The 57,671-nt window shown below is 40.4% G+C and carries 47 protein-coding genes; 25 read left to right on the plus strand and 22 right to left on the minus strand.

The genetic code is table 11. The features are described from left to right. Nucleotides 1–526 precede the first annotated feature (526 nt). Complete coding sequence (locus H6G69_RS25225; protein ID WP_190691864.1) at nucleotides 527–955, plus strand: hypothetical protein; 429 nt, start codon at nucleotides 527–529, stop codon at nucleotides 953–955. Between the two features lie 133 nt (nucleotides 956–1,088). Here H6G69_RS25225 and H6G69_RS25230 read toward each other — a convergent pair whose 3' ends face one another. Genes H6G69_RS25230 through H6G69_RS25240 form a run of 3 tightly spaced genes read right to left on the minus strand, consistent with a single transcriptional unit; the run spans nucleotide 1,089 to nucleotide 2,446 of the window. Beyond that, entirely contained in the window at nucleotides 1,089–1,424 is a 336-nt protein-coding gene (locus tag H6G69_RS25230; protein ID WP_190691865.1) for a XisI protein, read from the minus strand. Continuing rightward, a complete protein-coding gene (locus tag H6G69_RS25235; protein WP_190691866.1) occupies nucleotides 1,412–1,828 on the minus strand; it encodes an element excision factor XisH family protein in 417 nt (138 codons plus the stop codon). Before H6G69_RS25235 ends, H6G69_RS25230 begins: the two co-directional genes overlap by 13 nt. A 60-nt stretch (nucleotides 1,829–1,888) precedes the next feature. Then, on the minus strand, nucleotides 1,889–2,446 hold the full coding sequence (locus H6G69_RS25240) for a Uma2 family endonuclease (protein WP_190691867.1): 558 nt from the start codon (nucleotides 2,444–2,446) through the stop codon (nucleotides 1,889–1,891). A 110-nt stretch (nucleotides 2,447–2,556) separates the two neighbouring features. Between H6G69_RS25240 and lysS the strand changes: the two genes are divergently transcribed. From lysS to H6G69_RS25270, 6 genes are all read left to right on the plus strand, one after another. Then, the gene (lysS, locus tag H6G69_RS25245; RefSeq protein WP_190691868.1) at nucleotides 2,557–4,083 is read left to right on the plus strand and encodes a lysine--tRNA ligase; all 1,527 of its coding nucleotides are present in this window, start codon (nucleotides 2,557–2,559) and stop codon (nucleotides 4,081–4,083) included. 151 nt (nucleotides 4,084–4,234) lie between these two features. Beyond that, nucleotides 4,235–4,648, plus strand: coding sequence for a type II toxin-antitoxin system RelE/ParE family toxin (locus H6G69_RS25250; protein ID WP_190691869.1), 414 nt, complete (start codon nucleotides 4,235–4,237; stop codon nucleotides 4,646–4,648). Beyond that, the gene (locus H6G69_RS25255) at nucleotides 4,635–5,357 is read left to right on the plus strand and encodes a helix-turn-helix domain-containing protein (protein WP_190691870.1); all 723 of its coding nucleotides are present in this window, start codon (nucleotides 4,635–4,637) and stop codon (nucleotides 5,355–5,357) included. Before H6G69_RS25250 ends, H6G69_RS25255 begins: the two co-directional genes overlap by 14 nt. Nucleotides 5,358–5,486: 129 nt before the next feature. Then, on the plus strand, nucleotides 5,487–6,182 hold the full coding sequence (locus H6G69_RS25260) for a hypothetical protein (RefSeq protein ID WP_190691871.1): 696 nt from the start codon (nucleotides 5,487–5,489) through the stop codon (nucleotides 6,180–6,182). A gap of 64 nt (nucleotides 6,183–6,246) precedes the next feature. Further along, nucleotides 6,247–6,720 (plus strand): hypothetical protein, encoded by a 474-nt coding sequence (locus H6G69_RS25265; RefSeq protein WP_190691872.1) that lies wholly within the window; start codon nucleotides 6,247–6,249, stop codon nucleotides 6,718–6,720. Between the two features lie 41 nt (nucleotides 6,721–6,761). Next, nucleotides 6,762–9,722: a CHAT domain-containing protein gene (locus tag H6G69_RS25270; RefSeq protein ID WP_242072181.1), complete on the plus strand. Its 2,961-nt coding sequence runs from the start codon at nucleotides 6,762–6,764 to the stop codon at nucleotides 9,720–9,722. A 71-nt stretch (nucleotides 9,723–9,793) separates the two neighbouring features. On the opposite strand, the gene H6G69_RS25275 is transcribed toward H6G69_RS25270, so the two are convergent. Further along, a complete protein-coding gene (locus H6G69_RS25275) occupies nucleotides 9,794–10,390 on the minus strand; it encodes a glyoxalase-like domain protein (protein WP_190691873.1) in 597 nt (198 codons plus the stop codon). Nucleotides 10,391–10,585: 195 nt separating this feature from the next. Here H6G69_RS25275 and H6G69_RS25280 point away from each other — a divergent pair, with 195 nt between their 5' ends. Beyond that, nucleotides 10,586–11,224, plus strand: a complete 639-nt coding sequence (locus H6G69_RS25280; RefSeq protein ID WP_190691874.1) for a sigma-70 family RNA polymerase sigma factor — start codon at nucleotides 10,586–10,588, stop codon at nucleotides 11,222–11,224. Nucleotides 11,225–11,314: 90 nt separating this feature from the next. Continuing rightward, on the plus strand, nucleotides 11,315–12,454 hold the full coding sequence (locus H6G69_RS25285; protein WP_190691875.1) for a lipopolysaccharide assembly protein LapB: 1,140 nt from the start codon (nucleotides 11,315–11,317) through the stop codon (nucleotides 12,452–12,454). A 128-nt stretch (nucleotides 12,455–12,582) separates the two neighbouring features. On the opposite strand, the gene H6G69_RS25290 is transcribed toward H6G69_RS25285, so the two are convergent. After that, nucleotides 12,583–13,263 (minus strand): CAP domain-containing protein, encoded by a 681-nt coding sequence (locus H6G69_RS25290; RefSeq protein ID WP_190691876.1) that lies wholly within the window; start codon nucleotides 13,261–13,263, stop codon nucleotides 12,583–12,585. A 356-nt stretch (nucleotides 13,264–13,619) separates the two neighbouring features. On the opposite strand from H6G69_RS25290, the gene H6G69_RS25295 reads away from it, so the two are divergent. Then, on the plus strand, nucleotides 13,620–14,300 hold the full coding sequence (locus tag H6G69_RS25295) for a HEAT repeat domain-containing protein (protein WP_190691877.1): 681 nt from the start codon (nucleotides 13,620–13,622) through the stop codon (nucleotides 14,298–14,300). 72 nt (nucleotides 14,301–14,372) lie between these two features. After that, entirely contained in the window at nucleotides 14,373–14,936 is a 564-nt protein-coding gene (locus tag H6G69_RS25300; RefSeq protein WP_190691878.1) for a phycobiliprotein lyase, read from the plus strand. Nucleotides 14,937–14,973: 37 nt separating this feature from the next. Here H6G69_RS25300 and H6G69_RS25305 read toward each other — a convergent pair whose 3' ends face one another. Continuing rightward, nucleotides 14,974–16,449, minus strand: coding sequence for a site-2 protease family protein (locus H6G69_RS25305; RefSeq protein ID WP_190691879.1), 1,476 nt, complete (start codon nucleotides 16,447–16,449; stop codon nucleotides 14,974–14,976). 190 nt (nucleotides 16,450–16,639) lie between these two features. Here H6G69_RS25305 and H6G69_RS25310 point away from each other — a divergent pair, with 190 nt between their 5' ends. Further along, entirely contained in the window at nucleotides 16,640–17,326 is a 687-nt protein-coding gene (locus H6G69_RS25310) for an MBL fold metallo-hydrolase (RefSeq protein ID WP_190691880.1), read from the plus strand. Between the two features lie 211 nt (nucleotides 17,327–17,537). Here H6G69_RS25310 and ctpA read toward each other — a convergent pair whose 3' ends face one another. Beyond that, complete coding sequence (gene ctpA / locus H6G69_RS25315) at nucleotides 17,538–18,785, minus strand: carboxyl-terminal processing protease CtpA (protein ID WP_190691881.1); 1,248 nt, start codon at nucleotides 18,783–18,785, stop codon at nucleotides 17,538–17,540. A 559-nt stretch (nucleotides 18,786–19,344) separates the two neighbouring features. Here ctpA and petB point away from each other — a divergent pair. The 5 genes from petB to H6G69_RS25340 all read left to right on the plus strand — a co-directional run bounded on the left by petB (nucleotide 19,345) and on the right by H6G69_RS25340 (nucleotide 23,245). Then, nucleotides 19,345–19,992: a cytochrome b6 gene (gene petB / locus H6G69_RS25320; protein ID WP_190691882.1), complete on the plus strand. Its 648-nt coding sequence runs from the start codon at nucleotides 19,345–19,347 to the stop codon at nucleotides 19,990–19,992. Between the two features lie 210 nt (nucleotides 19,993–20,202). Beyond that, on the plus strand, nucleotides 20,203–20,685 hold the full coding sequence (petD, locus tag H6G69_RS25325) for a cytochrome b6-f complex subunit IV (protein ID WP_190691883.1): 483 nt from the start codon (nucleotides 20,203–20,205) through the stop codon (nucleotides 20,683–20,685). Between the two features lie 334 nt (nucleotides 20,686–21,019). Then, on the plus strand, nucleotides 21,020–21,451 hold the full coding sequence (locus tag H6G69_RS25330) for an anti-sigma regulatory factor (RefSeq protein WP_190691925.1): 432 nt from the start codon (nucleotides 21,020–21,022) through the stop codon (nucleotides 21,449–21,451). Nucleotides 21,452–21,626: 175 nt separating this feature from the next. Next, the gene (locus tag H6G69_RS25335; RefSeq protein ID WP_190691884.1) at nucleotides 21,627–22,784 is read left to right on the plus strand and encodes a glycosyltransferase family 4 protein; all 1,158 of its coding nucleotides are present in this window, start codon (nucleotides 21,627–21,629) and stop codon (nucleotides 22,782–22,784) included. Between the two features lie 89 nt (nucleotides 22,785–22,873). After that, complete coding sequence (locus tag H6G69_RS25340) at nucleotides 22,874–23,245, plus strand: hypothetical protein (RefSeq protein ID WP_190691885.1); 372 nt, start codon at nucleotides 22,874–22,876, stop codon at nucleotides 23,243–23,245. A 144-nt stretch (nucleotides 23,246–23,389) separates the two neighbouring features. Here the strand turns inward: H6G69_RS25340 and H6G69_RS25345 are convergent, their stop codons facing one another. From H6G69_RS25345 to dnaE, 3 genes are all read right to left on the minus strand, one after another. Further along, complete coding sequence (locus H6G69_RS25345) at nucleotides 23,390–24,136, minus strand: DsbA family protein (protein WP_190691886.1); 747 nt, start codon at nucleotides 24,134–24,136, stop codon at nucleotides 23,390–23,392. Between the two features lie 75 nt (nucleotides 24,137–24,211). After that, nucleotides 24,212–25,066: a sulfurtransferase gene (locus H6G69_RS25350; RefSeq protein ID WP_190691887.1), complete on the minus strand. Its 855-nt coding sequence runs from the start codon at nucleotides 25,064–25,066 to the stop codon at nucleotides 24,212–24,214. Between the two features lie 360 nt (nucleotides 25,067–25,426). Next, on the minus strand, nucleotides 25,427–29,299 hold the full coding sequence (dnaE, locus tag H6G69_RS34130) for a DNA polymerase III subunit alpha (RefSeq protein WP_242072182.1): 3,873 nt from the start codon (nucleotides 29,297–29,299) through the stop codon (nucleotides 25,427–25,429). A 212-nt stretch (nucleotides 29,300–29,511) separates the two neighbouring features. Here dnaE and H6G69_RS25370 point away from each other — a divergent pair, with 212 nt between their 5' ends. Further along, nucleotides 29,512–30,816 (plus strand): dicarboxylate/amino acid:cation symporter, encoded by a 1,305-nt coding sequence (locus H6G69_RS25370; protein ID WP_190691888.1) that lies wholly within the window; start codon nucleotides 29,512–29,514, stop codon nucleotides 30,814–30,816. 502 nt (nucleotides 30,817–31,318) lie between these two features. Here the strand turns inward: H6G69_RS25370 and H6G69_RS25375 are convergent. The 6 genes from H6G69_RS25375 to H6G69_RS25400 all read right to left on the minus strand — a co-directional run bounded on the left by H6G69_RS25375 (nucleotide 31,319) and on the right by H6G69_RS25400 (nucleotide 44,271). After that, entirely contained in the window at nucleotides 31,319–32,587 is a 1,269-nt protein-coding gene (locus H6G69_RS25375) for a hypothetical protein (protein ID WP_190691889.1), read from the minus strand. A 3-nt stretch (nucleotides 32,588–32,590) separates the two neighbouring features. Next, complete coding sequence (locus H6G69_RS25380) at nucleotides 32,591–33,319, minus strand: hypothetical protein (RefSeq protein WP_190691890.1); 729 nt, start codon at nucleotides 33,317–33,319, stop codon at nucleotides 32,591–32,593. A 222-nt stretch (nucleotides 33,320–33,541) separates the two neighbouring features. Next, nucleotides 33,542–36,220, minus strand: coding sequence for a serine protease (locus tag H6G69_RS25385; RefSeq protein ID WP_206757651.1), 2,679 nt, complete (start codon nucleotides 36,218–36,220; stop codon nucleotides 33,542–33,544). A 102-nt stretch (nucleotides 36,221–36,322) separates the two neighbouring features. Beyond that, entirely contained in the window at nucleotides 36,323–42,244 is a 5,922-nt protein-coding gene (locus tag H6G69_RS25390) for a translocation/assembly module TamB (protein WP_190691892.1), read from the minus strand. 565 nt (nucleotides 42,245–42,809) lie between these two features. Further along, nucleotides 42,810–43,460: a sigma-70 family RNA polymerase sigma factor gene (locus tag H6G69_RS25395; protein ID WP_190691893.1), complete on the minus strand. Its 651-nt coding sequence runs from the start codon at nucleotides 43,458–43,460 to the stop codon at nucleotides 42,810–42,812. 247 nt (nucleotides 43,461–43,707) lie between these two features. After that, complete coding sequence (locus H6G69_RS25400) at nucleotides 43,708–44,271, minus strand: PadR family transcriptional regulator (RefSeq protein WP_190691894.1); 564 nt, start codon at nucleotides 44,269–44,271, stop codon at nucleotides 43,708–43,710. Between the two features lie 103 nt (nucleotides 44,272–44,374). Here H6G69_RS25400 and H6G69_RS25405 point away from each other — a divergent pair, with 103 nt between their 5' ends. After that, entirely contained in the window at nucleotides 44,375–44,866 is a 492-nt protein-coding gene (locus H6G69_RS25405; protein WP_190691895.1) for a DUF4188 domain-containing protein, read from the plus strand. Nucleotides 44,867–45,022: 156 nt separating this feature from the next. After that, the gene (locus H6G69_RS25410) at nucleotides 45,023–45,400 is read left to right on the plus strand and encodes a 2TM domain-containing protein (RefSeq protein ID WP_190691896.1); all 378 of its coding nucleotides are present in this window, start codon (nucleotides 45,023–45,025) and stop codon (nucleotides 45,398–45,400) included. An 18-nt stretch (nucleotides 45,401–45,418) separates the two neighbouring features. Here H6G69_RS25410 and H6G69_RS25415 read toward each other — a convergent pair whose 3' ends face one another. The 6 genes from H6G69_RS25415 to H6G69_RS25440 all read right to left on the minus strand — a co-directional run bounded on the left by H6G69_RS25415 (nucleotide 45,419) and on the right by H6G69_RS25440 (nucleotide 50,614). Continuing rightward, the gene (locus tag H6G69_RS25415; RefSeq protein WP_190691897.1) at nucleotides 45,419–46,795 is read right to left on the minus strand and encodes a DUF2330 domain-containing protein; all 1,377 of its coding nucleotides are present in this window, start codon (nucleotides 46,793–46,795) and stop codon (nucleotides 45,419–45,421) included. Nucleotides 46,796–46,809: 14 nt separating this feature from the next. Further along, the gene (locus tag H6G69_RS25420; protein ID WP_190691898.1) at nucleotides 46,810–47,667 is read right to left on the minus strand and encodes an RnfABCDGE type electron transport complex subunit D; all 858 of its coding nucleotides are present in this window, start codon (nucleotides 47,665–47,667) and stop codon (nucleotides 46,810–46,812) included. A 204-nt stretch (nucleotides 47,668–47,871) separates the two neighbouring features. Continuing rightward, entirely contained in the window at nucleotides 47,872–48,435 is a 564-nt protein-coding gene (locus H6G69_RS25425) for a TetR/AcrR family transcriptional regulator (protein ID WP_190691899.1), read from the minus strand. A gap of 155 nt (nucleotides 48,436–48,590) precedes the next feature. Next, nucleotides 48,591–49,070: a GNAT family N-acetyltransferase gene (locus H6G69_RS25430; RefSeq protein ID WP_190691900.1), complete on the minus strand. Its 480-nt coding sequence runs from the start codon at nucleotides 49,068–49,070 to the stop codon at nucleotides 48,591–48,593. Between the two features lie 25 nt (nucleotides 49,071–49,095). Next, entirely contained in the window at nucleotides 49,096–50,232 is a 1,137-nt protein-coding gene (locus H6G69_RS25435; RefSeq protein ID WP_190691926.1) for an AI-2E family transporter, read from the minus strand. 190 nt (nucleotides 50,233–50,422) lie between these two features. Then, the gene (locus tag H6G69_RS25440) at nucleotides 50,423–50,614 is read right to left on the minus strand and encodes a hypothetical protein (protein WP_190691901.1); all 192 of its coding nucleotides are present in this window, start codon (nucleotides 50,612–50,614) and stop codon (nucleotides 50,423–50,425) included. 323 nt (nucleotides 50,615–50,937) lie between these two features. Here H6G69_RS25440 and ftsH point away from each other — a divergent pair, with 323 nt between their 5' ends. The 5 genes from ftsH (at nucleotide 50,938) to cysW (ending at nucleotide 57,632) form a co-directional block, all read left to right on the plus strand. Then, a complete protein-coding gene (gene ftsH / locus H6G69_RS25445) occupies nucleotides 50,938–52,860 on the plus strand; it encodes an ATP-dependent zinc metalloprotease FtsH (RefSeq protein WP_190691902.1) in 1,923 nt (640 codons plus the stop codon). A 679-nt stretch (nucleotides 52,861–53,539) separates the two neighbouring features. Further along, nucleotides 53,540–54,316 carry a class II glutamine amidotransferase gene (locus H6G69_RS25450; RefSeq protein WP_190691903.1) on the plus strand — a complete coding sequence of 259 codons (777 nt, stop codon included), beginning with the start codon at nucleotides 53,540–53,542 and terminating at the stop codon, nucleotides 54,314–54,316. A 346-nt stretch (nucleotides 54,317–54,662) separates the two neighbouring features. Continuing rightward, nucleotides 54,663–55,808: a sulfate ABC transporter substrate-binding protein gene (locus H6G69_RS25455; protein ID WP_190691904.1), complete on the plus strand. Its 1,146-nt coding sequence runs from the start codon at nucleotides 54,663–54,665 to the stop codon at nucleotides 55,806–55,808. Nucleotides 55,809–55,921: 113 nt separating this feature from the next. Continuing rightward, the gene (gene cysT, locus H6G69_RS25460) at nucleotides 55,922–56,800 is read left to right on the plus strand and encodes a sulfate ABC transporter permease subunit CysT (RefSeq protein ID WP_190691905.1); all 879 of its coding nucleotides are present in this window, start codon (nucleotides 55,922–55,924) and stop codon (nucleotides 56,798–56,800) included. Then, nucleotides 56,787–57,632, plus strand: a complete 846-nt coding sequence (cysW, locus tag H6G69_RS25465) for a sulfate ABC transporter permease subunit CysW (RefSeq protein WP_190691906.1) — start codon at nucleotides 56,787–56,789, stop codon at nucleotides 57,630–57,632. The genes cysT and cysW overlap by 14 nt, the downstream gene beginning before the upstream one ends. Nucleotides 57,633–57,671 lie beyond the last annotated feature (39 nt).

Raw genomic sequence — 57,671 nt, forward strand, 5'->3', positions numbered from 1 at the left:
AGGTCTGTTGGGTATGATGTAGACATTGCTCTAGTAACCCTGTCGCATTTTTATCTACTGACACAATAGCGTTACTGGAGCTTTTTTAGACTTTCCAAACATCCTCTCAGACAATTTTTTTCTCTACCGATCTAAAGAGAAAATTTCTGTAGCGTGATTTATTTTTTGAGATTCTCTAATCTCAGATAATAAATTTAGGGCAGCTTGGCCAAAATATCATATTCCAAAATACTTGCCGCCTGTATCCTGCTGTCTGCCTTTTAAACATCGGCAGCACTATTATCCAAAGTCCTATCTATTTGTAGATGGTCACAAAATTGCGGATTTTAGATTTACGATTTTAGATTAACAGTCTTTACTTAACCTAAAATCAGTAATTCTATTAAAATTTTTGTGGTGGTGCTTGTATCTCAGAACCAATCCAAAATCCCAAATCTCAAATGGCACGGTTAACATCCAAGATTCAAAACTCTAATTTGAATCTTGGCTAACCTCAGCATGAAATTTCGTTTAGGCATTCCTCAAAATGGTAATTCACTTTCCTAAATGGCTGTCTTTGTTAGCTAATATTCTGGCCCTATTCCTCTTCATGCCTGGAATTGCCTTAGCTACACCTCTACAACTCCATGCTAACTCTAGTGTGATTTTGACTCAAGTCAGCCTTGCTCACAGCAAATTAAGTGCTGATGCTGAAGCTGATTTTACTCCGCAAGAACGTCAACAACTTCAAGCTTTACGTCAACGCCGCAACAAAGAAATTCATGCTATTTTAAGTCAATCACAGCGTGACAAGCTCAAACAAAAGTTACAAGCTGGAGATAATTTTTATCAAGCTCTAGAAAGTTTAGATTTGTATCCCGATCAAGAAAGTATGATTAAAGCCGTCATCCAATTGACAAACTTAAAAATGAAGGGAATTTTATCTCGGCATTCTCTACAAATCGGACAAAAATAGCTGATGTAATTGTTGAGACAATTGAGAAAATTTGTAAGCAGAAATAAAAAGCGATCGCGCGTGATAATATTGGTGCGATCGCTTTTTATCTTAAATAATTTTTGCAGCTTTATAAGTGAAATCACTAGATAAGTTAATTAACAGCATATTCTGTATATTGTCTAATCTCCGGCGGATGAAAACCTAAAACAATATCTTCTTTGGGAACTTCGGCTGCTAATAATTCATTAGCAATCCCATCTTCTGTACCATCTCTATGAATCCAGATTTTTTCATTCATGATTTCTAGATGAATTAGACAACCGTGAACTCTTTGATCATTTTGCCAACCAAGGGTTAATAAAACAAAATTATTATTATCTTTACCTAGAATCAGCCGTCTTTCTAAATTTCCGTAAGAATAAGGAATTGCAGCATATTCTTGCAAAATTTTTGTAATAATTTCTCGATAGCGTTCTAACTTATCCATTGAGTAATCTCCTGGGTCTGAGAATTAAATATCAGTAGTTTTAGTTGATTCTTTTTAAGAATTAATTGACCTATAGGCTCAGAAAAAACATCTTTAAAAGCTTTATGATTAACAGCTAGATAGAGTGGTCGATTACTCTCGGTTTCTTCTAAAATATCTCTATATACAATATACTGACCGACAGCTTTCTCTAAATCATTCATAGGAGAATTACTGAGAAAACTTTTGATTTCTACTGCAATTTTTTTACCACTTTTTTCGGCAGCCAAGAGTTTTTCCGCGCCTAAATCAACAAAGAAATCTTTAGCACCGTATTGCAGAACAAGTGGATCATTAGTGATTGTCCAACCATCTTTGATTAGTCCAGCTTTAACTACATTATGGTAAATATCTTTAGCAGGCATAGAATTTTGGAAAGAATTGGCTAATTACCTAGAAAATTGTTAGGTAGTAAATCGCTAAATTTATGGAAAAATCTGACTAATTTGAACGGCAATTTCTGGAAAAGTAATCAAGGAAAATGTTGCATTTTCATCTAAAATAAACTGTTGATTGTACCCTGCCAAATTCGGTTCGCAGAAAACATAAACCTGATATTGATTTACATCTAATATCCAATACTCTATAATTCCTGCTTGAGCATAAAGAGGAGCTTTTTGTTGGCGATCGCTTTCTAGTGTTGTATCTGCAACTTCAATTAATAAAAAAACTTCATCGGGTTGAGGATGATGGGCAACGTACTTTCGTGAATCGATGCGGACAACTGCAATATCCGGTTCAGGTTCCGAGTATTGGCTTAACTGGATGGGATCTTGTACTCGCACTAAAGCGACTTCCGCTAATAACCTCTTCAGGTAGTCAGATGCACATAAAGTTGTGGCGGCGTGGGGGGGATTTTTCGCACTCATGGGTATTACTTGTCCCTCAATCAGTTCCACTCGTTCATCGGCTGTAATAATACCCGTTTCTAGCATTCGGTGATATTCATCTACATTCCATAGGCGGACTTTGGTTTGTGGCATTGTGGGATTCCTTGGGCGATTACAATCTAAATTTTGTTAGTCGCAAAAATCTCTCACTGTCTACTTTTACAGCATCTATAATTAATCTTGCCCTATTTTAGTTCGTTACCATGTCGGAAGAAGATATCCGAGCCGCAAGGCTGGAAAAAGTAGACCAGATTAAGCAGCTAGGGGGTAATCCATACTCCTATCGTTGGGAATCTAGCCATCACGCAGCCCAGTTGCAAGATAAATTTGCTGATTTAGCCAACGGTGAAGAAGTTGATTTAGAAGTAGCCATCGCTGGGCGGATTATGGCGCGGCGTGTTTTTGGTAAGTTAGCATTCTTCACCTTGCAAGACGAAACTGGTAATATACAGCTTTATCTAGAAAAAAGTCGTATCCAAGAAAGCATGGCAGAGATTGATGCTGATGCTTTTAATCACCTCAAGCAACTTACAGATGTAGGCGATATTATAGGCGTTAAAGGTACTATTAAACGGACTGAAAAGGGCGAGTTATCAGTCTACGTCAAACAATACACCATCCTCACAAAATCCTTATTGCCTCTCCCCGACAAGTGGCATGGATTAACAGATATTGCTAAACGTTACCGTCAGCGTTACGTTGACTTGATTGTTAACCCCGAAGTCCGGCAAACATTCCGCCGTCGCGCCCAAATTACCGCCGGAATTCGCCGCTACTTAGAACAGCGAGATTTTCTCGAAATTGAAACGCCAGTTTTGCAAAGTGAAGCCGGGGGTGCAGATGCGCGTCCCTTCATCACCTATCACAACACCCTAGAAATGGACTTGTATCTGCGAATTGCCACAGAACTCCATCTCAAGCGGTTGATTGTTGGTGGCTTTGAAAAAGTGTTTGAAATGGGGCGAATTTTCCGAAATGAAGGAATTTCCACGCGCCACAACCCCGAATTTACCACAATCGAACTTTACCAAGCCTACGCCGACTATAACGATATGATGGCGTTGACGGAAGGAATTATTACCACCGTCGCCCAAGAAGTTCTCGGCACATTGCAAATCACCTACCAAGGGGAAACCGTAGATTTAACACCACCTTGGCGACGGGTGACAATGCACGATGTGGTCAAAGAAGCTACAGGCTTAGACTTCAATTCTTTCCAAACATTGGAAGAAGCCAAATCCGCAGCTAAAAATGCGGGAATTCCGGGTGTAGATGAAGCCCAATCAATTGGTAAGGTACTAAATTTAGCCTTTGAAGAAAAGGTAGAAACTAGCTTAATTCAACCTACCTTTGTCATTGACTATCCTGTGGAAATTTCGCCCCTAGCCAAACCCCACCGTTCTCAACCAGGTTTAGTAGAACGATTTGAGTTATTCATTGTGGGACGTGAAACCGCCAACAGTTTCTCAGAATTAACCGATCCCATCGACCAAAGAGAACGTCTCGAAGCCCAAGCCGCCAGAAAAGCCGCAGGTGATTTAGAAGCCCAAGGTGTAGACGAAGATTTCTTGACGGCGTTGGAATACGGAATGCCACCCACAGGCGGGTTAGGTATTGGAATTGATCGGTTAGTCATGTTATTAACTGATTCTGCCAGTATTCGAGATGTGATTGCTTTCCCCTTACTCAAGCCTGACAAATCAGAAGCATCCGCAGAATCAGGTAGTTAATTCTGGAAATTGAAAGAGATCGTCTGGTGTGTTAAGGCTTTGCTTCAACACACCATTTTTTAGTTGCGATGGCTCATTGTATATGATATTCCTTTAAAGGAATAATCTCCTTGACATTCCTTTAAAGGAATACTATATTGTGAGGTAAGAAGTGACTTGGACGTGGGAACTTTATCAAGATGTCAATGGGGACTTTCCCAAAGATTTACTGGCTTTTTTCATTAGGATGATTCCTGAAGAAGAACAGCCAGAAAATCCGCCAAAGCCTTTACTAAGTGCTTCTGAAACCAAGCGTTTACAAGTTAATCTTGGCTACCTGTGCAACAAAGGATTAGCATCTCTCACCAGTGGCATCTTTGAGAAGCTAGAAGATGACTTGTATGAGTTACGTATGACAAAGAGCGAGCATAATCCCAGGTTTATCTTAACGGCTGCTACGCCTCAGAGGTTTGTAGTGTTACACGCCTTTATGAAAAAATACGACGACGCTATCAAAGAGAAAGACAAAGAACCTGCAAGAGTGAGATTGCGCGAATTACAGCAGAGGAATGATGAAAAAGCCTAATTTTCAAGCTTGGTTGCAGCAACAGGTTAGTGAAGACCCAGAGGTAATTTTGGCAGGTAAGTTAGAGTACCTGCGTCTTTACCTAACTGATGCTATGCGGGAAATACGTAATAAAGCTGGACTCACTCAAGCACAACTAGCAGAAAAACTAGGAGTCAAGCAAGCCGCCGTATCTAAGTTGGAATCGGCGTTAAAAGAACATGAACTGGAATCAGTGTTGCACTATTTACATACTTTAGGTGCTGATTTGTTGGTAGCAGTTAAACAAGGGGATGACTTATATCAAGCCAGCGATAACGAAGGTCTATTGTTAGTTGATGTCCCAGATGTAGTTGCACAAAAAGCAATGGCAGCAAATATGAGTCTAAGGGACTACGTGCGTGTAGCTATTGAGAAATTTTCTAACGAAAATAATGGACTGAGAACAGCTTTAGTAAAACTGCTGGAAAGCGATGATTTGATAGCTGTGAAAGTAAGAGAGCGTTTGAGTACAAAAACAATTCAGGAAATTGCTGATGAGTTGGAAAAATGCCTGAGTTTACCTGAGGAAGAAGACCGAATTTTTGCTGTCAAAGATGTGCTAGCTGCTACTTTGGTAGTTAGAGATAATAATCGCGGAATCAGCAATGAAGTTTATGAAATTGACGAGATTGAGTTATTGGATTTAGCTGAAGAATTGCTAGAGAAGTTAGCAGATATTATAAAATGACACAGACTACAGCCTATCTTAGTACTAAATCTCCAATTTCAAAATAAGAAGTTTTGCATTTATTGCTTAGATTGATAAAATAACTTTCAAATTTTAGCAACCAACCCTAGTTTTGAGGTTTATAATTATTTGCAAGCCAAAGATACTAAACAACAATTAAGACTACTAATACAGGAAGCATCTGTCATAGCTCCAGATTTAGCAAAAAGGTTAGAAGAGATAAATCGCTGGGTGAAAGATGTCAAACCGGGTTCGCTGACTGCTAAAAGATTCGTCATCCTGTTTTTGCAACAAATGCTTCAAGATGCTGAAGTTTGGCTGAAACTTAAATCATTACCATCTGAAGAAGAGCAACAATCAGCTTTAACAGCACTGAATCCAACCCTACAGTATTGGTATAGCTACTTGTTTCCTAAATGGTTGCGTGAAAACGACCCTAAATTTTACATCTGGAGACAAAAACTAATGGCGGGGGAGTTCAATCAGGAGGATGCCAAATTAATTAATCCTATTGCTAATAATATTAAAAATAGGGGCGGGACAATTGTACAACGCTATATAGCAGACCTGTCTATGGCAACTGATATAATTGTTAGTAGTAGGCAAGAGAAACCACTATGCATTCAACTCACTAGCGTCTCCGAGGAATTTTCTCAAGAGAAGTTTGATGATTGGGAAAATACCCTAATTTTGTGGACAATAGATAGAGGTTTATTTTTAAGTTATAATCCCCGTGCAACGGATTTGGTGAATCAGATAGTGAACATATTATTATATAACAGTGATAATCTCACTATTGGTAGTTATTTAAACTTTAATCTATAGTTGTCGGTCAATTTCATTCACTGAATTTGTCTAGCCATGTTATTAATCAACAAAGTGAGTCCTTATGGTTCAGGAAAAACAATCTGACCGTCAACAAAGATTAGACAACTTCTTACAAGCTGTAGAAGCTGCTCAAAAATTACAAGATGACATCATAAAGTATGGGCTTAAAGCCGCCCATTTATATTGTGATGATGTTGATGGAGATTGGCTAGAAACCTGGGGAGAAGAAGAAAATGGACAGAAAAGTTTTGTAGAATTAGTGACTAATTTTCTACAAAATGATGACTGGGTAGCAGTGAGGGTAAGAAAGCTGCTAAAAAATAAAACGTTTCAAGAGATAGCTGTTGAGTTGGAAAAATGTCTGAGTCTCTCAGAGGAAGAAGACAAGATTTTTGCTGTGAAAAATTTGTTAGCTGCTAATGTAGCAGTTACAGAAATTAATCGCGGAACTAGTAGCGATGAAATTGATGAAATTGATTTATTGGATTTAGCTGAAGAATTGCTATACAAAATAGAATTTTTTAAATCATTCTAAATAAATTGACCAACAAAAATCATAAACAGGATTTCCTCTTAATGGAAGAGAAACGCCTTGATGCTTATTTAAAACTAATTCAAGAACTCCTCCAATCTTCTGCGGGGGAAGAACCGATAATTTTAGATGCTCATAAGAACTTGATAGACACTGCTTTGGTAGAAATAATGAGGCAGGTGTCTGCAACACTAGCAGAGCAAGGAAACAAAGACGATGCAATTTTTCTGGGTAAGGTAGCTGTTACAATTTCTACTAATTTAGGAGAGCCATCATTAGCAGAAACCTATGAAGAACTTATTCAAATGCTTTTACAAGCAGTTCATGAGATTAAAAATAAGCCTGATTTACTTTACCATATTCTTCAAATTAATATAGACAAAATTAATGATGATTTTCCTAGTAAATTGAAGAAGTATATAAAACTTTTGTTTGATAGCAAGTTATTACCATCAGAAATAATTGCAGCTGATATAGTCAATTTTAGTAGTTTTATGACTAATTGTTCACTAGGTAGACAAGTCATAAATAAAGAAATAGCTATTGCTGGCTATGAAGTTGCATTAAATATTTTAACTTCACAAGTATTTCCTCAAGAGTGGGCTTTAATCAAAAACCAATTAGGAAGTGCTTATCGTTGTCGTATAAAAGGAGATAGAGAAGAAAATCTTGAGTTAGCTATTAATTCTTATAAAGCAGCTTTAAAAGTTCTCAACCAAACAGATGAGCCTCAAAAATGGGCAGATGTCAAAAATAACTTGGGGCTTGCTTACTTAGAGCTTAATAAAGAAAACAAAGAGGAAAATATAGAATTAGCTATATCTGTTTTTGAAGAAGCTTTGCAAGTTTTTACTAAAGAAGCATTTCCTAAGGAATGGGCAGTAACTCAAAACAACCTAGGTATCGCTTTTCTTGATAGAATTAGTGGGACTAGGACAGAAAACATAGATTTAGCTATTAATCATCTTCAAAAAAGTTTACAAATTTGTAATAGAGATTGTGACCCTATAAGGTGGGCTACGACTCAAATGAATCTGGCAATTTGCTATGGTGAGCGTTTAAAAAAAAATTATACAAACGACTTAGAATTATCTCTAACTGCTTTTCAATCTGCTTTACGAATTCGTACTAAAGAAACCTTTCCAGAAGACTGGGCATTAACTCATTTTAATCTTGGACATATTTATAATTTACATGGATACTTGACCAAAGCAATTGAATCTTTTGAGCTATCCTTAACGGTCTATAAACACAACATATTTCCGCTTGATTGTTTTATAACGGGACGGAACTTAGGTAATACAGCTTTCTTTAATGGGAAGTGGGATAAAGCTATCCAAGGCTATGAAGCAGCCATCAATGGATTAGAAACCAGCCGTAGTTGGGTAATTTCTGAATCACGCCGTCAACAAATTATAGAAGAGGCTATTGATGTCTACCAAAACATAGTGCAAGCTTGCATCAATGCTGGGCAAATAGAAAAAGCTTTTGAATATGCAGAACGATCGCGCTCTAAACGTTTGGTAGACTTAATGGCAAGTAACGACCTCTACCAAAGTGGCGAAATACCTCCAGAAGTTGAGGAATTATTACAGCAGTACGAAGAACTGCAACGGCAAATTGAGCAAGAACGCACACGCCATCAATCTGACAATCATCGTAGTGAAACACGCGCTGCATTCCAAGTTTACAATGAAGCGATCGCATCTTTAGAAGCCCAGAAGCAGCAAGTTTGGGAACAAATTAGACGTTTAGATCCCGTATTAGCAGGCGAAATTCAAGTTACTGCCCCTGACTTTTCGGCAATACAAAAGCTTATTGACCAGCCTACTACTGCTATTCTCAGTTTCTACACTACCAAGACGGACATTCATATCTTTGTAGTACGTAAAAACCAAATTACCCTCCACACTTGCACTGGGCAAGGAATAGCAACGTTACAAAATTGGATTTCGCAGAATTGGTTATTACCTTATGTAAGCGATAACCAAACTTGGGCAAGCCAAATTGACAATCTTCTCAGGGAACTAACTCAACGCTTGCAACTGGCTGAACTTATCACCCAACATCTAGAAGCCATTGAAGAACTGATAATAGTACCTCATTTGCTGCTGCATCAAATTCCCTTTGCAGCTTTACCTATCGGAAAGCATCAATACTTAGGTGATAAATTTCTTACTCGCCATACTCCTAGCTGCCAAATCTTAGAATTCTGTCAACAACGCGAAAAGATAGGAACTTTAAATCAATCATACGGCACTGTAGAAAATGCCACAGACGATTTAGCCTTTGCCAGTTTTGAAGGTGAACAACTTGCCAAACTTCTCAACATTCCTAATACTCAAAGGCTCAGAGGTAGCAAGCAAGCCACTAAAGCTAAATATCGCCAACTTGCTGAACAAGTCCAAGTACTTCACTGTAGTCATCATGCTGAATCTTGTCTCTATAATCCTCTTGAATCAAATTTGAAATTAGGCGATGGCAATATTACTTTAGGGCAGTTGATGACACCTGGATGGCGTTTACCTCATTTATCTGATGTTTTTCTTTCTTGTTGCGAGACAAATTTGGGTACTCCTTCCCTAACTGATGATATTCTTACTCTCGCCACAGGCTTTTTGTGTGCTGGTGCTAGAAGTGTTGTTAGTAGTTTATGGGCAGTCGATGACTTAGCGACAGCAGTATTCTCTGTGTTCTACTATCAGCAACGTAAACAAGATAAAAGCCGTCCTGAATCGTTACGGCAAGCTCAAATTCAACTACGCAATTTCAATAAACATGAGCTTAAAAAAATTTTTGATGCGGCAGAAACAAGAGAAAAAGAACTGATAACAATGAGGAAACAATACATTCCTAACTCAGTAGAATATGAACAATGGAAGCATGAATATGAAATTTATGCCAAAGTTAACAGATTAATTAAAAAAATCGAAAATTCAACTGAGGAATTTCCTTTTTCACACCCTCGCTATTGGGCTGGTTTCATTTGCCAAGGTTTACGATGAAAAGTCATATGTTTAATAAATAAGGTGCGTTGGGCAAAGCCACAACGCACCCTACTAGTAATAACTAATGATTAATTCGCTACTTCAGCTAATTCAATGACGCGCCCTTCGTAGTCTTTAACTAAAAAATTCAGTGGCTTTTGGTTGCGAATTTTGAATTTTAAACCACGGGTTTCTACTCGCATTAAAATCATTTCTAAGCAGTCGCGGTCAAAACAAACGTGACGCTGCTGGTTTTTATTACCTAAACTAGCCCCTGTAATAACGTGTAGTTGGGTATTTTTCTTTAATTGATACCACAATCCTTCGTTGGCGTTACTCATGGTTTTGCTAGACCAACTAGGACTTGCGGACATATATAACGGGTCTATCGCCGTTGTGCCAATGGTTTGTTCATAGTTGTAGTAGTAGTGCAGAGGCACTTCGGCGGCTGGCAAATCTAGCAGCCCTTCGTACAACTGTCGCGCAATCTCTAAATCAGACACCATGACGGTGTGGACTTTGGGCGCGCTGGTGAGAAACATCCACATTGCCCCCGCATAAGCCGCCAGTAACATTACCATGATGCCTTGGGTGGATAGTAAGCTATCCAAAGGCAAGGATGGTAAAAACGAGCCTAAAGTCAATGGGGCAAATAAAAACTGCATTACATTAGCTGCTATAACCATGAACAAAAGAAAGATTGTATAAGGGAGCCGCTTTTATTTTTATCGATAAAGACTAAAATTGAGTCCTTGTTTCTAGTGTATCAATACTAAAGTAGTCTGAGCTTTGGCAGCAAACAGACTTACACAATATCTTACGGGTTTAACTCTAGAGCTGTTGTTATAAACATTATCTTAACAACTATTAGCTAAATGCTTATGCAAATTCCTCATTTTCCAGAAACTAATCATCCGCTAGTTAAGTCGCTGTTCCATCACAATGACCAGGAACTACTGAGTCTATTTCAGCGATATCCTGAGGCTGGCAAGTACTTTACGGTGATTTTTTGCCGTTATAGCCCGATAGTTTATACCTTAATTCAGCATTCAGCGCGATCGCCTGTCCAGGCAGATTATCTATTTGCCTTGACTTGGCGACATATTTATTACGAACTCGGTGGACTCGATTTAGAAAACCCGCTACCAGGAAATGAAGGTTTAACCTTGCAAAATTGGCTTATTAACATCACCGCTTTTTGTATTAACGAGATTGAATTACCGCCAACCGAAGCAATTCATTATTCACTGCCAGCTACTTCCCCACCTTTATGGTGCTACGTAGAAAAAGCGTTAGACCAACTGCCACCGATATTACGTTTGATGGTGTTGATGGCACAAACTTTTCATTGGAGCGAGACAAGAATTGCGGCCTATTTGCAAGCTGAAGGTGAAAGAATCGCGCCTGCCGAAGTAGCCAATTTTCTCCAGAAAGGCTATCGTATGCTAGAGGACAAATTACCTTCTGACATCCGCGCTATCTACTTGGGAGAAGATTTAGTTCCATCATCGACTACGTAATAACGCTTATGTTTATGGTAATTATGCCGCAACAAATAAAACTTTTACGGAAACTTTATACTCTTTGACGAAATTTTACGGGTAAGTTTTATGCAACAACGGCATTTATTCCCAAAGCATCATGTTTTGGATTCCGCTTCCACTTTTAACTCAAAAAGCTACGGATTTTGGTTGTTTAAAGGTGTAACTACCTGGCGACGGGTTGATCCATCGCAACTTTTTACTTTTTACTTTTTACTTTTTACTTTTGTCTTGAGTCCCATTGCTGCAAACGCAAGTGATATTACACAGCAACTTCATCGTCCGTTAAGCAATTCCAGTTGGCGATATTCGAGAGACGAGGCCGATAGTTTGCTGCGAGTAGGCCAACAGCAATATCGTTCCGGAAATGCAGCGAAAACTATTGATTCTTGCTTGCAAGCTTTAGAGATTTATCATTCTGTTGGTGATGTTCAAGCTACTGGTTTAACTTATGAGTTGTTAGCTAAAGCATATATTCAACAAGACAGATTTAAAGAAGGCGAAGATGCTTTACGCCGACGACTAGCAATTGCGCGAGATACAAAAGATTTCCAATCCCAAATCTTTACCTTAAATAATATTGCGGCAATTCTCTTACAAGATGGAGAAACTGTAGCAGCAGGTCGTACAGTTCAAGAAGCATTAAAAATTGCTCAAGGTATTAACAGTATTGAAGGTCAAGGACTTTCTTTAAGCAATTTGGGTTTAGTAGCGGCTAGATTAGGTAATTATAATCAGGCAATTAAACTTTATGAAACTGCTTTAACTTATCGCCGTCAAAAAGGTGATTTAATCGGTGAAGCGAATACTTTAAATAATTTAGGTGATGCTTATCTAGCTGCGAAAAATTATCCAGATACCATCAGCGCTTACGGGTTAGCAATGCGGATGGCGAAAATGAATGGCGATAGCACTATCCAATTACGCGCCATTGATGGTTTAGTTAAAGCGCACAGTTCTGTAGGACGCAATGAACGCGCTTTTGAATTACTCCAAGAACGTTTGATTTTGGCGCAAGAATTACAAAATTTACCTGAACAATTGAAATCTTTCGTATCTTATGCTGAGTTATACGAGCAGTTAGGTAATTATCCTACTGCCAAAAATTTTTATGAAAGAGCAATTGCGATCGCTCATACATTAGACGATAGTCAACGAGAATTAGCTTTAAAAGATAGATTAACTAAATTACAGAAAAAGCAAAATTAATCCTTTTTTGCTTTGAGTTAAATCATCTTGCTCAGGTGCGTTAACTTTTGGCGTAACGCACCAAGGTATATAGTATTTTTAATTCTGGTTTTTGACTCAAAATGCTTGATTGAGCCAGATTTAACCGCTTAATTTGTTTTTTCTTGATACCCTCCTGCATAGTTAATTACACACATATATTTATAAATTCTGTGAGTTCCACAAGCAATTCCACTCACTTTAAATTCCGGGCCAAAAATATTAGTTCGATGACCGCGTGATGGTACTCCATCATCAATAATTAATTGCATAATAATATCTTGGGCGGTATTCGGGCCGTAGCTGATATTTTCCGCCGCCGTAATTTGCCATTTTCCGTATTTATCAAGGCGTGTGAAAGGATCGCTACCATTACTGCCATTATGGCCTGTTGTTCCTTTGGGGCCTTGGTCTTTGACATGATCTTTAGCTGCTAAAGACATTCCTCTAGATATAGTTAATGTTCCCAGAGAAGGTGTTGATTTGAGAAATGCGATCGCCTCATCAACGGCTTTTACTCCTTCTTGAGTAATTAGATAAGAATTTTGCGAGATTCTTACACGTTTACCCTGAAAGCGTTTTTTATAAGATTCCAATATGGGAATGTAGGCTTTTGGATTTTTCCGCACTTTGTTCATTTCATCAATTGTCTGCTGTTCTAATGGCGACAAAAAATTAGCCTGTGCAATGAAAGTAGTTTTTGCTAAGGATGCTGTGGGTTGAAAAAATTGACCAGAACCAAAGACCGCAGAAATGCTGAGTATCAATAATGCTAATTTTTTTTGAACCATAATTATCGATGAATTCTTGATATCAGAATTTGATGTGATGACTGAACCTACTTTTTTGAGCCAGAAAACAAGTAACATGACAAAAGACAGTTAAAAGCATTCTGACTGGTTGCAAAAATCAAAGATGACTTGTATATAGTAATTTTTATTACATGTTTCTGTAAAGATTTAACTAAGACTCAAGTATAATAAGTTATCTATATTACTGAAATACTGCGGTTAAAGAAATACCATATCCAGCATCAGTTAATACCTCAGCATTCGGAAATCACGCCAAATTTAGACGCTAGTTTCATGCCTGGCGGATGAGCAAATCAGGTAAAGTAAAGATAAGTAAAGAAAGCTCTCATAAATAAATGGCTGCTCTATCCTTACAGGAAATTTCTACTCAGTTAGAGAGTTCCAATCTGCGCGATCGCATGGTCGCCTTGGCTAATCTACGTGATGTCCCTGCGGAAGATGCTGTACCTTTAATCAAAAAGGTACTTGATGATGAGTCCTTGCAACTGCGTTCTATGGCGATCTTTGCGCTAGGAGTCAAGCAAACAGCAGAATGTTATGAAATTTTGATTAGAATTTTGCAAACAGATCCTGACTATGGCATTCGGGCTGATGCTGCTGGGGCATTGGGATATTTAGGCGACAATCGGGCATTTGAAGCACTATCTAGGGCATTTTATGAAGATACAGATTGGCTAGTTCGCTTTAGTGCGGCGGTAGCTTTAGGGAATATTAAAGACCCCCGCGCCCATGAAATCCTGATGCAAGCATTAGACAGTAATGAACTGGTGTTACAAGAAGCAGCGATTTCTGCGCTAGGGGAAATTGGAGATTTAGAAGCCGTTGATAGTATCTTAAAATTTGCCCAATCAGAGGATTGGTTAGTCAGACAAAGACTCGCAGAAGCTTTAGGAAATCTCCCCACGCCCAAAAGTATCTCCGCTTTGAAATATCTAGAAAAGGATAGCCATCCTAACGTAGCTGAAGCAGCCAGAATCTGCCTCAAGAGAATCGAGGAAAAAAGCAAGCAAGCATAAAATTGATCTCTCCTGCTACCTTTTAATAATAAGAGGGACTTTTAGCATTTTTGATGCAGGGTAATTTTATTCATGAATATTGAAGAGTTTTTTGAATTAAGTGCTGGTAAATGGTTTTCCCATCGTACTAGTCATCACTTGGCATTTAAACAATCTGAAGATGGCAAGTCAGACATCGTAATTGAGATGTTAGCAGCAGACCATCCAGAAGTAATCAAACTGTGTCAACAGTACGAAGTCAACCCCAGCGAAGCTTCCTGTGGTGCTAGAGTCACCTGGAACGGCACAATGGAATGGGATGAAGAAAAGCACACTGGTTCAACTGTGTTAGTCACCATACCAGATGCTGATAATGCCAGTGAAGGCAGATTATTGCGAGAAATGGGATATGCCGAAAAAGCACCCGTAGCTGGTCGTTATAAGATGGGTAGCGATGATGCGTTAACTTTAACCACAGAGTACGAAACGATGTGGTCTGAAGAACGCCTGTGGTTTGCTAGCCCCAATTTAAGAATGCGGGTTAGTGTTTTGAAGCGTTTTGGCGGCTTTAGTATGGCTTCTTTTACTTCAGAAATTCGGATGGGCGGTAGTCCAGCTACAGCAAAAGCGGCTGAGGTGAGTAATTCAGTTTCTTAGAAAATATCGGGAGTAGAGATTGTCTACTCCCGGAAACTTAAATTTGTAACAAGTTAGCGATCGCTTGTGGTAATGGCAAGACAATAATGATCAACAAACCCATAGCGATCAATCCCAAGATATCGCGTTTGTTATCCAGTTCGGAAACATCGTTTAAAGCTGGTTCATCAATCAAGGGCAGAAATAATAAAATTATCGCCCAGACAAAAAATTCAGACTGCACCAAAGACAGTAGTAGCAATAATAAACGTGCAACTTGACCAATCATTATGGCTGTTCTTTGGCCAAACATTGCATGAACAATGTGACCACCATCAAGTTGGCCAACGGGCATTAAATTTAAGGCCGTGACAATTAACCCTAAAAAACCTGCTACGGCTAAGGGATGCAAATCAATAGCAGATTGAGCATTTAACTGACTACCTAAAGCTATTTTAGAAAGCAAAGCTAATAGAATTGAATATTTTGGATTCAGTGCGTCAGGATTAAGAATTCCGTTTTTTTCTGTTAAAGGAACAATATTAGAATGAGCTAAACCCCACATTAATAAAGGTAATGTGGCAATAAATCCGGCAATTGGCCCAGCAATACTAACATCAAATAAAGCTTTACGGTTAGGAACTGGACTACGCATTTGAATAAATGCACCAAAAGTCCCTAAAAAGAAAGGCATGGGGATAAAATATGGCAATGTTGAGCGAATCTTGTAGAATCTAGCTGTTAGATAATGACCAAGTTCGTGAATCCCTAAAATTGTAATTAACCCAATAGCATAGGGCAAACCTTGTAACAGTAAAGTCGGGTCAGATTCTAATTTGGTAATATCAACACCAGCAATTCTAGCTCCCACTAGAGTAGTAGTGACAAGAGTTGCAGCTAATAATAAAAGTGCTAATCCTGGTCGAGTTAATTGTTCTGTTTGATTGCGGTTATTATCTTTAGCTGCTTGGGTATTAGGTACAAGGACAAAGAAAGGTTTGCCATTGATACCTTCTTGAAAGATGACCAAAAAGCGATCGCCAAATTCGACTTCGATATTCGCCTTAATGCGCTGGTAAGCTTGATTTGGTGTAGTTCTTAACTGACCCCGACAGATGATAGCTTGGGGTCGATACTCAATATTTTGGATGTAGTATACAGACCAGGGAAAACAATTTCGCAGCTGGCTTTCTTCGGTAGGTTCAATGGGACGCACTGGTACTGGTTCTGCGGTAGGATGGATAACCGGTGATGTTGGGGCTTGGGGTTCAGTTTGCTTATCTGTAGGCGTTGTCCGCCCCCATTGAAACAACAGCCAGTATAACAAAATGCAAACAATTGATGACCAGATAATTAGTGCTGATGGCGGAGGTTGTTTGATGCCATACCTTAGCGTCCATCCAGTCAATAATAAAGCTGGTGTCATTAAAACTAGCCACAATAACCAGATAGGTGTGCGTGTAATGTTAGCAGCACTACGTTGCACCATAAGATAAGTAGCTAGTCCTAGTAGCAGGAGAAACCAAAAAGTCATGTTTTCTTCAGTAATTTGGCAAAATGTCCCATTCGTCGTGTCAGCACCACCGCCCTCACCACTCAGCAGACTCGAAAACTCCAGTTTTTAACAAGCGTTCACAGTAATTGTTAAAGCTCAAGGAATTGCTTCAGCAGTCCAACTCTGTAACTAAACTTGTTCCACTCCTCTTTGCGTGCGGTTTTTGCTCATGTGTCCCTTACCTGAACAGCCTAGTAATACAACTAAAGCACCACGGCCTGTGCTAGACAGCATCTTTGCTTTTCCACCTCATCGGGACACATTGGGGGGAACCTCCTATTTCATTGTAAGAAATGAAGGGAATATCCTCATCGATTGCCCAGCTTTAGACGAAACGAATCTGGATTTTGTGCGATCGCTTGGAGGTGTACGCTGGTTATTTATTAGCCACCGTGGTGCTATTGGTAAAACATCTGAACTTCAGCAACTCTTAAACTGTGAAATTCTTATTCAAGAACAAGAAGCTTATTTATTACCAGGTTTAACTGTCACTACTTTTAGCCAAGAGTTTCATCTGGCTACTACTGCACAAATAATTTGGACACCAGGCCATTCTCCAGGCTCATCTTGCCTTTATGACAGAGATTTGGGTGGTGTTTTATTTTCTGGTCGTCATTTAATCCCGAATCAGCAAGGTGAACCAATTCCCTTACGTACAGCTAAAACTTTTCACTGGCCGAGACAAATTAAAAGTACTCAAGCTCTACTAGAGCGTTTTACACCAGACACACTTCAATACATTTGTCCTGGTGCGAATACAGGGTTTCTTAGAGGTGAGCGTGTCATAGATGAAGCATATAGACGACTAGCTGCATTGGATTTAACAGCGTTGCTACAGGTTCAACCAATTTTGTAAATGTAATAGTAGAGACGCGAAATTTCGCGTCTCTACAGAGATAAGTAAGTCGATGCAATAAAACCAAACTATGTGAAGAAAAGTAAATAAGGCTCAAACGCTTTTTCCCCCTGCTCCCTGCTCCCTGCCCCCTGCCTTATTCCAACAATAATTATTTACACCGACTTACTTATATGTATCACCTAAAGTGAAATGGTATGACTTCTAATCATTAGCCCCTAGTTCCCACTACTACCGCATTTTTAGCCAACGCTTCTACGGCTGCTTGATATTGTAAATCGGCTTCTGTAGCAATTTGGTCACGGGGAATTGGCGGTTGGGTCACTACTAAATCTGGCTTAATACCTAATTTATTAATATCTCGATGCTGCGGAGTTTCATATTTAGCAATGGTGACTGCTAAACCAGAACCATCAGATAATTCAAATAAAGATTGAATTAAGCCTTTCCCAAAGGTAGTTTCGCCGACTAATTTAGCTCGACCATTATCTTGCAGCGCGCCAGCAAGAATTTCGCTGGCACTAGCCGTTCCTTGATTGACTAAAATTACTAATGGATCACTTGTGAGTGCGGGGCCAAAAGCTTCAAAACTGCCTTGAATGCCTTGGCGATTCGCTGTGTAGACAACAGTACCAGAATCTAACCACAGGCGAGCAATTTCCACTCCAGCCTGTAAAAGTCCGCCTGGGTTGTTGCGTAAATCAAGAATATAGGCAGCTGCGCCTTTTTTTTCTAGACTATTAATGGCGTGTGCCAACTCCATCGAAGCGTTGGCATTAAATTGAGTGAGGCGAATGTAACCAATTGGTGTACCTTGAGCAGAAGAGCGCAATTCTGCTACCACAGGGTTGAGTTCAATGCGATCGCGGACTAAACTAATTTCCTTTTGTTCTCCGCTATCGCGTTCAATCAACAGCGTCACTAAACTGCCAATAGGGCCGCGCATTTTAGCAGCTGCCTCGTCAAGGGTCAAGTTCTCTGTGGAAAATCCTTCAATTTTGACAATGCGATCGCGCGGTCTAATTCCGGCTTTTTCTGCGGGTGAACCAGCGATAGGAGAAACGACCTCTAGTTTGCCCGTTTGGGGGTTAAGCGCAATTTGTAAACCAACTCCAGTTAATTCCCCAGATGTATTAACCTGCAAACTGCGGTACTGTTCTGGATCTAAAAAACGGGTAAAAGGCTCGTCTAAACTCTGAAGCATAGTCCGAATTGCCGCATAAGCATCTGCTTGATTGTTGAACGGCTTTTCCAGGGCTTTTTGTCTCACAGAAGCCCAATTTTGATGATTAAATGTGCCATCTAGATAAGAGCGATTGACAATTCGCCACACTTCTGAAACTAGCTTTTGCTCACTGGTCAACGCAGTAGCTTGCGGTATGACTGCGCCCATCGCCAAACAAAACGCCAAAAATATTGAAAATCCAACCCGAAAAACTTGTTTTTGCATGAACCCCATTTTCAATTCCACCTGAACCCAAGGTAAACCCAAATTGCTGAGAACTGCCTAGTTCTTTTGTTTTTGCTTATGAGGGAACAGGGAACGGGCAATGGGGAACAAAAGTTTTTGGTTGGTGATTAAGATTCCAACCAGAACGTGCCACTTATAGAAGTGGGTTTCTAGTTCCCCGATAGGGAACAGGTGTTGAGGAAAAACTTTTCACTGTTCCCTGTTCCCTATTTCCTGTTCCCTCAACCCTTCTTTGATGAAATCTATCTCTCGACTATGTTACTTTTTTTATAGAAGTAGTGCATTGCTCTCATCAAATTGTTAATGCAACTGATGAGTACACATGGCACTCTACAAACGATAAAATCTACTTTGGAACTGGCATATTAGGTGTTTGGTTGCAAAGAGAACGCCATATATCACATATTTACAGAGTGTTAAGTTGTTTAAAGCTCTTATCACTCTCAGCGCGAAAAAGCAAACAGACAAAATCCTTTTTTTGAAAATCCCAAAATTGCCAATTGGGAGATTTATCAACCGCAACCGATTTTTAGGAACTTGAGATTGTATGGCCAACGTTTACGACTGGTTTGAGGAACGCTTGGAAATTCAGGCGCTCGCTGAAGACGTAACAAGCAAGTACGTCCCTCCCCACGTAAATATTTTTTACTGTTTGGGTGGAATTACCTTAACTTGCTTTCTCATCCAGTTCGCCACTGGATTTGCCATGACGTTCTATTACAAGCCAACAGTTGCAGAAGCTTACTCTTCTGTACAGTACATCATGAATGAAGTGAACTTCGGTTGGCTCATTCGCTCCATCCACCGCTGGTCTGCCAGCATGATGGTGTTGATGATGATTCTGCACGTCTTCCGGGTTTACTTGACTGGCGGCTTTAAAAAGCCCCGCGAACTAACCTGGGTTAGTGGCGTAATCATGGCTATTATCACCGTTTCTTTTGGTGTTACAGGCTATTCTTTACCTTGGGATCAGGTAGGCTACTGGGCTGTGAAAATCGTTAGTGGTGTACCAGAAGCAATTCCTGTAGTTGGGGTACTGATTTCTGACCTGTTGCGCGGTGGTTCTAGTGTTGGTCAAGCAACCTTAACTCGTTATTACAGCGCCCATACATTTGTTTTGCCTTGGCTCATTGCAGTCTTCATGCTGTTCCACTTCTTGATGATCCGCAAGCAAGGCATTTCCGGGCCTTTGTAATCTAAATTTATTCAGTCAAAATGTGAAGAGGAAATTGCTGTGTTCAGATAAATTTGTTTGTTTTAAACTGATGAACAATCAGCATTAGCAATAATTTTATCGGCAGCAACAAACTCCCTAACTCAGGTCTTACCCAAGTTAGGGGAGCCTCTAAACAAATGACTGGGATAAATGCTTTAACTGAAATTCAGCAGGAGAGCGCATTAAAAAATGGCAACACAGAAAAAACCCGATCTGAGCGATCCGATTTTAAGAGCCAAGCTCGCTAAAGGTATGGGTCACAACTATTACGGTGAACCCGCTTGGCCTAATGACCTACTTTACGTTTTCCCCATTGTAATTATGGGATCTTTTGCTTGTATCGTAGCTCTAGCCGTACTAGACCCAGCAATGACAGGCGAACCAGCAGATCCTTTTGCCACACCACTAGAAATTCTACCAGAGTGGTATTTGTACCCTGTATTCCAAATTTTGCGATCGCTTCCTAACAAACTGTTGGGAGTTTTAGCAATGGCGGCTGTACCCTTGGGCTTGATCCTAGTTCCCTTTATTGAGAACGTAAACAAGTTCCAAAACCCCTTCCGCCGCCCAGTTGCGACTACAGTATTTTTGTTCGGTACTCTTGTAACTCTGTGGTTGGGTATTGGTGCAGCTTTACCTTTAGACAAATCCTTGACCTTGGGACTTTTCTAAATTAGATTAGTTACCAAAAAGTGCTTTGACGCTTGTAGGTTTTGGAAGCATACATGAAGGAGATGAGTGGTGGTTAACGCCACTCAATCATCCAAAAAGTATGTTTTTGAAACAACTGACAAGCGTCAATTTTAATAACCTAGGTAGTATCAAAATTGAAAATCACTAAAATTCCAAAAATTTTGGATTTGAGATTGGCAATTTTCGATTGGTGTCATCGCCAAAAAAATGTATGGAATTAAACCAACGATCCACAATCCAAAACATCAAGTTGTTACGCTCACAAATTAAACACATTTTTTATAAAATATTGAAGTCACGTTCAATGCTGGGCATGGTGGGCATGGTGGAGCGAGACCATCTGACTGTTAGGAGCGAACTGACGCTCTTAAACAGAGTTCAACAATGGTTTGATCAGTTTTGTCTGCAATATGTTTTTCAATTTGGTTGGTCACAAAATCAAATCTATCGAGTTAATTTAGCACTAGCCGAGGGCTTTACTAATGCAGTTCGTCACGCCCATCGGACTTTACCACCAGAAACAACTATAGAGATTGAAGTTAGCCTATGGGCTGACCGAATGGAAATTAGAATTTGGGATCATGGTAAACCGTTTGATCCTAATGTAATCGTTGAACCACAACCTGGTAATCCCCAAGTAGGTGGTTACGGTTGGTATTTGTTACGGCGTTTAACAGATAAGGTTGTCTATGAACGCAGTACAGATGAGCGCAATTGTCTACTAATTGTGAAATACGCTAGTTAAGGAATTTTCTCAGCACAAGCAAGGGTGTGATTTATTCACTAGAAAAAGTGTGTATAAAAAAAAATACTCAGTCTAGTAAAGTCAGCATACGATTTGCAATTATTACTTTGTTAGGATTTGGCAGCAGCAGGATATATCAGGCTGTCAAAATGTAAAATTTATATAAAAAACATAGATGCTGATTGATCTAGAGGGAAAGCTATCTAAGGTTAGTAATAATACTAAAACTCATCATATTTTTGTTTTTATCGAAATTTTTGCTTGTGAAGGTGGGATTCAATCTTACGTCAAAGACATTTTTCAGGGTTATTTAGAATTAGATACTGGATATAAGGCAGAAGTATTTTTATTAAGGGATAGTTCTAGTTGCTTCAATCCTTTTGAGTCGGATAGTTTAAAATTTCATTATTTTCAAAATAAGTCTCCTCAGATGGGCAGAATTAGTCTGGCAGGAGCTTTATTCAAGTGTATTTTACAAAAACGCCCCCAACATGTTTTTTGTGGTCATATTAATTTAGCACCATTAATTCAGGCTATTTGTCAACCTTTGGGTATTCCCTATACAGTCCTCACTTACGGTAAAGAAGTTTGGGAACCATTAAATAATCATCAACGCCGCGCTCTCAAATTAGCCAGCCAAATTTGGACAATTAGTCGCTATAGCCGCGATAGAGCTTGTGCTGCTAATGGTATCGACCCCAACAAAGTCAAAATGCTTGCTTGTGCTATTGATGGGGAGAAATTTACCCCAGGGCTAAAATTACCAGAATTAATCACAAAATATGGCTTGACAGATGCCAAAGTTTTAATGACGGTGGCGCGCCTATGGTCAGGCGATATATATAAAGGCGTGGATGTGACAATTCGAGCATTACCAAAAATTGCTCAGGTATTTCCACAAGTCAAGTATTTAGTCATTGGTCGTGGTGATGACCAACCCAGATTAGCGCAATTAGCCCAAGATTTGGGTGTGAGCGATCGCGTTGTCTTTGCTGGTTTTGTCCCCACAGAAGATTTAATTGCCCATTATCGCCTAGCAGATGCTTACATTATGCCTTCTCAAGAAGGTTTTGGCATTGTTTATTTAGAAGCAATGGCTTGTGGCGTACCTGTGTTATCTGGTGATGCAGATGGCTCGGCTGATCCTTTGCAAGATGGCCAAGTCGGCTGGCGAGTACCCCACCGTGATGCTGATGCAGTTGCAGCCGCTTGTATTGAAATTCTCCAAGCAAAAGACCAACGCTGTGATGGACAGTGGCTCAGAGAACAAGCGATCGCCAATTTTGGCATCACAGCCTTTCAACAACAATTGTTGTCTTTAGTTAAAGGTTAATTTCATACTTCCTACTTCCTACTTCACATTTTTAGTTGACCTCCGCCAAACTCGCTATCCTAGAAACAGAGCAAGACAGTATTACAAAAATGAGCTTTAACAATTCTCAGTTGAATTTGGTAAATCTCCGCCCTTTGCTCACTCTGTTAGCAGTTATCTGGTTGCTAGGTTCATTGGGCTTGGGTTGGTTAGTTAAATCTGTATTTATTTTGTTTGCACTACTTTCATTAGCACCCGTTGTGGCATTCTTCGGGTTTCGCTGGTGGCTACAACGTAATTTAGTGAATGATAAGTGTCCTGTTTGTGCTTATGAATTTACTGGACTCAACAACAGCCAGTTACAATGTCCGAACTGTGGAGAACAGTTATCAGTCCAAAAAGGTCATTTCCAACGCTTTGCGCCAGACGGCACAATTGATGTCACAGCAGTAGAAGTACCAGCTAAATCAATAGAAGATTAAAGGTAATAAATTCATAAGTTGACGGTTAGTGCATAAAACTAACCATCAACTTCATTGAGGAACTTCCAGAAATCAAATGATTCAACGCTCAAGAGCAAAGAGATTCATCAGAATCATTTTTTCTGCTGCTACCCCTGATGATTGTTAACTTGCATTGTCCAATCTCTGTTCAATTTCTGAGGCTTGGACTGAACCTGCGTAGTCTTTGGTATTGATTACTAAAAAGGGTGTGCCAATAACACCCAATTTGTTAGCTAATTGTACATCTTGTCCGATCGCAGTGTTAGCGAGTTGGCGATCGCTGGCAAATTTCTCTAAATCTAGATTGAGTTTTTTGGCAATATCCACATACAAAGCTTCTCCTAATTGTTTTTGATTGGCAAACAAAGCATCGTGATATTCCCAAAACTTACCTTGTTGCTGTGCTGCCCAGGCTGCTTGTGCTGCTGGTAAAGCTTCTGGATGCGCCGCAGTCAAAGGTAAATTTTTATAAACCAATGTCAAATTATCTTTGTGTTTTTCGACTAAAGATTTCAGTGTTTTATGGACTTCCGCACAGTAGGGACATTGAAAATCCGAAAATTCCACTAGCACATTCTGAGAATCAACTGGGCCAGTTCTGGGCGAATCACCAATTACAGCTTGAGGATTTGTTTTTAAATCTTGTAAAAACGCCTGCTGTACTTGCCTTAATTGCGCTTTTTTTTGCTGGTCAAAATTTTGGACGGATTCAATAATGACTTCTGGATGATCGCGTAGGATTTGTAAGACTTGCTGTTCTAATTTGGCATCCATCTTAGTAGCTGCTTGTGCAGGCAACGACCAAGCTAAAACTAAACAAAGCACAGTCATTACTGCCAAGGTGCGTAAGTACTTAAATATTTTCTGCATACCAAAATACTAAGGAAATCAGTACTCCCCTAGTATTACTTAGAAATTGTCAAACTAGTAATTACGAATTACTAATTAAAGAATTCGGCTATCAATCGGTAGTGCAGAATTACGCGACCATTCATTCCAAGAGCCAAAATAATTTTTAGCCGAGATGCCTGCTTCTTGCAAAGCAATGAATGTATTCGCCGCTCTTGAACCTTTAAAGCAGTAAATGTAAACAGTAGACTCGCCTGTAATACCTACAGATTGACAAATTTCGAGAATTTCCGTTTTGGAACGGAACATGGGAATACCCGATTTATTTGTCATCAGACGCTGCCATTCTAACCATACAGCATTGGGGATTCTGCCTTTGCGTGGGCAGAAATCAGCACCGTAAGGTGAAGAACTTAAACCTCGCCATTCGTCGCTATCGCGCACGTCTAATTTGATGATTGCTGGATTGTCGATTGCCTGCAACATCTCGGCTGTAGTCACCATCATCTCAGCTTGAGGATGCAATCTAAAAATGCTGCTGTCTCGTTCGGCGACTTCACTAGTTGTAGATAAGCCAGCCGCCAGCCATGCTTGATATCCTCCATGTAAAACAAATACTTGATTGCAGCCTAGATACTTCAGCAAAAACGCGGCTCGACAAGATTGTCCGTAACCTTGGTTTAAAGTATCCTCATACACAATTAACTTTTCTCCACCAGAGATGCCAAGATTACTCATAATTTCTGCAAAATACTCTTGCAATTTTTTCAATTCCTCTGGTGAAGAACTTTCTAAAAGATAGGTGAAAAAATCTCGAATGTTAATAGATTGAGGAATGTGAGCAACGGCATATTCTTCTGGAGTGCGCGTATCAATAACAACTGTTTTTGTTGACTTTTCTGCTAACAGAGACGTGAGTTCTTGAGGAGATATGAGGAGTTTTGTTTTCACGCTTTCATGCTGCGGCGATTATGTCATTTGGCATTATCACCCCCAGCTAATTTGCAATTTGAAATCCAAATTACAGAAGCATAAATATTAAGTGTTAGGAAATAACTGAGATGAACAGGGTGTAGGGACTCCTCCTTTAAAGAAGGGTTTTGCGTCTGGAAATATATTTGCTGATTTGGCATTGCTGATTAGTGGGATGTTTTTTGTTTCGCGCAAAGGCGCAAAGGCGCGAAGAATCAATATTTTATTTTTGTTAAACATCTCAATTCATCCCGCATTTATGCAACGCCGCTGATTTCTTCTCCTGAAAAGGGTAGACAATTAGTATTAACCGCCACCAAATCTAATCTGGGAGGATGTTTATTCTGGTAAGCCTTGAACTTGCAACAAATCCAATTGGCGTTCAAATATTTCATCTATTGGTAGCATTTGACCATCGGTAGTCATAAATTTATGGTCTTTGGTGGCGCGAATAAACGAACCGTCTTCTAAACAATACTCGAATAATTCTTGTTGTCCTCGATTATGCCATTGGGCGATCGCTTGCGTATAGACATGACCATTACTATCAACGCTAAACACGCTACATTCAAGTTGTTTTTCCACAATTTCGCCGATAGGGACAAAGCCATATTCCACTGTTAATACCTCTGTGTCATAGCTAAGGCAATATTCGGCAAACTTCAACATATCCTCAAATAGCTTTTCGGCTACTTGCTTTTTCACACCATTTTTTGTCGAACCATCAATAAATTTTTCCTGCTGCTTCTGCATTTCCGAAACTTTCTTTTTCCCCATCGCGCGACGCAGCAAGTCAGCTTGTCCTAGAGAATAACCAGCCATATCTTGAGCAATTTTCATGATTTGCTCTTGATAAACCATGATGCCGTAGGTTTCATTTAAAATTGGTTCTAAAATCTGGCTTTCATAGTCAATATTTTCGCGTCCATGTTTGCGGTTAATAAACTTAGGAATTAACCCCGCATCTAAAGGGCCTGGTCTGTATAATGCCAAGATAGAAGAAATATCTTCAATATTAGAAGGCTTCAAATCACGGACAATTTGTTTCATCCCTGATGATTCTAATTGAAATATCCCTTCTAACTCTCCAGATTCTAGCAGTTCATAAGTTTTCTGGACATCTTTAGGCAGGGTTTTATGTTCACCCTTAGCTAAAATCTTTTGTGCCTTTCTTTCTTGATTAGTGATTTCGTAAGGGTCAACTCTATAACCTTTATTATGCTCAATTAAATCAATGGTTTTTTGAATCATTGTCAGGTTTCTTAAACCCAAAAAGTCCATTTTTAATAGACCCATTGATTCTAAATCTTCCATAAAATATTGGGTAATTACTGACCCGTCATTATTTTTTTGTAGAGGTACAATTTCATCAAGAGGGTCAGCAGAAATTACCACCCCAGCCGCGTGAACACCGAAAGTTTTGTTAGTTCCTTCAATTCGCATCGCCATATCAATCCAACGGCGAACATTCGGATCATTATCATATTTTTCTTTAAACTCTGGTTCGGGAGTTGCATCAGAAATCATCACCTTGAGTTTAGTTGGTTTCCCCCGCACCACAGGAATTAACTTTGCCATTTTGTCAGCGTCCCCATAGGGAATATTCAACACCCTGGCGACATCTTTTAAGACAGCTTTAGAAGTTAAGCGGTTAAAGGTAATAATTTGAGCAACTCTATCTGTACCGTATTTTTGAGTCACATAATCAATAACTTTATCCCGTTTTTCAATACAAAAATCGGTATCAATATCAGGCATTGATTTCCGTTCTGGGTTCAAGAAACGCTCAAACAGTAAGCCATGATGTACGGGGTCAATGTTAGTAATACCCATTGTATAAGCTACTAAAGACCCTGCGGCAGAATTATGAATGGCGATTGAGTTGCCGATATAGGAAGTATCACCAGGAACGCTGATATCATAGACATAACCGTTATAGTTCAATGTCTTAGTTTCTTTGATTTTTAGGTAGATATAATTATCATCTACATAAAAACCATCATTGCGATAAAACTTTTGGGGTTTGATACCTACAGGAAAATCAATAAAGTCAGCATTCCAGTCTAAAAGTTGTTTTCCTGATAATTTAACTGAATATTCTACAGACCAATTGACTTTTTGTTTTTTTCTTTTAATGATAGATCCCCAATATCCAAAACGAGCCAATAGTAATCTTAATTGGGCAGCAAGGTTACTAGATGTGGTTGTATATTTGATATTGATAGTTTTATCTTTTGTGCCATTATGACCATCACCGCGAAAAAGATAAGCAATTAAAATTCTGATGTATTCTGACTTACCTTGAGTGACAATTTCATCGGGTATGTGCTTATGGTTGGCTCCTTTACCACACAAGCTAGATAAAAACTCTCCCACAATTCTGGAATAACAGAGAACTTGTAAAGAGTTCTTTTTGGGATGGGGAAATATTTTACTTTCTAAACCAAACACTTGATGAATGAGACGACAAATTTCTTCAGCATAATTCATCTCATCTTTGGCAAGTCCAAAGCCAACCGTGCATTCTCTTTTTCCTAGTCTTGACCATCCCTCAGCAATATAATAGCCAAGAATCCTGGCGATGTCTTCGTTAAAAGTGATGTATCTGGGGATTTTTCGAGTACTTAAATGATTTGTACCGATTTCATACCAAATAAATTCCTGATCAAATCTTAAATGCGATTTAGTTTCTACAAAATTTACTAAATCAAAAACAACTTCTTGTTCAGCAGATTTAACTCTAGGAAAGACAACAAAATCATTTTTGCGGAGTTTTCCAGCTTCTATCCACTTTAATTGATAGTTTTGATATGGTTTAACAGAACAGTATCGAGTACAGCTAGGTTTACAAACATTGGCTTGTTTGATACTCATTACTACACATTCATCAGTTTTAACTGCCCAAATTTTATGGTCTTTAGTTAAAAATAGTTCTTCATTAGCTGCTTTAATTTTGACAATTTCTTCATTACAGGGATATTCATGTTTATAAGTAACAGGTAAGAGATTTCCTTGATGAGTAATTACCTGCTGTCCAACTTGAATATCTTTGATCAAAATTTGTTCGCCACTGGCCAGCATCACCTTAGTATCGCCTAAAACGCATCCACGTCCCGGCCCCACTGGAATATTATTATCTCTCGCAAATTTGATGTAATCCCACACAACTAAAAAGTATGTAGAAAAACCCATTTGCTGGAGCATTTTCAGTTCATATTCTAATCTTTCTTTATATACTGTCTCAACTTCCGCGCGGGATTTTCTATTTAATCTATCTAGTAAGCCTTGCCAAGCAACTTCTTCAACGTAAGTATCAGCAGTGTGACCAGAAGGAATGGGATAATTGGGGATGCGAGGCTCACCCATAATATTGTAAGGCTCGACTTTCTCCGCAACTTCTTCTGTAGTAGCTATTGCTTCTTCAATCACATCATCGGGTAAATGGTCGCGGAATAGCATTCTCATTTCATCAGCAGATTTGAGATATTCTGTACCGCTATAACGCATCCGGTTATCTTCAACAATTAGCTTACCTGTTTGAATACAAAGTAATGCGTCGTGAGCTTCGACATCGTAACAAGAAATATAATGAGAGTCGTTGGTAGCGACAAATTTGATGTTTAATTCTCGGGCAATTTTGACAATTTCAACGTTAACAATGCGGTCTTCTTGAGAGCCGTGGTCTTGAATTTCTAAATAAAAATCATCAGCAAATACATCTTTATACCATTGAGCAACTTTTCTAGCTGCATCTGTCCTGCCACTGAGAATTGCTTGGGGAATTTCACCACCTAAACAAGCACTAGTGACAATTAAACCTTCGTGATATTGTTTAAGTAATTCTTTATTAATACAAGGACGCGAAAAAATACCTTTACCTTGTACACCTTTGAGGTGAGAAAGAGTTGTTAATTTAACTAAATTTTTATAACCTTTATTATTTTTTGCTAAGACAATTTGATGATAGCGGGGACGACGTTCTTGTTTTTCAATATCGCCGTTAATAATATACATTTCGTTGCCAATTATTGGCTTAACATTTTTGCTACGGCAAATTTTCAGCAATTCTACAGCACCATACATCACACCATGATCTGTGACTGCGATCGCCTTTATCCCCAATTCTATGGCACGGTCAATCAAATCAGGTAACTGACTCGCCCCATCCAGCAAACTATAATCGCTATGAATATGTAAAGGTACGAAAGACATAATATTTATTTAATTCGGTCGATGTTAAAGGAAGCAGGAGGCAGAGGGCAGGAGGCTAAAAAACATTTCACACTTCATACTTCACACTTCATACTTCACACTTCATACTTCTTCCCACTCCCTAGATTGATTAGATTATCCTGTTTCAGTAAATTCCACTTCCGCAGTTGTTGTTGTAATAGTTACCTTTGTTCCGTTATTTAGCTGTACCAATGAGTCAAACAGAGAGTCAACATCCGCCCGATAATGCTTCCCGTCCTTGGTGGCGACGTATTCCTTTGACGTTACAAATTGTAATTGCCCTAGGGCTGGCAGTGATTGTAGGAATTTCTCTCGGTGCAGGAAATCCCAGTTCCAGCAATGCTGCTTTCATCAACAATTTGGCAATTCCGGCAGAACTGGTACTTAAGGCACTCCGCGCTTTAGCTACACCACTGATTTTAGTAGCAGTACTGCACACATTTATGACGGCGACTATCCCCGGTACAGCCGGACGACGGTTAGCTTTACTACTGTTGACTAACACTACTGTAGCGATTTTGATTGGGCTTTTCGTGGCTAATGTCCTGCGTCCGGGAACTTGGGGAAGTTTACCCAAGCCACAGACAACCATTGCTAATGCCAATATTGATCCTTGGGGGTTACTTAAAGACGCTGTACCAGAAGCCGTGCTGGGGCCTTTGGTCAGCAATAACGTGATTCAGTTAATTGTAGTTGCCCTGTGCTTTGGCATTGTTTTGCGGGGCTTAAAATCAGAACAAATTGCCCAAGCTAAAACAGGTTATCAGCCAATTGAAGATGTAATTGCTATTTTGTTTGAGGCGGTAATTCGCATTCTCAATTGGGTGATAGCTTTGGTTCCCTTTGCGGTGTTTGGCATTGTGGCTAAAACTGTAGCAGAAAAAGGTTTTGCCCCGTTTATATCTTTGGCAGCTTTTATTGTGGCGGTGTTGGTAGCCTTGGCATTACAAGCTTGTTACTATCTCTCCAGAGTCAAGTTTGGTTCTTGGGTAAACCCATTGAGATTTTTGGCTGGTGGTTCAGATGCGTTTATCACAGCGTTCTCGACTTCTTCTTCGACTGTGACAATGCCTATTACTTGGGAGGTGTTGCAAACCAAAGTCGGTTTAAGGGAGTCTTCCGCATCTTTAGGGGCGTTAGTCGGGGCAAATTTTAATAATGATGGGACTGCCCTTTATGAAGCGATGTCTGCATTATATATTTCTCAAGTGATTGGACAGCATTTAAATTTGGGACAGCAGTTAATTGTAGTGCTGACATCGATTTTTGCATCGGTGGGGGCTGCTGGTATCCCTAATGCTGGGTTGGTGACGATGACTTTGGTGTTTACTTCCGTGCGCTTGCCAACAGAGTATATCGCCTTGTTGGTGACAGTTGACTGGTTTTTAGACCGTTGTCGCACAGCGATTAATGTGATGGGAGATATGACAGTGAGTGCAGTGTTGGATGGGAAAAAGCCACGTTATGAAGAGGAGGATTTTTCTAAGGAAGCTTGATGAATGGGCAGAAACCATCTTTTAATCTTTCTCCTGTAAGGTTACTGTGTACACACAAGTCAAGAATTTTTGTGTTCAACCACATCCCGCCTAGAACTAAAGTTCCAGGCTGATAGCGAAAGTCCACTCAAGTGGACTGGAAAACATTTTTGGTTGAGTCATCTTCAGATGACTTGCGCTATGAGACTCGGAATTGATTCTGAGGCGGGACATATGCACTCAACGAACATTTATTTGTGTTTACACAGTAGCCTATAAAGAAAGAAGCTTTAAAAGTTAAGCAAAAAAGTAGGTTGGGTGGAGCGATAGCATAACCCAACAAAGTATGCTCGGATGTTGGGTTCCGTTCCTCCACCCAACCTACACCAGTCTGTTTACTCACAAGTCAAAAATTTTCGTGTTCAACTTAAACCCTTTTGGCAGAGGGCAAAAATATATTTTCTTTCTCCTGCCTCCTGCCTTTCTTCGGTGAGGTTAAATAACTTGTTGAATTGACGTTAATTTAAGGTTGATTGCTGTTGTTTGAATTGGAGTTAGAAGCATTACTAAATAACCAAGCTAAAAGGTTAGCAACTGTGGCTGCACCAAAGGAGAACAAAGCAATAATGGCATCACGCGGTAAAATGCCATCTAACCAACTACCTTGGATTTTAGACACGGGGAAATCTTGATCTAGTCCGATTTGAATTTGGGTAGTTCTGCCAGAAAAGCGGGCTTCTATGCCTTTTTTGGGGATAATTTGGAGATGACGAATAAGTTGAATATTTAGCGGTTGATTTGGGTTTTCGCCCATGAGGAACTGATTTTGTTTAATTTCTTGTTCTTGTCCTGCCATGCGAATTTTGCCTTCAACAATGGCGGAAATATATAAATCTTCTCGGCTATCGCTGGCGTTTCTATCTACATATAAAAATTTGACATCTTTGGTATCTAGCTTTCCTCTAAACCATTGGGGAATGTTATCTTGAGGAGATTTTTTTAATGTGATATGAATACTAGTATTTTTTGGGATTTGTAACAATAATTCTTTATTATTTGGATTGACAATAAATTCTAGCGGTGCTTGCTCATCAAATTCATTTGGTAATTTTATTCCTGGTAACTTATAACCTTCCAAGGTAACTTTTAAGGGTTCTTCGCCTAAATATAACTCTAGTGTATTGGGATTGCTGTTGGGATGAGGTTGTAAATCAAAAGCTAGTTGCTGACGCTGAAAATCATAATTTAGTTCATTGATTTTTGTCCCTGGTTCTAGGCGAAGTTTAGTTAATTCAATTGTGCTGGTTGCTTTGGGGTTAGCTGGTGTAATTATCCATCGGCTGTTGCGGTCTTTGAGTTGGATTTTTACAGAGTCTAAGTTATTAATTGTTGGTAAAGTTTGACTTTGAAAGCTACCTGTAAAAGTTAGAGTTTGGATACCTTCATTTTCTAATTCTTTAATGTTACGAATATTTTGCATAAAAACTTTTGGTTGCTGGCCATTATAGGTAAAGTTGATTTCTTGAGCGATGAGATTACCTTCAAATATATGATTTCCTGGGATAATGGCGGCTGAAGTGATGATACTGCAAACTAAAAACACTAAAAAGACAATAAAAAATCTTTTGTGCTTATCTAGATATTTTTTTATAAATTGAAAGTAATGATTAATTTTGGCAACACATAGCTGAATAAATCGTACTAATTTCGACAGTTTTAAATTCCGAATTTTATTAATGATGGAAATGATAAATTTGAAAGGTTTGCCTTTGGCTTTTTGCCTATATGCCATGATTTATTTTAACCAATTGGGGTTATGTTCAAAGTCTATTCGTCTTTCGAGGCGTTCGCTTGGTTGATTGCTTTGTTCAATAAATGCAACGTAGTGTACTTGATAGCGTCCGGCTGGGGCGTTGCGTCCATCCCAGGTAAAGATAATTTCTCCATTTTTGGGGTTTAATTTGGGAGCAGTATAGATTGGTTTCTGATTTGGGGAAAGAATTTTAAAGCTGGTGAAGTTGACTCGACTTTCGGAATAAAAGGTAAATTCATACTTACCAGAAGTTTGCCCTAAAATAACGGGAACATAAACTTTTTGCGAACCAAGTAGATAGGATGCCGAAGCGCGGAGGCTGTTTGCCGGGATTTTTGCTTGTGTGAGGACGTAAGTATTCCAGCTAAAGCGGAAACGTGAATTATTGTTAGACAATAATAAATCATCTAATTGGTAGCGATAATTATCACCGAAAGATTGAACTATTACCTGGGGATTTTTACCGTCACGAATTTGAGGAACTTGTAATGTCAGGGTTTTGCCGTAACTGGCAATGTTGCGGGTGACAATGGAAATTAGGGTTAAGCTATTACCGCTTAATAGTTCTTCTTTGATACCTTCGCACCGTTGCGGTGGTTGGCGGCGGATGTAGTCGGTACTGCGGGGATTTCCTGGTGAACAATTAGCAGTAGCAGGTAAATGGGTGAGGTTGAGGATTAAGAGACTGGTAAGAATAATTTTGTAATTCATGGTTTGTTTAAAGTAGTTTTACATAGCAACTAAAGAATAAATGTCATTGCGTTCGCGTAGCGTCTCGTAGAGAGGAGGAACGACGACGCAATCGCATGGCTTTATTCTCAGTGCTAAAATTGGCGATTGCTTCTCTCCACTTCGTTGCGTTTGCAATGACATTTGGCGTGTGACTGGCGTGGGTTAGGGAGGATTTTGGTACAGTTTGATAGTTTATAAACATCATTTAAAGCTAATATTCCAGGTGGAAAGTTGTTTTTTAACCTCAGATATGGGGTAGGCTAAATTTCGAGTTTCGCCTGTTTTGCGGGCGTAAACTATGCCGACGAGCCGATTTTGGGAGTCGAGGACGGGACTACCAGAAAAACCGGGTTTGAGTTTGGCTTCAGTGATTTCTAGTTGTTGGGTTTGAGAGTTTTTGATTTTGCCTGATTGTACAGACCATGATTTATCTTCACGCCGTTGTGCAGAATGACCGATAATTTGAACGGGCATTTTGGGGTTAATGGGAGTTGCAGAGATGGGTAAGGGTTGGATATCTTCTGGCAGCTTATCGGTGATTTCTAAAATTTCTAAATCGAGTTTATTTGTAGTAATTATTTTCAACGGCTTGGCCTTGCGCCGCATTCGCACACGGTCTGGTGGTGGTGTGCTGAAAAATTCTACTTGAATATTTTTACCTTGTTCGTCGCCATCAAAAATGACGTGACGATTGGTGAGAATTAATGTGCGGTTGCCTTCTCGTTGAATAACTACGCCAGTACCAATCTCTGTTCCCTGGCGTTGACTGTTGAAAAACTCGGCAGTGATGAGTACCACAGAACGCTTAACAGGTAGGTTGGGGTCATTTTTGGGCAACCATTGGCGATCGTCTTCTACACTTGCTAGTTTATTCTGTTGTTCTGTCCATAATCGCCGTGCTTGTCTATTGTTATTTCTGGCGTAGATATAATCAGGGTCAAGAGCTTCGGCTTTGTCGAAATGTTTTATGGCTTCTTGCAGTTTCCCTTGCTGTTGGAATGTTAAACCCAAGCCATTGTTAGCGAGAGTATGAGCAGTGCTTGGAGTTCTATAAGTGCTTTCTGGTAATTTTAGAGCTTTTTGGAAGGCGGCGACGGCGGCTTCTAATTTGTTTTGGTCTTTCAGAGCAATGCCGAGATTGTAGTAAGCACGAGTATATTTACGGTTGAGTTGAATGGCTTTTTCGTAGGCGGCGACGGCAGCTTCTAATTTCTTTTGGTCTCTCAGGACATTGCCGAGGTTGTAGTAAGCATCAGGATCTTTAGGGTTGAGTTGAATGGCTTTTTCGTAGGCGGCGACGGCAGCTTCTAATTTCTTTTGGTCACTCAGGACATTGCCGAGGTTGTAGTAAGCAGTGGCAAAGTTAGGGTTGAGTTGAATGGCTTTTTCGTAGGCGGCGACGGCAGCTTCTAATTTTTTTTGGTCACTCAGGACATTGCCGAGGTTGTTGTAAGCAGTGGCATAGTTAGGGTTGAGTTGAATGGCTTTTTCGTAGGCGGCAATGGCAGCTTCTAATTTTTTTTGGTCTCTCAGGGCAAGGCCGAGGTTGTTGTAAGCAGTGGCATAGTTAGGGTTGAGTTGAATGGCTTTTTCGTAGGCGGCGACGGCAGCTTCTAATTTTTTTTGGTCACTCAGGACAATGCCGAGGTTGTAGTAAGCACCAGCAAAGTTAGGGTTGAGTTGAATGGCTTTTTCGTAGGCGGCGACGGCAGCTTCTAATTTGTTTTGGTCACTCAGGACATTGCCGAGGTTGTAGTAAGCAGTGGCATAGTTAGGGTTGAGTTGAATCGCTTTTTCGTAGGCGGCGACGGCAGCTTCTAATTTGTTTTGGTCTCTCAGGGCAATGCCGAGGTTGTTGTAAGCAGTGGCATAGTTAGGGTTGAGTTGAATGGCTTTTTCGTAGGCGGCGACGGCAGCTTCTAATTTGTTTTGGTCACTCAGGACAAGGCCGAGACCGTTATAAGCATAGGCATAGTTAGGGTTGAGTTGAATGGCTTTTTCGTAGGCGGCGACGGCAGCTTCTAATTTGTTTTGGTCTCTCAGGGCATTGCCGAGACCGTTATAAGCATAGGCAAATTTAGGGTTGAGTTGAATGGCTTTTTCGTAGGCGGCAATGGCAGCTTCTAATTTTTTTTGGTCTCTCAGGGCAAGGCCGAGACCGTTATAAGCATAGGCATAGTTAGGGTTGAGTTGAATGGCTTTTGCGTAGGCGGCGACGGCAGCTTCTAATTTTTTTTGGTCTCTCAGGGCATTGCCGAGACCGTTATAAGCATAGGCAAATTTAGGGTTGAGTTGAATGGCTTTTTCGTAGGCGGCAATGGCAGCTTCTAATTTTTTTTGGTCTCTCAGGGCATTGCCGAGATTGTTGTAAGCATAGGCAAATTTAGGGTTGAGTTGAATGGCTTTTTCGTAGGCGGCGACTGCTTCATCGAATTTATTCTGGTAATATAGGGCATTGCCGATGCCATTGTAAGCAGTAGCTAAGTTAGGGTTAATTTGCAAGGCTTTGTTGTATTGTGCGATCGCCTCTTCTGGTTTCCCTTGAGCATTCAGCACACTACCTATCCCTACGTAAGCTTCTGCGTCATTGGCATTAAGTTCTAAAGCTTTCTGGTGTGCGGCATTAGCCGCATCTAATTTTCCCTGTCGCCGCAAGGCATTTCCCAAATTGTTATAAGCTTTGCCGTTATTGGGTTCTAGTTGCAAAACTTTTCGCCAAATTGTCTCCGCTTGGGCGTTATTACCAACTACTTCGGCGGCGTTGCCTTGTTCAAATAACTGTTCAATACTGGTTTGAGCAACTACAAGCTGGGGTGTGGTTGCTAGAGATAAGATTAAGAATAGGTTAGTAAGTAAGCGATCGCGCATAAGAAAGCCCAAGCTTTCTGATATTGTACTAGTACTTACGTGAAATTCGCCATACAGCAGTTCAATAATTGATACTTTGCTTACGCAATAGATTCTGCGTAAGTTATATTAATTTTAAAATCGATTTTGATATTCAATAATTGCCCGACTATCATCATCTAAATTAGTAGAAGCGCGCACCCGTAGTTCGTTATTAATGCGGTAATTAATCCCCCATTGAATGGGATCGTTAGCTGTCAAGATTTTGATACTAGATAAAGAAAATTTTGTCGAAATATCAATGCCTGCTTCGGCGGCTAATTCTAAAGTCGAACTGGTTCTACCTGCTTCTGGATTATCAGAAATCACTGTTGGAAATATGCGAAATTCGCTTAAACCAAAGGCATTACCGATTTGGTTAAAGGCTGTTTGAAAGTTATTAAAAACAGCAGAACCCGCAATATTAATTAAGCCTAAAGTGCTGTCACCACGGCCTTGAGTATCCACAAAACCACCACCCAACAAAGCGACAAGTTCTGTTTGGCTGCGTGATGGACTGCTGGTTAGTTCTAGATTTTCGTTGAGTTTGCTAGCCGGGCCTTGAACTCTGGCTTCTACTCTGACACTTTCTAAAGCACCTAATCCACCTGTGGTAGTGGCTCTGGTAAAATCTGAACCCTGCACAACATCTAAAACTTTGGCAAATAGCTGTACATCTAAAATTGGGTCGCGGGGTTGGCTAGCGCGAAATGTCGCTGTATTTTCGTAACCGCGAACCAAGTTAAATTGAGTAGTAAATAAATTCACCCCTCCCTTTTGCAGGCGAATTGTACCATCTGGTATGGGGTCAGCTAAGGAACCGTTAACTTTGAGATTACCTGTAGCTTGGAAACTGAGAATGGGCGGACGGGTAATTTGGATGTTGTTACCTAAGGTTAATTCCAGATTACTTAACCGCGTTGTGTTGTTTCTACTTTCTGTTTTGTCTTGCTTGTTGGCTTTCGATGCTGAGGTAACACCAGAATTCGCGTTGGCTGATTCTGCTAATAAAACTTGACCATCATATATCTGAATTTGACCGCCAATAATGGGGTTTAACGCCGAACCAGTGATTTGTAAATTGCCATTAGCTCCACCTTGATACAATCCTTTGAGGTTCAAATTTAGCCCTTCTAGACTAATAGTTAGAGGATTATTTGGTGTTTGTCCATTATTAAAAACGGGAAGTTCACCAGCAGCAGTTACTTGACCTCGGCTAAATCTGCCTTGGATACTTTCGACTAAAATGCGGTCAAAGTTGAACTGTACTTTGCCTGTTACGCGTCTGACTTTACCTGGTAAGGCTGGGGCTGAAAAAGTAGCATCTTGGACAGAGGCAATTCCCGTTAATTCTGGTCTTTGTCTGGTTCCGCGAACTTTCAGGTCAATATCACCTTCTCCTTTTTCAAAGGCTACTTGATCAGTGAGTAGGTTTAACAGTGCTAATCCTTCATTTTTGACTTTGACATCTAAGCTAATTTCGTTACTGATTGGTGGGGTAGCAGCAAAGGGTAAGGGATAGGGGATACTACCAGTAATATTTACGGGTTCTGGCCCAGAAACAGCAACGGTACTGCCAAAGTTCAAGCGTCCGTTACTATAGTTGAAACTGGCTGTGGCCGAATTTACAGCCTTTTGATTGAGGGTTCCATTGGTAATTTCTAATTCACCTTGGGCTTGGGGGTTGGCTGCGCCTCCGGCTAAGGCGGCTGAGGCGTTGAGATTACCTGTAATCTCAATTGGTAGTTTGACAAAGTTATTAATTAAAGCGATGGGAAAATTCGTGACGCGCAATTGACCTGATTGGTCTTGACCGCCGATGTTACCTGTAAAGGCTAGCAGGCTATTTTCTAATTCCACCCGCAAGGGTCGCAACTGCAATATACCATTTTCAAAGCTGCCTTGGGCAATAATTTGTTTAGCACGATAAAAACGTAGACGCGTTCGCGCAGCGTCTCGTAGAGAAGCGGCTTGTCCTTGGACATCGCTTTCAGTTGCTTTACCCCAGGTAAAGTTCTGCCCGTTAACATTAAATTGTACTGATAAACCTTTAGCTGTGGCCGTATCTAAGGCAACTTCGGCGTTAAATGTTCCTTGCAAATCTGCGAGTTCTGGTAAGGGAGTCGCGTCCAGTCGTTGTTGTTGCTGCTGGGCTAACTCGGCTTCTATTTCATAAAAACGCTGGAGTTGATCTAGTAGAGGCTGATTTGGCAAACCGCGCGAGTATGTAGTTAAATCTGCGGCTTTACCATAAGCTGGTGCTGACATTCCTCGCTGCAAATCTTGGATATCAAATATCTGCGCTACTGTTAGCACATCTTGGATATTACCCTGATTCACTTTGAGTTTGCCTTGGAGTTGTGGCCCTCTAGCCGTTTGCCCAACACTTCCGGCGAAGGCGTAGGTACTGTTACCTTTGATAAATTGACTGCTGGTCAGGGTGGCTTTACCGTTGGCGTAGCTAAATTGAGCCGTTAAGCGATCGCCTTTTATCCTACCAATTTTTGGACTAGCGATCGCTAAATTACCATTGGCTGTAAAAGCTTGTTGATTAACACGCAAATCACCACTAATTAACCCAGCTATGGTTCCCGTGCCTAAACGCAGTGCTGCTGGTGGTGATAAGTTCAAGATTTGTAAGGGGAAGTTCTGCACATTTAAGGCAATATTATTTCCTTGAAATTGACCAGTTGCTGAGGCATCTTGCCACTGGACTAAAAAGTTTTTTGGGCGATTATTCGCATCTAAATTTACAGCAATCCTATCTCTATTCCCTGCCAAATTTAAATTTAATCCCCTTCCTTGGGCAGAATCAATATTGCCAGTTAACAATGGTTCAAAGGCAATATCTTGAATCACAAAGTTGCGTACAGCGATTTGTCCGGCAACATTTGGTAATGGTAATTTGCCTGTGACTCTACCGTTAAAATCAACTTTACCTTTGACAGCTACCTGATTGGGTAAATTAATTGGTAACTGTTGCAAATTGTAGTCCTGGGCTTGGACGTTGAGATTTAAAGCGGTAATTTCGGGGATACCTGCTTTATTTGCATTAGCTGAAATATCACCACTGACATTTAAACCTGGGGCTGTCAGTTGATTAATTGCTAGTTTCTCACCATTCCAGGCGATCGCAGCTGTTAGTGGTCTTTCTAATCCTGGCAAGCCTTGAGATAACTGCACTCGACCAGACGCATTCACATTTGCCAATGTCGCCGAACCTAACGCCCCAGCCACTTGCAGCCTACCGCCCAACTGTCCCCGCAATTGCTGATTCAATCGGGTTAATTGTACACCTGCTGCATCAACTAGCGCTTGATAGCGGCCGTTATTTACTTGAATATTACTAGCAGTAATTGTCCCACCCGCCACGTTTAACTTCGCCTGTCCACTCGCTTGAATACTCTGCGGCCGGAAGGAAGCCACCGAACCCGCCACATTTAATTGACCTGTTAAATTACCTTGAAATTGTGGCGGTACAGCTGCCAATCTCTGCACAGGTACATTATTAGCTTGAATTTGCGCTTGATAACGACCGTTATTAACTTGAATATTACTGGCGGTAATTGTCCCACCTGCGACGGTTAATTTTGCCTGTCCACTCGCTTGAATACTCTGCGGCTGGAAGGAAGCAACAGAACCAGCGACATTTAATTGACCTGTTAAATTGCCTTGAAATTGTGGTGGTACTGTGGTTAAGCGTTGCACTGGCACATTGTTAGCTTGCAGTTGCGCTTGATAACGACCGTTATTAACTTGAATATTGCTAGCAGTAATTGTCCCATCTGCTACGGTCAATTTTGCCTGGCCACTAGCTTGAATACTCTGCGGCTGGAAAGATTCAACCGAACCCGCGACATTAAACTGACCAGTTAGCCTACCGCGAATTTGTTGGGTATTGGGTGCAAGTTCCTGCACCGCCAGATTATTAGCTAACAGTTGCGCTTGATAAACACCATTGGCTAGTTGAATGTTTGAGGCTGTAACTGTCCCACCTGCGACGCTGAGGTTAGCTTTACCATTCCCCCGCAGAGTTTTTAAGCTGAAATTTTCTCGATTCCCGGCAATTTGGAATGTGCCAGATAATGGCCCTTGCAAAGCTGGGGGTGCTTGTTTGAGGATGCGTGCTAGACGCACATTATTAGCTACTAATTGGGCAGCAAAGGTTTTGTCTTGTAATTGTAGGCTAGAAATAGCGATCGCTCCACCGCCAATCTGCAAGGCTGCACCTTGAGTGCGAATCGCCGCAATTTGAAATGGTGCGCTGCTACCAGCTAAAATTAAGCGACCGTTAAATTCTGCCCCGGCTAAGGAGATATTTTGCAGTTGATTTGGGTTGACAAACCGCGATATCTGCACGCCCTCACCGTCAACCACAGCTTGCCAACGCTGATTAATATAGCTGCCAGTTCCCCGCACTACACCGCCACCCACATTCAGTGCCACATTACGAAAATATACAGTGCGGTCAGGGGCAATAATAGTTTCACCAGTACCAGGGTAAGTAGCTTGTGGTGCTTGCCATTTAACTAATGTTTGCACATTGGTTGGTGCGCCAGTAAGTTGGGCAGTACCAGAGACACTACCAATTTTAAAAGCAGGGGTGGTATTGTAACGTTGGGCGATCGCATCCCCAGGAACATTCCTGGCTGTAAAACTTAAATTAATTTGCGGTTTTGTTCCCAGTTGGATATTACCACCACCATTAATTTCTCCCCCAAAAGTCGTTGCACCTTCAATGTCTTTCAAAGTCAGCAATGAAGTATTTGGGGAAAAACTGAATCTACTACTAATACTTTTAAAATCAACTTTATCAATTCGGGCAGTGTTAATAGTTGCCACTGTACCTGCAAGCACTGGTTTAGTCGGAGTCCCAGTTATTTGTAAATTAGCTTTGAGTTGTCCTGCTACAGGTAGGGGCAGTTTTAATTTGAGTGTTTCTTGGGCATTGGCTACACTCACGGCTTTGACTCTACCTGCTAACCGATAACCTGCATGACTATCAATAATTCCCTGAGCTACCACAGGAATTTTGCCATAGTTGCTAGTCAGATTCTCCAGTCTAATTTCTGTACCTTGAAAGTAAATATCTCCTTCTGTATTCCTTAAAGGTTGCGGTACGCGAGGAATTTGGAGAGTGACTTTTTGTAAATCTGCACTGCCATACAACAATGGATCTTTTTCTGGTGCTAGTTTTATTTGTAAGTCGCCATTCACTCTACCTGAGATTAAATTTATTGGTATTTTCACCAACCGCGTAATACTAGAAGCGAGTAAATCTTGTCCATGTAGCTGCATATCATAGACTTGGGTTTTTGGGCGCGTCTGTCCTTTAATTGCCACATTGCCGCCGCTTTCTGCCTTTCCTAAAACATCAAACTTCACCAACTGGTTATTCTCCAGCAATTGGGCAGAACCATTGAGCTGCAAAAATGCTACCCCAGAATCTAAATCTCCTAACTTGCCCTGTTTACCTTGTGCTAGCTGTTTTCTTTGACGCGGCACTAACACCAGTTTGCCATTACGCAGTCGCAGATTATCTAAATCTGTTTTAATCAGTCCGCTTTTACCAGGTGGTGCAATTTTTGTCGTTACCCAACGTCCTTGGATGTCTTGTTCTAGGTAGACATCAGCATTGATTAAGGTGACATCCAACTTCAACTGCCGATACCAAATTAACTGCCACGGATTAAACCCTACATCTACTGCGGCTACTACTGCCCTATCTGGGTCTGTGGCTGTGGCTGGAATTGTAGAAGCCCCAAACTGCACCCCTGTGAGAGAAAAGTTGGTGACTTGTCCTAGTTTTACAGGGCGATTAATTGTATTTGTCAGGCTTTTTTCTGCTAATGGCGCTAACTCTTTTTGAATAAAATTTTGTAATTTCCAAATCCCAGCAATAATACCCACTAACACAATTCCTAACAAAGGAATACCAACACGACTCAAAATTAGCAACCACAGACGTATGGGGGTGCGAGTATCAGCTTGACGTTCTTGATTGCGAGAGTTAGTCATGTGGTTTCACTCTTTAATTTGCTTGGTATGGTAGGCACATTGCTAGAGTATTCACGTCATATTTTCTCACTCTGCCAATTCCCCAATCCAAAACAATTTGAGATTTGAGAATTTGTCTAACTTGAGTCAATCCAGCCTTGCTATTTAAAAGGAATTGGGGGAATATTCAATTAAAATTCACAGCATCGGGAAACTTTGATTGATGTAGCAGTAGAAAATATCGGTGAGAACGAAAACTCTAATCATCAAACATGAATAGTAATTGGCATTCAACGCTGTTGTTTGCTACATTGCCAAAATCAAATTAGACAAAATCATCTTTTTCATTGCCTGCAATCTCATCTTCAATTGTAACTTCTAATTTTTGTAATATAAAATGCTTTCATTTAAGTAAATATACGAGGAATAATTGAGATTTTTAGAGATAAACTCAAGCAGATAAAATAATTGCTGATACTATTTATACTATATATTTTCAAATTAATAAAGATAAAGTAAAGACTAAGCAGGTGAAGTCTCGGAAAAACTCACCATGCATCTACAACTTACATTCAATTGACAAAGTTCATAAAATACCTTCTGATTCCGCAAATTTTCGCAAGCGTGGCACACATTGACGTTGATAAAAACTGCTTAATGTCGGTACAGGTAGTCCAAATTCTTCAGACAGTTCTTTCCAGCTAACTTCAGGAGGTAAGCGTTTGAGAATTAATATCTGACAATTTACATCAGGGCGACCTTTAATGTAAGTGTTACGTAATTCTCCGTCGGCATCAGTTTTGACCCATAACTCTACATTTTCGAGAATAGGCGGTGCTTGAGGAGTAGCGGGAAGATTCTCTACAGGGTTAATCATCTCACTATCACCACTTAAGCGAGACTGACGTGCTATCAGAGGTACTGTGATAGCTTGTTCTCGATGTTGATTGAGATAAAAATCTTGGAGCCGGCGTTTTAAATAAGCATTTAGCCAGGTAATGACTGTACCATGAGTAGGGTCATAAGTCTGACCTGTTAAACCATCACAAATATTACGACAGAAATATAACCAAGTTTGTTGCAGCGCATCTTGATAATAAGGGGTACTTTCCCGCCAAAGTCTACCTGAAGTTAGACGAATGATTTGCGTTAGCAACTTCTGGCGTTGCGGACTCCCGGGTGGGTATCCGCAAGCTTGGATAACTAAATTGCGTAACTCTTCATCAAGTTCCATCATGGCAATTTCGGCAACAAAAAAGCAAGAATATAATAAGTATTGCTTACAAAGGCGCTTCAATATTCACCTTGTCAGAACTTAGGTATAAACGTTAGTTGTTGAGATGGATATAAGTAAGTCGGTGTAAATAATTATTGTTGGAATAAGGCAGGGAGCAGGGGGAAAAAGCGTTTGAGGCTTATTTACTTTTATTCACATAGTTTGGTTTTATTGCATCGACTTACTTAAGTGTATGTTTGTAAGGGTTTTACTTGCTAGTGTTTTCCTCATCTCGCAAAAAGGAAATGATTTCGGTACACCAAGCTAGCCATCCTTGTTCATAGTGAATACCACGTCTTAAGGTGATATAGATAAATTTCATCTGTGTGGATAGTTTTTGCGGATTTTGAAAAAATTTGGTGGCAATTTCTTGATATATCGCTAGTTTTTGTTGATGTTCTTGATAGTGGGTTTCTAGCTTGGCCAAAATAATTTCACTCTTCACTAAATATCCAGCATAAAGCTTGACGAGTAAATCATCTTTAAGGGGGGTAGTTGTTTCGGCTGCGACTATCCATTCACATAACTGTTGTTTTCCTAAAGCTGTGACTGAATAAATCCGTTTGTCTGGACGGTTTTCTTGAAAGACTTTTTCAGCTTGCAACCAACCTTTTTCTTCTAAGCGATTTAATTCTCGATAAATCTGCTGGAAACTGGCTTCCCAAAAAAATCCGACTGAACCTTCTACAGATTGATCAAACTTTTTAGCTAGGTCATAGCCACTACAAGGGCTATCTATTAACACTGACAAAATTGCATGGGCTAGGGCCATAGTTTTTTGTTGACATATTCACATAGTTGAATATATCATTATACTTATATTCAACTATATGAATAGTAAAATAATTGAGTATAAAATTTGGGGGAATCTAGTGATGACAACTGTAATGCCAGGCCGCTTTACTGCTGAGGTTGACTCGCCTTTTGTAGTTTTTTTAATTGGAATGCGTGTCAATCAGTTTTGGTCTTTGTCGAAGTGGATACCTGTGGCTCAAGCAATGGCTCCGATGTTGAAAACGCTGCATGAACATCCAGAAAAAGGATTTTTAGGTGGAGAAAGTTTCTTTCGTTTGTCTCCCTTGTCTACACTGATGGTGTCATACTGGCGATCGCTAGAAGATTTAGAACACTTTGCTCGTAATCCTTCAGATCCGCATTTATCTGCTTGGCAACGCTTTAATAAAGCTGTGGGGAATGATGGCAGTGTGGGAATTTGGCATGAAACTTACATCATTGAACCAGGACACTACGAAGCCATCTATGGCAATATGCCAGCCTTTGGGTTAGCCGCCGCCACAAAACCCGTTCCCATCACTAAGCGCACTGATACCGCTAGGGCAAGAGTAGAACGAGCCAAGCAATTTTAAGCGATGAGAAAAATTGAAAATAGAAAATAAATGAAAAAGTTCTGACGGCACAAAACTTTGGCTTAATTTGCACAATGATGGCGAGAGAGAGAACACCTAATAGCGATTTTTGCTAACTTGGTCACACTTTTAAATGGAATCTAGGAGCATAAATCTATGACTTCTTTTCGCTCAGAAGATGTGCAACAAATTCTTCAGCGAGCAATGGCTGATCGACAACAAGAAGAGTTTTCGCAACAGCAATTACAAGAAATGGCAGCAGAGCTTGGCATTTCATTTGCTAGCTTACAAACTGCTCAAAAAGAGTGGCAAAAAGAAAAAGAATTAATAAAAAGACGGCAAGTTTATCATGCTTACCGCCTGCAAAAAATTCAGCCACATTTAATTAGCTATATTGTGGTGAATGTATTTTTAATTGTGTTGAATTTTGCTACTACACCTAACTACTTTTGGGCAATTTATCCTCTTTTAGGTTGGGGATTAGGCTTGGGTATACACATATTAAGTGTGTATCTGCAAAAAGATACTAAATAAGGTTAGTAATTGCTGCAACTACATTCCTAGCCAAGATAAGAAATTTTCCCACCAAGAGTAATTGAGATTACTAATACTCAACTTCATTTTTTGGCGAATATCTTGGATATTCCAGTTAGTTAACTTAGCCAAAGTTTGAGCTTCTTGTTCAAATCGCTTGGGTAAAGACCGCTTGTATTCTCTACCCGCTTGACATTTGAGTTCGCCCGTAAAAGGATGTTGTAAGATGTATCTACCTTGAAAAGATTCGCGGTTAGAGGTGGCTTGAAATATGGGATCTTCAGGAAATTTGTCACGAGTGTAGCGAATATGTAAGCGGCTGATAAATACACTGCTACTAATAGGAAATGGACGGCGGAAAGTTGCTGAAGGCACATCATCCTCGGAATTATTATCTAACCAAAAGACACCTGCTTGTTTTAATTCTTCTTGGTTAAGTGGTTCGGCGGAACAAGGATCGCAACTACTCATATCCCAAGCATATTCTAAGAAAGCCACCTTTCTATCTTCTTTAACGTATGCAGTTTGGAACATGGATTTGTAGAAATCACTAAATTCATTTTTGACAAATACAGGAATATTGGCATCTGAAGGAACTTTGACTGTACGGTAGTTAGTGATTTCTGCTTGTCCTTTGGGTGAGAGAACATAAACAATCAAATCTTGGGCAGAGTTGGCATTAATCATGCCTAACCGAATCGGCAAAATGAATTTTGGTGATTGATAAGAAATTTGTAACGGACGTAAAAATTGATAACCAGATTCCTCATATTTATTAAGGTTGACTTTAGCAACAAAGAATTTCATCCCAGAGCGGACATAAGGTTTAAGTAACTGTTTTGCGCCTCTAGGAATTTTATAACCATTGCGATTGAGCCAAGTTTCGAGTCCGCCTGATTCTTTGGCACTTAAAATCACAATGTCGTATTCACCAACATTAAAACGTGCTTCGACTGTTACACCAAATTCACTTAAACTACCTCTAGGGAGTCCGCCGGAACCGACGGCCGGGGCTGGCACAGCTTCTTGATATAACCTATTTCTGTCGTCTTCAGCACAAGGATCGGAATCGAAGTATTCTACTAAGCGCGGCGCACTAAAAGCGTCTAAACGCTCGACAATTTTAGGAGGAGCAACGCGCACTTGCTCTTTTTGAATGACAGTTGGCACAGGTACAACCATTGCAAAATCTTTGACTTCACCTTTGAAGTCATTGGCCATAGTTAAAACGGTGCGATCGCCATCTCGTGCCAAGACTACCTGAGATGTTTGATTATATAATTTACTATCTGCTTTGGCTACATAAAATCCACAAAATGCCCAAGCTGTTGGCGCAAAACAAAACACGCCGATTAATGCTACAAATACTGAAATTATCAGTCGCATTTTTTTCATTTCATACCTCTTTTTTAAAGTGCTGAGTTTTGAATTAGATTTTCTGCTGGTGTTTCTTTGTTGCTTGGTTCTAACCAAGAAAATCTCGACGATGACCAGAAAAAATCAATCACAATAGTCAATGGTGCAAGCGCGAACAGTGACCAAAAAACTGCGGTGGAAATGAAGAAATTATTTCGCAGGATAAAAGTCAGGCTGGCAATGCAAATAGCCCAAATTACCCGCCCAATTCTGGCGTTAGGAATTGAACGTGGATCTGTGACCATAAACAATGCAAATAGCAGCAAGGAACCACTCATTAACCGATGCCAGTAAACATCCCATGTCCAACCTAGCCACAGGTTACGTATGGCTTCGAGCATTGAGTAGGAACCTAAAAAAGCGGCTGTGGTATCCCAACGACCAATGCGTTGCAGAATCATCCCACCTGTGCCAGCAAATAACAATCCATACCACCACTCTTCACCCCACTGTCCTGGTGATACCCAAGCATCAGAAGTCAGAATTAAGGCAGAGATAATGCCAAAGTTGGCAGGATTGAAAAAATGCTTATCGCCAACTTTGAACAGAAATTTACTAGCAATGGCGCAGACTGCCGCTAGTGCCATTGTTTGCCAATGATCAGCCCGCAACAGCAAACTGAGTCCCAGGGAAGTAATCAATGCACTACGCAGATTTAGTTTTTGTTCTGGCGGATTGGTGGTTGACCAATGATTTATGATTATTGACAAAAGCCACTGGGTTGATAAACAACAAGCTATCGCCACACAAATCATTTCTGGTCGCAGTGTCCAGTCCCTGGTGTTGATTCCCAAGGCTAGAAACGAACCCAGAAATAGAATTTGATAGTCCCGTATATCTTTTAGCAACATTACTGCTGTATTCAGGGATTACCCGTAGATTTCACACTAATCTAGTCGAGTCATTGCCCAAATACTATTGCTGTTACAGATTTTGTTACAAACAGGCAATTTATCAAAGCCAAATTCAGCAGTCAAAAGCCAATATGTAGAAGCGAAGTGGCTTTTTCGGCTTTCTCTGCGGTCTTGATGATGAGTATTTAATCTCACACGATATTATTCTTGAGTCAGTTTTAGCAGAGTTTCCATGACTTGCTTTTGCAAAGATTCATCTGGGACTCCTAAACCAAAGATGTGGATGAAGGCTAAACCATCAAGTGCTAGACGAATCACCGTTGCCAATGCCGGATCAATTCCTGTGCTTTCGATTTGCTTTTGCCGATCAGCAAAGTGTTTTTGAACTGGCTCAAGTAATTCTGGATTTTCTGCGATCGCCGCTAACAAACTAAAATGAATGGCAATACATTCAGGATCAAGCTTTTTATATGAACGAATATAAGCTCTTAGCCAATGCCCTGGTTGATTAGGTGCATCATCTTGTTCTAATTCATACTCTAGTGACAATAATTTGTCATCAATTAGTTCTTGTAACATCCCAGAAATCAAAGCTTCTTTGTTGGGAAAGTGATAAAGTAATCCACCTTTACTGACACCCGCTTCACGGGCTACAGCCTCCAACGTCAATCCCTTAGCACCTTGTGTTACCATTACTCGTCCTGCTGCTTCTAACAATGCATTACGGGTCACAGTTGCAGATTTTGTTTTTTTGCTAGCAGTCATAGAGTTAATTATGGAACTAGATAAATTGTCTAGTAAAGACAACTTATCTAGTAATGAAACTATTTTGAAGTTAGGTTTCTGCTGTTAATGTACTGTTTAGTACACTAAATTTATAATACCGTCTGGACGGTATAGTGTCAACTAAGTGCGGATTGTTATGCAGAGCTTTTCCCAAATGCTTTACGGAAAATGATCTTGTCATCTCCTGCTTTGTAGAACTCCCGAATCCGAGCTTCCTCGTCATAACCATTCTTGCGATAAAATGATCGGACATATTCAAAGCTCTCAAGACCGGACGTTTCTACTAACAGCACACGTTCACCGCGATCTGCTAGTACTTGTTCAACATAACGAAGCAGGACACCACCACGTCCTTGTCTTTGACGCTCTGGGTGAATAGCAATCAGATAGAGATTCCATGTCCCTTCGGTCATTCGTTCCGGTGCAACATACGCCACGCCTACTACCCCATGATCATCGTCGGTAAACCACAAGTCTTGACTTTCCAGTTCGCTATTGAAGTGTTGCTCCAGCATTTGGGCGAGTTCCTCGGTTTGATTTGGCTCGAATAACCCAGATGCTTCTGCCAAAGCGATCAAAGCAGGTGTGTCACCGGGCGTAATCTGTCGAATCATAGGTTTTTGGTTAAGGAATACTTGTTCAAGATTCTTCTTGTGGTAACTGATCATCATCTGATGGTGCGGGATGAATCGTGGGAGTTTCTTTGGGGTGCGTAGAATCAGAAACTATCACTAACTCTGTTTCTTGTGGATGATTGTGTCTCCATTCATCCAATACATCTTTGATGAGAACTTCTTGTACCCAAATTTTGGCGACAACTGTTAAAGGTAATGCTAAAAATAAGCCTAAAAAGCCAAAGAAGGTAACAAAAAATAGTTGAGAAATTAATGTTACGGCTGGCAATAATGACACTTGCTGTGCCATGACATAGGGTGTAATGAAATTACTTTCAGCTTGTTGAATAATAAAGTAAAGAATTAAAACAGCAAGAGATTTCCAAGGCGCATCTAATAAAGCGATCGCCATTGCCGGAATAACACTCATAGTCGGGCCAAGGTTGGGAATTAAATTTAAAAATCCTGCCAAAACTCCTAAAGCTAAGGCAGCCTTAACACCCAAAAATGACAAGCCAACAACACTCATCAACCCCACTACACTCATGGCAATTAAAGCACCTGTGACCCATCCGCCTAATGAGACTTCGCATTTATCTAAAATGCCGTCTACACGCCTGCGATAAAACGAAGGAAACAGCCGAATGAATACTTTGCGGTAAGCGATGGGATTAGCTAACAACATCCCTGTTAATACCAACACCAATAAAACCTTCAGGACAACTTCTAAAGAACCAGAGACAAATGCAAAAGAACTGCCTAAGGCACGATTGACAAAAGGCTGTGCTTGTTGAATCAGACTATTTAAATCAGGGATGTAAGGAACCAACTGATTAGGAACTTTAGTTTCAACTTCATCCATCCAACTATTAAAGCGTTCTAAACCTTGGGGAACTCTGTAAGTTAATTCATGAAATTGCTGGGCAAAGGGAGGTACAATCAACCAGAAAAAGCCCACAACAATAGCAAAAAAGACACCCACTGATAAAAGTACAGCAAAGCCACGCTTCATTCCCAGGCGTTGCAAGAGTTTTGCGAGTCGATTTAATGTAGTTGCTAAAACTACTGCGGCAAACATCAGCAGCAAAACTTCTTTGATTTGCCACAAGATATATAAAGATAGAACTATGGCGATTAAGCCGATCCATTGACCAAGATTCACAGGCTGACTCCCAGCTGTTGTTGTGATGTTTATAGCAATTCGTGTAGAAGTTGTGAACATTAGCTGTTTGCCAATCCACGACTTCTTCAAGAAGTCGCAGATTGAACTTCTCACGAATCAATGACTGCTATATTTTCTGGTGATGCAGTTAGGTTAGCTGATTTTGGTAATTACGCCCAGAGGATGAAAGTTAAGTTTGCTTTTGAGTTTGGAATCGCCATAGTAATGCGATCGCCATAATTACAGTAGGTGACAAAACTAAAATTAAGGCATTCGTCACCGTTGCCGGAATTGGCGCGCTTGGTAGCACGTATTTCATGAGTAGAGAAAGTACAGCAGACACTACAAGTAGCTTGGCAATAAAAATTAGCTGATTTTCCATAGCAGTACGGCAATTCACCTTTTTCTGTAGGGTATACCCGAATTTGGGGTCAAAGCAGTAGTCTCTACAATATTCATATAAATACACATTTCAGGAACTAGTACAAAAAGTAGGAAGTATCAAGGCTGAAGTATGAAATGAAAAAAGTTTTACCGTCAGCTTTTCAGCGATTGAGTATGAGTGCTTTATCTACGCCGAGATGTACTAGTAGACTGTGCGCTGCACTCCGAGATGAACTGAGTGATGGGTCATTGTCCTGAGTCATTGGTCACAACAAAAGACAGATGACCAATGGCAAATTCAAAATTGAGGATTACACGAAAATGCCTGTAGACAAAAATAACAAAACACCAATCAAACAGCCGCGCATCCGGCAGTTTGGAGGTAGTTTACTAATTCTGGTTACTCTGTTATTACTACTTAATTTTATTGTTCCTAGTTTTTTTGGCACACGATTACCGCAAGTGCCTTATAGTGACTTTATTACTCAGGTACAGCAAGGTAAGGTAGATCGGGCGGTTGTAGGAAGCGATCGCATAGAGTATTCGATTAAAACTCAAACCCCCGATGGCAAAGCTAGCGAACAGGTATTTGCGACTACGCCAGTCGCCCTGGATTTAGATTTACCAAAAATTCTCCGCGAAAATAACGTGGAGTTTGCTGCACCATTACCAGACCAAAATGCTTGGATTGGGACACTCCTAAGTTGGGTTGCGCCCCCATTAATTTTCTTTGGGATTTGGGGCTTTTTAATTAATCGCCAAGGTGGTGGCCCGGCTGCACTTACAGTTGGTAAAAGCAAAGCCCGCATTTATTCAGAAGGTAGCACCGGGGTAAAATTCCCTGATGTGGCTGGGGTAGATGAAGCTAAAGCCGAACTCGAAGAAATTGTCGATTTCCTCAAGAATGCGACGAAATACACCAACTTAGGCGCGAAAATTCCCAAAGGTGTATTGTTGGTAGGGCCTCCCGGTACAGGTAAAACATTACTAGCAAAAGCGATCGCTGGGGAAGCAGGTGTTCCTTTCTTCAGCATTTCTGGTTCAGAATTTATTGAATTATTTGTTGGTGTCGGTGCGGCGCGGGTGCGCGATTTGTTTGAACAAGCTAAACAGCAAGCACCTTGTATTGTCTTCATCGATGAATTAGACGCGTTGGGTAAATCTCGCGGTGGTGCGGGTGGATTTGTCGGCGGTAACGATGAACGCGAACAAACCCTCAACCAATTACTCACGGAAATGGATGGCTTTGATGCCAACACCGGAGTAATTATCATCGCTGCAACGAACCGTCCTGAAGTACTAGACCCGGCTTTGCGCCGTCCTGGTCGCTTTGACCGTCAAGTGGTGGTCGATCGCCCTGATAAAATTGGTCGAGAAGCAATTCTCAAAGTTCATGCACGGAACGTTAAACTAGCGGATGATGTTAACCTCGCCACCATCGCCATCAGAACTCCTGGTTTTGCCGGTGCAGACTTAGCCAACCTCGTCAACGAAGCCGCATTGTTAGCCGCAAGGCAAAATCGCCCAGCTGTGACAATGGCAGATTTCAACGAAGCAATTGAACGGGTGGTGGCTGGTTTAGAAAAACGCTCTCGCGTACTCAACGAAACTGAGAAGAAGACCGTCGCTTATCACGAAGTTGGTCACGCCATTATTGGTGCGTTAATGCCTGGTGCGGGTAAAGTCGAGAAAATCTCCGTTGTTCCCCGTGGTGTTGGTGCTTTAGGTTACACTATTCAAATGCCGGAAGAAGACCGGTTTTTGATGATTGAAGATGAAATTCGCGGTCGCATTGCCACCCTATTAGGTGGACGTTCCGCCGAAGAAATTATTTTTGGCAAAGTCTCGACAGGTGCAAGTGACGATATTCAAAAAGCCACAGATTTGGCCGAACGCTACGTCACTTTGTATGGGATGAGCGATAAACTTGGCCCTGTTGCTTTTGAGAAAACCCAACAGCAGTTTCTTGATGGTTACGGTAACGCCCGCCGTTCCATTAGCCCCCAAGTCGCGCAAGAAATTGACAACGAAGTAAAACAAATAGTAGATAATGCTCACCATATCGCTTTAAGCATTCTGCATGAAAACCGCGACTTATTAGAAGAAACTGCCCAAGAATTATTGCAACGCGAAATTCTCGAAGGTACAGATTTGCGCGATCGTCTTAAGCAAGCTAAAGCACCAGAAGAACTAGCAGAATGGTTTCGTTCCGGTAATGTAGTGGCAGATAAGCTGCTGATTTAATAGACTTTTTTGAAAACTCCAAAGCCAGATTTTTCCAGGCTTTGGGGCCAAACTTTGATGTCTTCGTTAAACCGCAGCTATAGGAATCCGGTTTGATTTCTGAATCTAGTTTAGGACTTACGCACAGCCTACGGAAAATCGAACCACAGAGACGCAGAGTTCACGGAGAAATGAGAGTTTGAGAGTTTTTTTGCGTAAGTCCTATAGTTGTGTAAGTAAGGAATGGAGAATGGGGAGTAGGAAAGAAGATTAATCTGGGTTTACTGATTTTTTTATAAATCAAATATGAGTCTTATATCTTCTAGAAATTTTAGAGTATCTGTAGAGAATATAGTAAAAATTTATCGAAATAGAACCATTAAATTGATATAAATATTTTAATAAAAATACTTTTTGGCACTTTTTGAACTGAAAATCTTTTCCATAGTGTGTTTTTAATACCATATATAGGACTCCTATTTGAGTTTGGAAATACACGTAGGATGTGTTAGCAGCAGTGTAACAAATCCACTGCAAAGCTTTTGGTGCGTTACGGCTTACGCCGAACACAACGCCCTATGCTACAAGTCGGCAGAGCTACCCAACGCAGTTGCTCCCCTACACATACTGGAATTTTTTCCCAAATCAAATCTGATTCCTATAGAAAACTTTAGTCTGAGAAAACTGATTTTTAGTAATTATGTGCCAACTGCTAGGAATGAACTGCAATGTTCCCACGGATATTTGCTTTTCTTTTGAAGGTTTTTCTGCTCGTGGAGGAAAAACAGACGATCATAGCGATGGCTGGGGTATTGCGTTTTTTGAAGGAAAGGGATGTCGATTATTTTTAGATGACAAACCTTCTGTGACATCACCTATCGCGGATTTAGTACGACGCTACCCCATCCGTTCTACCCATGTAATTGCTCATATCCGTAAAGCTACTCAAGGAGAAATTGCGCTAAGAAATTGTCATCCTTTCCGCAGAGAACTGTGGGGAAGATATTGGGTATTTGCTCACAATGGTAATTTGCCTGATTTTAATCCTCCCAATCAAGGCTTTTATAAACCGGTGGGTGATACAGATAGTGAAAAAGCATTTTGTTTGATATTAGAAACTCTACGTGCTGCTTTTCCTGAAGGTGAACCACCACTAGAAAAACTTTATTCTGTGTTGTTAAAAGTTACTACTGAAATTGCAGCAGTTGGCGTATTTAATTACCTGCTATCAGATGGCGAGCATTTTTTTGCTCACTGTTCTACAAAACTCAGTTACATTGTGCGTCAAGCACCTTTCGCTGCGGCGCACTTAATCGATCAAGATATGACTGTGGATTTTCGGGAGTTGACTTCTCCAAGCGATCGCGTCGCTGTAATTGCCACTACCCCACTCACAGATAATGAAGTATGGACACCTATCCAACCAGGGGAATTGCTGGCTTTTCAAGATGGTTTACCCCAGCAATATACCCTTTAGTTGTTTGTCACACAATTTTAGATTGACACCACAGATCAATCTGGGGGTCATAACATCAAGTTACTATGGTCAACAATATTATACTTAGCCCGGCGAGTTCCTCATTTTCAAGCAATTTGCTTGACACAAGCAGTTGCTGATTTTCATCAGCTTTGAATACTTGGAAGCAAAAAGTATTTTTAATTGCCAAAAGAACTGATAAAATTCTCCATATTTTCGATAGAGAATATGAAGTTTTTATTTGGGTTTGCGGTTATACATTTCCACAAATGCGATCATCTAGTAACATAAACCATGTATAACTAAATTCCCATCAAATTACCGTAGTTTCTGCGGAGGAGAGAAAATGAGTGCGTGGCAGCGTCCCCTAAAACAATTACAACTTATAACTCAATACAGACCATATAGGTTCAGACTCAATTCAATCAAAGGTTTTATATCGCTGACATTGGTAGGAGCGATTTTGAGTGTGGTGCTGGCCGCCTGCTCTGGGGGAAATGGTAATAGTTCTGGCAGTGGTACACAGTCTGCTAGTCCCGTTGCAGCGAATAAATCGAACGTGGAACTCACCTTAGTTTCCTTTGCTGTAACTAAAGCTGCTCACGAAGCTATCATTCCCAAGTTTGTCGAAAAGTGGAAACAAGAGCATAACCAAACTGTCACCTTCAAGCAAAGTTATGGTGGTTCTGGTTCGCAAACTCGCGCTGTCATCGATGGTTTAGAAGCGGATGTAGTTCACTTAGCGTTATCTGGAGATACGCAAAAGATTCAAAAAGCCGGACTGATTGAGGCAGGATGGGAAACTAAAGTTCCCAATAACGGTATTGTATCGAAATCAGTTGCAGCGATCGTGACTCGTGAAGGTAATCCGAAAAACATCAAGACTTGGACAGATTTAGCCAAAGACGGCGTAAAATTAATTACAGCTGACCCAAAAACATCTGGTGTAGCAAAATGGAACTTTTTAGCACTGTGGAATGCAGTAGTTAAAACTGGTGGAGATGATGCTAAAGCTACCGAATTTGTCACCAAAGTGTATAATAACGTACCGCTTTTAACGAAAGATGCCCGTGAAGCAACTGACGCATTTTTCAAGCAAGGCCAAGGTGATGCTTTAATTAACTACGAAAATGAAATTGTCTTAGCAGAGCAGAAGGGCGAAAAAGTAAATTACCTTGTCCCTGATGTCAATATTTCTATCGATAACCCAGTGGCTGTGGTAGATAAAAACGTTGACAAGCATGGTACACGCGAAGTAGCAGAAGCTTTCGTGAAATATCTTTATACTCCAGAAGCACAGCAAGAATTTGCCAAATTGGGATTCCGACCAGTTGATGAAACTGTAGCCCAAACCAAAGAAGTCAAAGACAAGTTCCCCAGCGTTAAAACATTAGGCACAGTACAAGATTACGGTGGTTGGGGTGAAATTGACAAGAAATTTTTTGCTGAGGGCGGTGTTTTTGACAAGATTCAAGCCCAAAAGAAAAAGTAAATAGTCAAGAGTCAATGGTCAAGAGTCAATAAACAATAAACGGACATCAAGGCTTTATTGTTCAACGACAAATGACCAATGACAAATCACACAGGATAAATTGATATTTTTTTATGGCTGTATCTTCCCCGTCATCACCTCAAGACATTGTTGCTGAAACTCCTGTTTGGAAGAAATTTCTGCATCAGTTGATTAATTTGCCTTGGACATGGCGCATTACTTTGGCATATCTAACAGTAATGTTGTTTTTGCCAATAGCCGCTATGTTCTTAAAAGCTAGTACAGAACCCCCTGCTAGATTTTGGGAAATTGCCACTAGCGATGTTGCTTTAGCAACTTACAACGTAACCTTTGTGACATCCATAGGGGCAGCGTTACTCAATGGTGTATTTGGGACTTTAATTGCTTGGGTTTTAGTGCGTTACGACTTTCCTTTAAAAAGGATAATTGATGCCACAGTAGATTTACCCTTTGCCCTGCCAACGTCTGTAGCGGGTTTAACATTGGCAACAGTTTACAGCGATAATGGCTGGATTGGTTCACTGTTAGCACCCCTGGGAATTAAGGTATCTTTCACTCGTTTGGGTGTAGCAGTAGCGATGATCTTTATTTCCCTACCTTTTGTAGTCAGAACTGTGCAACCTGTATTGCAAGAAATGGAACATGACATTGAAGAAGCAGCTTGGTGTTTGGGTGCTTCCCAATGGCAAACCTTTTGGAAAGTGATTTTACCACCATTATTTCCGACAATTTTGACAGGTATTGCCTTGGGTTTTTCCCGTGCAGTTGGGGAATATGGCTCAACAGTAATTATTTCTTCTAATACACCCTATCAAGATTTAATTGCGCCTGTACTGATTTTCCAGAGATTAGAGCAGTATGACTATTCTGGCGCGACTGTAATTGGCATGGTGTTACTGACAATTTCTTTAATACTGCTGTTGGCAATTAATTTCTTACAAGCGTGGGCGAGAAGATATGACAATAAATGAGCCAAGATTTAATCCCAAACAACAGAAAAGTTGGGTTCCGATAGTTTTAATTGGCATTGCCATTGGTTATTTAGCTTTAATTCAATACATTCCCGCAATTAATGTTTTTGTCCAAGCCTTTAAAAAGGGAATTGGCCCATTTTTCGCTAACTTGACTCATCCGGCTTTTCTTCATGCAGCTTGGCTAACTTTTATCTTAGCTTTGATTGCTGTGCCATTAAATACAGTATTTGGTTTGTGTGCAGCTTGGGCGATCGCGCGACATAAATTTCCCGGTCGTGCGATAGTTTTAAGTATTATCGACCTTCCCTTTTCTATCTCTCCTGTGGTTGCAGGGTTGATGATTGTCTTACTCTATGGCAGAAATGGCTGGTTTGGGCCTTTTCTCCAAGCACATGATATCAAAATTATCTTTGCCTTTCCGGGGATGGTGCTGGCGACAGCTTTTGTGAGTATGCCCTTTGTCGCACGAGAAGTCATCCCTGTATTAGAAGAGTTTGGTAGTGACCAAGAAGAAGCTGCTAAAACCTTGGGTGCAAAAGATTGGCAAATATTTTGGCGTGTGACTTTACCCAGCATTCGTTGGGGTTTACTTTACGGCTTAATTTTGACCAATGCTAGAGCAATGGGTGAATTTGGTGCTGTTTCTGTAGTTTCCGGCAACATTGCTGATAAAACCCAGAGTTTACCTCTATTTGTAGAGGATGCTTACAAACAGTATGAAACTGAAGCCGCTTTTTCTGCTGCTGTCTTGTTGGCATTCCTAGCAGTAGTTACCCTTATACTCAAGGAAATTTTAGAACGTAAAACCCGCATCAAAGATGTTGAGTGAAGTGTGAAGTATGAAGTATGAATTCAAAAGGCAAAGGCA

It is taken from the genome of Nostoc sp. FACHB-110 (assembly GCF_014697425.1).
GTDB lineage: Bacteria > Cyanobacteriota > Cyanobacteriia > Cyanobacteriales > Nostocaceae > Nostoc_B.

Bases quoted from the DNA above. Each gene is read 5' to 3' on its own strand.
- H6G69_RS25225 (WP_190691864.1), top strand. From the start codon at position 527: ATGGTAATTCACTTTCCTAAATGGCTGTCTTTGTTAGCTAATATTCTG.
- H6G69_RS25230 (WP_190691865.1), bottom strand. From the start codon at position 1,424: ATGGATAAGTTAGAACGCTATCGAGAAATTATTACAAAAATTTTGCAA.
- H6G69_RS25235 (WP_190691866.1), bottom strand. From the start codon at position 1,828: ATGCCTGCTAAAGATATTTACCATAATGTAGTTAAAGCTGGACTAATC.
- H6G69_RS25240 (WP_190691867.1), bottom strand. From the start codon at position 2,446: ATGCCACAAACCAAAGTCCGCCTATGGAATGTAGATGAATATCACCGA.
- lysS (WP_190691868.1), top strand. From the start codon at position 2,557: ATGTCGGAAGAAGATATCCGAGCCGCAAGGCTGGAAAAAGTAGACCAG.
- H6G69_RS25255 (WP_190691870.1), top strand. From the start codon at position 4,635: ATGAAAAAGCCTAATTTTCAAGCTTGGTTGCAGCAACAGGTTAGTGAA.
- H6G69_RS25265 (WP_190691872.1), top strand. From the start codon at position 6,247: ATGGTTCAGGAAAAACAATCTGACCGTCAACAAAGATTAGACAACTTC.
- H6G69_RS25270 (WP_242072181.1), top strand. From the start codon at position 6,762: ATGGAAGAGAAACGCCTTGATGCTTATTTAAAACTAATTCAAGAACTC.
- H6G69_RS25275 (WP_190691873.1), bottom strand. From the start codon at position 10,390: ATGGTTATAGCAGCTAATGTAATGCAGTTTTTATTTGCCCCATTGACT.
- H6G69_RS25280 (WP_190691874.1), top strand. From the start codon at position 10,586: ATGCAAATTCCTCATTTTCCAGAAACTAATCATCCGCTAGTTAAGTCG.
- H6G69_RS25285 (WP_190691875.1), top strand. From the start codon at position 11,315: ATGCAACAACGGCATTTATTCCCAAAGCATCATGTTTTGGATTCCGCT.
- H6G69_RS25290 (WP_190691876.1), bottom strand. From the start codon at position 13,263: ATGGTTCAAAAAAAATTAGCATTATTGATACTCAGCATTTCTGCGGTC.
- H6G69_RS25295 (WP_190691877.1), top strand. From the start codon at position 13,620: ATGGCTGCTCTATCCTTACAGGAAATTTCTACTCAGTTAGAGAGTTCC.
- H6G69_RS25300 (WP_190691878.1), top strand. From the start codon at position 14,373: ATGAATATTGAAGAGTTTTTTGAATTAAGTGCTGGTAAATGGTTTTCC.
- H6G69_RS25305 (WP_190691879.1), bottom strand. From the start codon at position 16,449: ATGACTTTTTGGTTTCTCCTGCTACTAGGACTAGCTACTTATCTTATG.
- H6G69_RS25310 (WP_190691880.1), top strand. From the start codon at position 16,640: ATGTGTCCCTTACCTGAACAGCCTAGTAATACAACTAAAGCACCACGG.
- ctpA (WP_190691881.1), bottom strand. From the start codon at position 18,785: ATGGGGTTCATGCAAAAACAAGTTTTTCGGGTTGGATTTTCAATATTT.
- petB (WP_190691882.1), top strand. From the start codon at position 19,345: ATGGCCAACGTTTACGACTGGTTTGAGGAACGCTTGGAAATTCAGGCG.
- petD (WP_190691883.1), top strand. From the start codon at position 20,203: ATGGCAACACAGAAAAAACCCGATCTGAGCGATCCGATTTTAAGAGCC.
- H6G69_RS25330 (WP_190691925.1), top strand. From the start codon at position 21,020: ATGGTGGGCATGGTGGAGCGAGACCATCTGACTGTTAGGAGCGAACTG.
- H6G69_RS25335 (WP_190691884.1), top strand. From the start codon at position 21,627: ATGCTGATTGATCTAGAGGGAAAGCTATCTAAGGTTAGTAATAATACT.
- H6G69_RS25340 (WP_190691885.1), top strand. From the start codon at position 22,874: ATGAGCTTTAACAATTCTCAGTTGAATTTGGTAAATCTCCGCCCTTTG.
- H6G69_RS25345 (WP_190691886.1), bottom strand. From the start codon at position 24,136: ATGCAGAAAATATTTAAGTACTTACGCACCTTGGCAGTAATGACTGTG.
- dnaE (WP_242072182.1), bottom strand. From the start codon at position 29,299: ATGTCTTTCGTACCTTTACATATTCATAGCGATTATAGTTTGCTGGAT.
- H6G69_RS25370 (WP_190691888.1), top strand. From the start codon at position 29,512: ATGAGTCAAACAGAGAGTCAACATCCGCCCGATAATGCTTCCCGTCCT.
- H6G69_RS25375 (WP_190691889.1), bottom strand. From the start codon at position 32,587: ATGGCATATAGGCAAAAAGCCAAAGGCAAACCTTTCAAATTTATCATT.
- H6G69_RS25380 (WP_190691890.1), bottom strand. From the start codon at position 33,319: ATGAATTACAAAATTATTCTTACCAGTCTCTTAATCCTCAACCTCACC.
- H6G69_RS25390 (WP_190691892.1), bottom strand. From the start codon at position 42,244: ATGACTAACTCTCGCAATCAAGAACGTCAAGCTGATACTCGCACCCCC.
- H6G69_RS25395 (WP_190691893.1), bottom strand. From the start codon at position 43,460: ATGATGGAACTTGATGAAGAGTTACGCAATTTAGTTATCCAAGCTTGC.
- H6G69_RS25400 (WP_190691894.1), bottom strand. From the start codon at position 44,271: ATGGCCCTAGCCCATGCAATTTTGTCAGTGTTAATAGATAGCCCTTGT.
- H6G69_RS25405 (WP_190691895.1), top strand. From the start codon at position 44,375: ATGACAACTGTAATGCCAGGCCGCTTTACTGCTGAGGTTGACTCGCCT.
- H6G69_RS25410 (WP_190691896.1), top strand. From the start codon at position 45,023: ATGACTTCTTTTCGCTCAGAAGATGTGCAACAAATTCTTCAGCGAGCA.
- H6G69_RS25415 (WP_190691897.1), bottom strand. From the start codon at position 46,795: ATGAAAAAAATGCGACTGATAATTTCAGTATTTGTAGCATTAATCGGC.
- H6G69_RS25420 (WP_190691898.1), bottom strand. From the start codon at position 47,667: ATGTTGCTAAAAGATATACGGGACTATCAAATTCTATTTCTGGGTTCG.
- H6G69_RS25425 (WP_190691899.1), bottom strand. From the start codon at position 48,435: ATGACTGCTAGCAAAAAAACAAAATCTGCAACTGTGACCCGTAATGCA.
- H6G69_RS25430 (WP_190691900.1), bottom strand. From the start codon at position 49,070: ATGATTCGACAGATTACGCCCGGTGACACACCTGCTTTGATCGCTTTG.
- H6G69_RS25440 (WP_190691901.1), bottom strand. From the start codon at position 50,614: ATGGAAAATCAGCTAATTTTTATTGCCAAGCTACTTGTAGTGTCTGCT.
- ftsH (WP_190691902.1), top strand. From the start codon at position 50,938: ATGCCTGTAGACAAAAATAACAAAACACCAATCAAACAGCCGCGCATC.
- H6G69_RS25450 (WP_190691903.1), top strand. From the start codon at position 53,540: ATGTGCCAACTGCTAGGAATGAACTGCAATGTTCCCACGGATATTTGC.
- H6G69_RS25455 (WP_190691904.1), top strand. From the start codon at position 54,663: ATGAGTGCGTGGCAGCGTCCCCTAAAACAATTACAACTTATAACTCAA.
- cysT (WP_190691905.1), top strand. From the start codon at position 55,922: ATGGCTGTATCTTCCCCGTCATCACCTCAAGACATTGTTGCTGAAACT.
- cysW (WP_190691906.1), top strand. From the start codon at position 56,787: ATGACAATAAATGAGCCAAGATTTAATCCCAAACAACAGAAAAGTTGG.